Below are 54,750 nucleotides of genomic sequence, written 5' to 3' on the forward strand. Positions count from 1 at the left end.
CGTGGACCGTCACCGCACGATGTCGCCAGGAGCAGTATAACCGGCCACAGTCTTTTCATGGCGAGACGATCACTGAAAAACTCAAGGTCCGCAACGGGTCGGGAGGGGAAATTAGCCCACCGCCGCAAAGCTGACCTTGAGCTGCGCGAGGCGGCGTGCCGCAAGCGTCCGGTTTCCGGAACGAGGTGATCTTCCGCTCCCGACCCAAGTCGGACCTGTTGTGTATGGTCGCAGCGGAAGGCATGAAGTCTGGCTGGCCGTCATGCGATGGGGGATTGATTGACGAAGTACCCGAGGATCCAAGCTGCGTTGGGTGGAGGGTTATTGATCATCTCGATCGGCGCCTTCGGCTTGGCAAACCATCTACTGGGAGGATACGCACAACCAATCGCGCAGCTGTCCGCGCTCATGACGTTTAGCGCTGGCGTGGGACTTTTACTTCCATTTGTTAGAGGATACGTGGAAGCTTCGCACAGTTCGTATCTTGCATCTGACGAGCAGACGACTTTTGCGGAGTGGGCACTCTTCTTTCTAGGCTTCCTGCCCTTCATCGCCGGGCTTGTGATGCTATTAAGACCTCATTGGTTTCAGGCCTTCTCTGCGGACAAGGGAGCCACAGTTCTTGTTGGCGTGGGCGGATTAGCCCTCGGTGTCTGCGTTATGGCAGTTGGTAGACTGCTCGCCCGACTTCGATCCCGCACCTAGCGGATCGGTGGTAATCGGCTGCACTGTATGTCGGCAAACCACCCTTCCCCGCCGTTTCGAAAGTCTGCATCGTCGGCCGGGTCGCGCCAGAAGAAGCATGCGTAATCGGGCGGACCTGTGAAGGATCAAGCTCCCCAGTAAGGTCTCGGTTTCAGCCGAGACGAAGGGAGACAACGATGTTCTACGCTGCGTTGGATGTGTCGCTGCGGTCAGTGGCGATCTGCATCATCGATCAGGACGGCAAGGTGCGCCTCGAGCGGTCCGTACCTTCGGAGGTCCCCGACCTGGTCCGTTGTTTGCGCGAGTTCGGCGAGCCGATCCACCAGGTTGGACTGGAGGCCGGCACGCTGACCCAGCACCTGACCTACGGACTGACCGAAGCCGGCTTCGATGTCGTGTGCATGGAGGCGCGCCAGGTCGCCGCGGCGCTGTCGGCCATGCGCAACAAGACCGACAAGCACGACGCCCGCGGCATCGCTCAGATCCTGCGTTCAGGCTGGTACAGCCGTGTGCATGTGAAGAGCGTCGAGAGCCACCACCTACGCGCCCTGCTCTCCTGCAGGAAAGTCATGCAGCGCAAGTGCATCGACCTGGAGAACGAGATCCGCGGGCTCCTGAAGATCTTCGGCGTGAAGCTGCCGTTGCGGCTCTCGCGCGGCGGCTTTGACATCGCCGTGCGCGACACCATCGAGAGCGACCCAGCGCTCAGCCACGCCCTCCTGCCGATGCTGCAGGCCAGGCGGATGTTGTTCGACACCTTCACCGAACTTGATCGCCGCGTGCGCAAGGCCGCCCACGCCGATCCGGTCTGCCAGCGCTTCATGGGCGTGCCTGGCGTGGGCGAGATCACCGCCCTCAGCTTCAAGGCCGCCGTCGACTACCCTGCCCGGTTCAAGAGCTCGCGCACCGTTGGCGCCCACTTTGGCCTGACGCCCAGACGCTTCCAGTCCGGGGAGAAGGACAACCCCGGCCGCATCTCCCACGCCGGCGACGCCGACGTGCGCGCCACGCTCTACGCGGCCGCCAACGCCATGCTGATGCGCTCCATCAGATGGACCAGCCTGAAGGCCTGGGGCGTGCGGCTGATGAAAACCAAAGGCCGCCGGCGCGCCATCGTCGCCGTGGCTCGCAAGATCGCTGTCGTCCTGCACCGCATGTGGGTCGACGGCTCCGACTTCCGCCTGGGATCGGAGGCTGCGGCATGACCTGACCCTCACTGCCCACCTCAAGATCCTGGCCGGATCGTCCCATGCGGACGACGGGATGGATGAAGCCGAAAAGTTCTGCTGCACGTTCAAGTGCGTCCAAAAGCGCGGCTCTCCAGACCCTGATCCCATGCATGCGTGCAGCGGCTCCGCTCGCAAGGAGCCATCGGACTGCGAAGAGAAGCGTGACCCGCGTGAACGACCCCGGCCGCCAGATCAAACGAGCTTGACCCCGATGCCCGATTAGAGAAGCGGAACTTGGGATTCGGTCCGACATCAGACATTCCTTGGCAGGTCACTGCGGGGTCTTCGAATTGTGAACTTCCCAACGTCGGAGAAGAGTCAGACCCGGACGATCGCCGCGCGCTAGATCGATGATCGGCTGGCGTTGAAGAGGCGGATTTTCTCGAACAGCACGCCCAGATCCCGGTTAGGCGTGCGACACTGAGTTCGAAATGCGTCCACGAAGCGGAGCCACCTCCTCAAAGTCGCGACTTCGATTTCTCGAAGATCGCGCTTTGAACCCGCCGGAACTTCGATCCGCGACCCACTCCTCTTTTCCGCCTTCGACGCGATCCGTCCGATTGTTCGTCGTGCAATCCTCGGCGCGCGTCCTATATCTGCGATCTCGCCGCCACCGGACCGCGCCATGACCAAGCCTCTGAAGATCGACTTCGTCTCCGACGTCTCCTGCCCCTGGTGCATCGTCGGCCTGGGCGGGCTGGAGGCCGCGCTCGAGCGGGTCGGCGACCTGGTCGACGCCGAGATCCGTTTCCAGCCCTTCGAGCTCAATCCCAACATGCCGCCCGAGGGCCAGAACATCGTCGAGCACGTCGCCGAGAAGTACGGCGCGACCCGCGAGCAGTCGGCGGCCAACCGCCAGGCCATCCACGACCGGGCGGCCTCGGTGGGCTTTTCCATGGTCACCGACGAGAACAGCCGGATCTACAACACCTTCGACGCCCATCGCCTGTTGCACTGGGCCGGGTTGGTCGGCGACCAGAAGGCCCTGAAGCACGCCCTGTTCGACGCCTATTTCACCGACAACCAGGATCCGTCCGACCACGAGGTGCTGGTCGCCGCGGCCATGAAGGCGGGCCTGGATCCGCACGCCGCCCACAAGGTGCTGACCTCGGGCCAGTACGCCCAGGAGGTCCGCGACGCCGAACGCCGCTGGCAGGCGGCGGGGATCAATTCGGTGCCGGCCGTGGTGATCAACGACCGCTACCTGATCTCGGGCGGTCAGCCGCCGGAATATTTCGAACAGGCCCTGCGCCAGATCGCCGCCGAGGCCTGACCGGCGTTCGGTCAAATATATTTACCGAAAAGCGGAGCCTTAGTTGGTCGGGCGCGTTCATTCTCCGAACGGGGACTATCGCCATGACCAATCCGACTTCGGCCCAGACGACGTTCGAGCGCGAGCTCGTCAGCCTGATCCCGCACCTGCGCGCCTTCGGCCGCTCGCTGACCGGCAACGCCAGCCACGGCGACGACCTGGCCCAGGACGCCCTGACCAAGGCCCTGGCCTCTCGGAACTCCTATCAGCCGGGCACCAACATGAAGGCCTGGACCTTCATGATCCTGCGCAACGTCTTCTATTCGGAAAAGCGCCGCTCGTGGCGGTCCTGCGCCCTCGACCCGGAGGTCGCCGAACGGACCCTCGTGTCGGTGTCCAATCCGACCGCGGCCCTGGAGCTGGACGAAATGCGCCGGGCGCTGGACATGCTGCCGCCCGACCAGCGCGAGGCCCTGATCCTGATCGGCGCCGCCGGCATGTCGTATGAAGAGGTCGCCGAGATCACCGGCGCCGCCCTGGGCACCATAAAGAGCCGGGTGAGCCGGGCCCGCGACCGCCTGGCCCTGATCTTCGCCGAAGGTCACATCAACGAAGATCACCAGCCGGCGCACGCCGCCATGGCCTCGATCTTCCACCGGATCGACGGCTACCGCACGGCGCGCCAGGCCGCCTAGTCAGCGGGCCGCTCCGCGCGGGCAAACACAAGGCGGCGCCTAGTGCGCCGCCTTTTTGCGTGGGATCAGGTGGACGACGCCGACGATCGCGCCGCCGACGATCAGCCCCACCACCGCCGAACAGGTCACCGTGGCCAGCCAGCCGGTCACCGCCCCGACGCCGGGAACCTGGGCCGCCCAGTGGGAGGCGGCCTCGACCCAGTGCGGCACGGGGGTCAGGTTGAAATGCTCCAGGCCGTGGACGATGATGCCGCCGCCGACCCACAGCATGGCCGCCGTTCCGATCACGGTCAGGGCCTCCATGGTCACCGGCATGGCCTTGACCAGGCCGCGCCCCAGCCCTCGAAGCGCCCGCGAGCCGCCCTTGGCCAGATGCAGGCCGATGTCGTCCATCTTCACGATCAGCCCGACCACGCCATAGACCGCGATGGTCAGCAACACGCCGACCAGCGCCAAGGCGGCGGCCTGGATGGCCAGCGGCTTGTCGGCCACGTCGGCCAGCGCGATGGCCATGATCTCGCCCGACAGGATCAGGTCGGTGCGGATCGCGCCGCCCACCTTCTCGGCTTCCAGTTCGGCGCTGCTCTGGGCCAGCTCCTCGACCTCCTCGCCGGCGATCTCGTGGTGCGCGAAGGCCTCGATGATCTTCTCGGTGGCCTCGAAGGCCAGATAGGCGCCGCCGACCATCAGGATCGGCGTCACCGCCCACGGCGCGAAGGCGCTGAGGATCAGCGCGCCCGGCAGCAGGAACAGCAGCTTGTTGCGGAACGAGCCGACCGCGATCTTCCAGACGATCGGCAGTTCGCGATCGGGCGTGAATCCCATGGCGTAGCCGGGGGTGACGGCGGTGTCGTCGACCACCACGCCGGCCGCCTTGACCCCGGCCTTGCCGGCGGCGCCGCTCACGTCGTCCAGCGAGGCGGCCGCCAGCTTGGTGATGCCGGCGATGTCGTCGAGAAGGGCGGCGAGGCCGGAGGGCATGGGCGGATTCTCTGTTCGCGTTGTCGTCCTACGCGAATAGACCGGACCGCGCGCCGGGGTCGAGCCCTAACGCTTCTTCAGGCCTAGTCCTTCTTCAGGACCGCGTCGGCCTTCTTGTCGATCCGCTTTTCCTCGGCCTTGGACATCCGGCCGGCCTTCACGGCCTGGCTGGCGCGGGCCTTGGCGTTGCGGGCGTGGGCCTTGTCCTCGATCGGATAGGCGCGCTTCTCCGGCTCGGCGAACGCCTTGTCAGGCAGCTTGTCGCGTTTGTCGGCGTTGAGTTCGGCCATGACGATCATTCCTTGGGATGGGCGGCTCCCAGCGCCTCGGCGGGTTCGTCTTCCTCTTCGAGGGTGACGATCTCGGTCGGCTCTTCCTGTCGCGCCAGATCGCGGGCGCCGACTCCGCCGCCTTGCTGGATGTTGAGATTGGCCTCGACCGTCGAGGGATCGTAGGTGTCGTCCGGTTCGTCGCCGTTGGTCACGTCGGGTTCGGCCATGGGAGTTCTCCAGTCTGGTCCCAAGCCAACGACCGGCGCGGCCGAGACGTTCCCCCCAGATTCCCTGCGGCCCGCGTCAGAATAAAATCAGCCTCAGTGGCAGTTGCGATCGAGGCGCGAGACGCCAGATAAGCGGGGCGCCGGCGCGGGGTCGGCGAACCCTTGATGGACCGCTTCATGCCCACTCTGTTCGATCCGCTTCGCCTTGGCGACCTCGAGCTGCCCAACCGCGTCGTCATGGCGCCGCTGACCCGGCTGCGGGCCGGCCCGACGCAGATCCCCAACGCCCTGATGGCCGAGTACTACGCCCAACGCGCTTCCGCCGGTCTGCTGATCACCGAAGGGGTGCCCGTCGTCCCGCAGGGCGTCGGCTATCAGGGCGTGCCCGGCATCTGGTCGCAGGAGCAGGTCGAGGGCTGGAAGCGGGTCACCCAGGCCGTGCACGACAAGGGCGGCCGCATCTTCATGCAGATCTGGCACGTGGGCCGGATCTCCGACCCGTCGTTCCATGGCGGCGCGGCCCCGGTCGGCCCCAGCGCCATCGCGGCCAAGGGTCATGTCAGCCTGCTGCGTCCCGAACGCCCCTACCCCACGCCGCGCGCCCTGACGACCGAGGAAGTGGTCGGGGTGGTCGAGGCCTTCCGCAAGGGCGCCGAAAACGCCAAGGCCGCCGGCTTCGACGGCGTCGAGATCCACGGCGCCAACGGCTATCTGCTCGACCAATTCCTGCAGGACGGCTCCAACCAGCGCACCGACCGCTACGGCGGCTCGATCGAGAACCGCGCCCGCCTGATGCTGGAGGTCGCCGACGCCGCCGCCTCGGTGTTCGGCCCCGGCCGGGTCGGCATGCACCTGGCCCCGCGCGCCGACAGCCACTCGATGGGCGACAGCGACCTGGCCGCGACCTTCGGCTACGTGGCCAAGGCGCTGGGAGAGCGCGGCATCGCCTTCCTGTGCGCCCGCGAATACGAGGGCCCCGACAGCCTGGGCGCGGACCTGAAGAAGGCGTTCGGCGGCGTCTACATCGCCAACGAGCGGTTCACCGCCGCCACGGCCCAGGCCGCCCTGAACGCGGGCAAGGCCGACGCCGTGGCCTTCGGCAAGGCCTATATCGCCAATCCGGACCTGGTGGAGCGCCTGCGCCTCGGCGCGCCGCTCAATAATCCGGACCCGTCGACCTTCTATGGCGGCGACGGCCGGGGCTATGTCGACTACCCCGCCCTGAAGACGCTCGCCACGGCCGCGGCCGAGTAGCCGCAAAGCGTTCCGAGGGCGGGATTTCTCATCAAGCCTGTATCCGTTACGCCAATTGCCGCGTTGGGTCTTCACCGCGCGCCGCGTAGCGGATACAGGCTTAACCATGAGCAAGACCAACGATCACTGGAAGACCGTCCTGCAACGCGGCGCAAACGCCCTGGCCTTCCGGATCACCAGCCCGCACAACGCCGTCAAGCCGACCATGGTCGCCGAGCCGGCGCCCCAAAAGCGCGTCCTGCCCGTCATGGTCTATCATGCGGTGGCCGTGTGCGCCCTGGTCGACAGCTGGGTGGCGGGCGGCGAAGGCCAGGTGTTGATCGACCGCCCGGCCGTCCTGACCCGTCAGAAGCTGGCCAACGCCAAGGCCGCCGAGCCGCCGGGCAGCACCCAGTCGCCGTTCTCGACCGGCTACGCCGCCGACTATCGGCTGGAGCTGGCCCGCCTGGCCTGGCTGGCGATCATCGATGACCCGGCCGGCCGTCTCGAAGCCCTGGCCGCGATGTACACGCCGCCGGAGCCCTGGGTGAAGCTGGTCTAGGGCGCGCCCCTACCACGCGCCGGTGTTGGGCATCGAGGCCCAGGGCTCGGCCGGTTCCAGACTGCCGTCCTGCAGCAGTTCGATCGAGATGTTGTCGGGCGAGCGGACGAAAGCCATGTGGCCGTCGCGCGGCGGACGATTGATCGTCACGCCCATGTCCATCAGCCGCTGGCAGGTCTCGTAGATGTCGTCGACCCGGTAGGCCAGGTGGCCGAAGTTGCGGCCGCCCTGATAGTCCTCGGGATCCCAGTTGTAGGTCAGTTCGACCAGCGGCGCCTTGCGCTCCTTGGCCAGTTCGACGTCCTCCGGCGCGGCCAGGAACACCAGGGTGAAGCGCCCCTTCTCGTTCTCCATCCGGTAAGCCTCGGTCAGTCCCAGGCCTTCGCAATAGAAGCGCAGCGAGGCGTCGAGGTCCTTCACGCGGACCATGGTGTGCAGATAGCGCATGGGCGGCTCCTGAGGTCGGATGGGCGTGGCGCAGGATACAGCGGCGGCCCGCCGCCCCGCACCCCACATTTCTCGCGAGGAACGGTTGTGAAGGCCTATTCGCCAGCGCGCGCGGCCTGGCCCTGCAGCACCTGTTGGGCCTGCTCCACCGCTTCCATCAGATTGCCCAAGGCCAGGCCCTCGGGGCTGTCGGCGCGGTAGATCTCGCGCAGGGCCGGAACCCGGTCCTTGCAGGCGGCCATCGCGTCCAGGGCCCGATCGATCTTTCGCGTCAGCATGACAGTAACCGCCGTTTTTTGTTCTATCTTTGTTCTAGCCTGGCGGGTTTCGGAATTCAATCGTGAAGCTGTTCCGCCGCCACCGGTTTCTCCCGAGTCTGTCGCCGCCACAACGCCGCGTATTCCCCTCCGGCCTCCAAAAGCGCCGCATGGCCGCCACGCTCCACAACCTTTCCACGGCGCAGCACGATGATCTCGTCGGCGTCGGCGATGGTCGACAGGCGGTGGGCGACGACCAGGGTCGTGCGTCCGGCCCGCGCCTTGCGCAGGGTGGCCTGGATGGCGGCCTCGGTGCGGCTGTCCAGGGCGCTGGTCGCCTCGTCCAGGATCAGCACGCGCGGGTCGGCCAGCAGGGCCCGCGCGATGCCCACGCGCTGACGCTCGCCGCCCGACAGCTTCAGCCCGCGCTCGCCGACCTTGGTGTCCATGCCCTCGGGCAGGTTGCGGATGAACTCGCCCAGCTCGGCCGCCTCGGCGGCGGCCCAGACGTCGGCCTCGGAAGCGTCCGGACGGGCGAAGGCGATGTTGGCGATCAGGGTGTCGTTGAACAGGGCCACGTCCTGCGGCACCAGGGCCACGGCCCGGCGCAGCGAGGCCTGTTTCAGGGCCTTCAGGTCATGGCCGTCCAGGGTGACACGCCCGCCCTGGGGATCGATCATCCGCAGGGCCAGGCGCACCAGGGTGGTCTTGCCGGCGCCGGACGGGCCGACGATGGCCACGGTGGTCCCCGGCTGGGCCGTGAAGGTTACCCCCTGCAAGCCCTCCGAGCGCGCGCCGTGGCGGAACGACACCTCTTCGAAGGCCACGGCCCCGCCGCGCCGGTCGACGGGCGGCGGCAGGTCGACGGCGTCGGCCGCGTCGGCCACGTCCGGCTGGGCGCGACGCAGGTCGAGCATGGCCTCCATGTCGATGAACGACTGGCGGATCTCGCGATAGGCGAAGCCCAGGATGTTCAGCGGTCCATAGAGGTTGACCAGGATCAGCACGGCGGCGGTGACGTCGCCGGGCCCGATCCGGCCCGCGGCCGCCTCGCCCCCGGCCAGAATGGCCATCATGCCCAGGCCCAGGCTCATCACCGCCGACTGCACGGTGTTGAGCAGGGTCAGGGAGTTGGTCGCCTTGATATTGGCCGCGCCGTAGGCCGTCAGGGCGGTGTCGTAGCCGCCGACGGCCCGCGCCTCTGCCCCGAAGGCCTTGACCGTCTCGTAGTTCAAAAGCGCGTCCACGGCCCGGCCGGCGGCCTCGGCGTCGGCCTCGTTCATCACCCGCCGATGGCCGATCCGCCAGTCCGAGATCGTGAAGGTCACCACGCCGTAGATCACCACCGTGACCACCGCCGTCAGCGCGAAGCGCCAGTCATAGGCCTTGGCCAGCACGATGGCGGCCATGATCAGCTCGACCACCGTGGGCGCGATGTTGAACACCAGGCCGCGCAGCAGGAAGTCCATCGACCGCGCGCCGCGATCGATCACCCGCGACAGCGACCCGGTGCGCTTGGTCTGGTGGAAGTCGATCGACAGCGACAGGGCGTGGGCGAAGGTCTCGACCGCCGCGCGGGTCTGGGCCGCCTGGGCGACAGGGGTGAACACCGCGTCGCGAGCCTGGGGCGCGACGGCGGCGATGAAGCGGATCAAGGCCCAGCCGCCGGCCAGGGCCGCGAAGCTCAGACCGATCTGGACGCCCGCGTCCTGCCCCGCGCTGAGCGCGTTGACCGCCTTGCCCAGCAGCAGCGGCGCGATCACGCCCAGGAACTTGCCGGCGAAGGTGAACAGCAGGGCCAGGGTCACGCGCCAGCGCAGGCCGGGGGCCTTGGAGCGCATCACCAGGCTGAACAGGTCGGCCAGGGCCTTCCAGCCGTTGGCCTTGACTTCGGGGGACGCGACCGCGCCGGCCACGGCTCCGGACCGCGCCATGCCCCTCACTGGGCGCCGCCCAGCAGCTGGGTGGTCTGCAGGCCGCCGCCCGGCGTCATCCAGTCGACGCGCCAGCCCCCGGCCGAAAAAGTGGAGCGCACCGGTCCGCCGGTAGGCGGCAAGGGCGGGCTGACCTCGATGACCACCTGCTGTTCGCCGCCTTCGCCCGCCACCTGAATGGTATGGGTTCCCTCCATCAAGGGCTGGTCGAGGGAGATCGAGAAGCGGCCGTCCGCGCCGACCTTGCTTTCGCCGCGCGTGGTGCGGTCGACACGCACGCCCAGGCCCGCGCCGGGGGTGGCGACGCCGGAGACCACGCCCCCGCCCCCGCGGTCATAGTCGATCGCCAGGATGCGGGGCGACAGCGAGCTCTGCCCCATCACCTCGGCCCCGGCCCCGGCGCGCAACAGCACCGCCGCGCCGTTCGGGGCGACCATCAGATAGCCCTGGGCCTGCACGGTTCGTCCCTCCAGGGTCATCGACAGGCCATAGAGCCGGGGTTCGGCGGCCAGGGGCGCGATCAGCCGCCAGGCGCCGGCCGCGTCGGCCTTGCCGACCAGCGCCTCGCCGGTCGGCGCGCCCAGCCGCACGCTGGCCAGGGGCTCGGCCTCGCCCGACAGCGCCACGGCGTTTCCCTGGCGGATGGCCGACACCACGCGCGGCGGCTTCAGATAGCCGGCCTGGGGCGAGGGCTGCTCGGTCTTGGCCGCCGCCGGATCACGCCGCCAGCCCTTGTCCTCGCGGCCGCAAGCGCCGAGCGCCAGCGTGGCGAAGGCCGCGACGACGCAGGCGGACTTGAAGCTGGCCGACTTGAAACCGATCTCGCGAATCCTGATCATGGCGTATCCAACGGCCGACGACGCCCCGGCGACCTATTTCCTTGGGTGTTCACGTGCGGCGCGCCGACCTTGTCTACAAGGACCGGCGCGCTTTTATTTTCCTGGAGTGGACGACGATGCCCGACCTGTCCAGCGGCCAAGCCGTCACCGCGAGCGCCGCCCAGGCCGTCTGCGTCTATTGCGGCTCGTCGAACACGGCGGACCCGGCCTTCCTCGAGGCGGCGTTCGAGATCGGCGGCGATTTCGCCAAGGCCGGGTTGAAGCTGGTCTATGGCGGCGGCGGGGTCGGGCTGATGGGCGCGACGGCGCGGGGGGCCCATGCGGCCGGCGGCCAGGTGCTGGGCGTCATCCCCGATTTCCTGCGCGGTCGCGAGCAGCCGTTCGACGACGTCGAGACCGTGGTCGTCACCTCGATGCACGAGCGCAAGATGATGATGTTCGAGCGTTCGGACGCCTTCGTCGTCCTGCCCGGCGGCATCGGCACCCTGGAGGAGATCATCGAGCTGCTGTCGTGGCGGCGGCTGGATCTGCACCGCAAGCCGATCATCTTCCACAATCCCGACGGCTTCTGGGACCCGCTGTTCGCCCTGCTGCGGCACACCATCGACCAGGGCCTGACCCCGCCCTCCCTGGCGCAGTACTGGCGGGTGGTGGAAAAAGCCGCCGACATAACGCCCGCCCTACTGGCGTGGCTGGCCGAAACAGGGCAAGAGGACGCCGCTTCAAACGTTCGTTTGTTGACTTAGTTGTGAAACGCAACGCATTATGCCCTCGGTCGACCTCCCCATGTCGGCCTTAGGGGATAATAGGAAACAAGCATGCGTATCTTCGTCACCGCGCTCGTCGCGGCGTCCGCCCTCTCCACTCTTGGTATGGCGACCAGCGCTTTCGCCGCCGAGGGCGCCGTTCTCAAGCTGAAGGCCCCCAGCAAGGCCCCCACCCTGATCCAGGACGGCGCCATGTGGCGCTGCAACGGCGACACCTGCGCCGCGCCCCAGGTCAAGTCGCTGCCGATCGGCCGCGCCTGCCGCAAGGTCGCCGCCGAACTCGGCGCCGTGGCCGCCTTCAACTATCGCGGCGAAGAGCTGGACGCCGCCGGCCTCGCCGACTGCAACACGGCCGCCAAGCCGTAAGACCCGGCGACCCGCACGCCGTGTCGAACCGACGCGGCGTGCGCTCCGGCCTTCGACCTTCCCGCTCTGGACCGCCGGCCAAGCGCGTCGATTTATCCGCGCCGCACCCCAGGACATGATAGGACCGCCGGCAAGGCGCGCAGACGCGCCATCGGCTCGTGCGCCCCTCAGGCGGAACGGCCCGCCACGCGCCGGACATACGGGCGCTCCTCCCCGACCCTCAGAACACGACGCCGACCGGTGAGCCTCGCCGGACGCGAACATTCGCCGCCGGACCAGGCCCGCGCGCGACGGCTCGCGTCCCGTGGCTCGCCGCCCGCGTTCCCCAGATCATATCTTGGCGCGCACGGCGCCATTCAGGAGCGTCAGCTTGATCGCCTATCTCGTCCTTGTTCACCGCTATCCCGAGCAGTTCAAACGCCTCTTCAAGGCCATCCACGACCCGGACAACCACTACCTCGTGCATGTCGACAAGAATTCCGGCCCGGCCCTGGAGGCCGACGTCCGCGGCTTCCTGGCGGCCTATTCCAACGCCGCCGTGCTGGAGAGCAAGAAGGCCCTGTGGGGCGGTTACAGCCTGGTCGACGCCGAGCTGCGCGGCATGGCCAAGCTGCTGGAGATGGGCAAGGACTGGACCCACTTCATCAACCTCAGCGGCCAGGACTTCCCGTTGATGACCCAGAAGCGGATCAAGGGCTTCCTGACCCGCAATCGCGGCAAGGAATTCATCCGCGTGCTCGATCAGGCCAAGGTCCGGCCCGACACCATGGGCCGCGTGCTGCAATATGTGGAGGAGCTTGGCGGTCGGATCATCGACACCCTGGCCACCCGTCTCTTCCTCGACGGCGCCACGCCCTATATCGGCACCCAGTGGAAGATCGTCAGCCGCGCCTTCTGCGACTTCGTCTGCCACGACCCGTCGGTCGAGCGCTACAAGGCGTTCTATCGCAACACCTTCATCGCCGACGAGGGCTTCTTCCAGACCGTGATCATGAACACCGCCGCCCATGGCGAGGTGGTCAATGACGACAAGCGGATGATCGACTGGATCCCGGACGGCGACATCAAGCTGCGGCCCCGGACCTTCACGGCCGTCGACGCCGTGTCATTGACGACCAGTTCGGACCTCTTCGCCCGCAAGTTCGACGCGGAGCTCGACACCGAGATTCTCGACATCCTCGAGGCTCACCTGCGCACCCAGGACGTCGCCAACGTCGATCAGGCCCCGGTCGTGGGCGAGCTGCTGATCGCCTAGAGAGACTGGGCGGACGGGGAACCCCCGTCCGCCCTCTCGTCTACTTCTTCGAACCCTTCGACGGCTCCGCGATCGGCGGCTTGGGCGTCTGCCTGCCTCCGACCAGCATCCCGCCGATCAGGGCGAAGGACAGCATCGCGTGGTTCATTCTCGATACGTTCATTGGCGGCGTCTCCCAGACTCGCTTGAAAACCAACAGGCCGTTGGACCAGGAGACGCGCGCGGCTTACAGGGGCTTGCACCCTCTTAGTCGTCAGCGCGTCGTCGAGAATCATGCGCCAGAGCTTGCGAAACACAAGAAAAATCATCCGAACCCTGACGAATTCCGCCTACGGACAATCGGCGTTTTCCTTTCTGGGCAAGGCCTTGCGCCGCAAAGAAAAAACCGCCCGCGACGGCGTGTCGCGGGCGGTTTCGACTTCAATCGGCGGTTGTCCGTAAACGGCGCGGGCTTTCGACGCCTACGCCGCCTGGCCGAACGACAGCGATTCGTAGCGCTTCAGGTGGTGGTCGACCGAGCCGAACAGGCCCTCGATGATCGAGGCGCGCTTGAAATAGTGGCCGATGGCCAGCTCGTCGGTCATGCCCATGCCGCCATGGATCTGGATGGCGTTCTGGCCGACGAACTTGCAGGCCCGCCCGATGCGGACCTTGGCGGCCGAGACGGCCTTGGCGCGCTCGGCGTCGCTCTCGTCCAGCTTGATGGTGGCCATATAGGTCATCGACACGGCCTGCTCGACCTCGATGAACATGTCGACCATCCGGTGCTGCAGCACCTGGAAGTTGCTGATGGCGGTGCCGAACTGCTTGCGCTGCTTGGCGTAGTCCAGCGTGCCCTCGTGCAGCTTGCGCAGCACGCCCACGGCCTCGGCCCCAGCGGCGGCGGTGGCCTCGTCGATCACCTTGTTGACCAGGGGCAGACCGCCGCCCTCCTCGCCGATCAGGGCGTCGGCCGGGATCGAGACGTTCTCGAAATAGACTTCCGAGGCGCGGCCGCCGTCGACGGTGGGATAGTCGCGGGTGACGATGCCCGGCAGGCTCTTGTCGACCAGGAACACCGAGACGCCGCCGGTGTCGCGCTGGCCGCCGCCGGTGCGGGCGGTGACCACCAGGTGGCTGGCGAACGGCGCGCCGACCACCACGGCCTTGTGGCCGTTCAGGACGTAGCCGGAGCCTTCCTTCTTCGCCGTGGTCTTCAGGTCCTGCCAGGTGTAGCGACCCTGCGGCTCGGCATAGGCGAAGGCGATGGTGGTCGTGCCCGCCACGATGCCCTCGATCACGGAGGCCGCGCCGGCGTAGCCCGAGTGTTTCATGAAGCCGCCGCCGATGACCACGGTGCCGAGATAGGGCTCGATGACCAGCGCTTTGCCGAGCTCCTCCATGATGATCATGTTGTCGATCGCGCCGCCGCCCAGGCCGCCCAGCTCTTCGCTGAAGGGGGCGCCCAGGATGCCCAGCTCCTCGGCGAAGGCCTTCCAGTAGTCGGCGCGCCAGCCGCTCTCCGACGCCACGATCTTGCGGCGGGTCTCGAAGTCGTACTTGTCCTGCAGGAAGCTCGCGACCGTGTCGCGGACCATCGACTGCTCTTCGGTGAAGTTGAAGTCCATCCCAGGTTTCCCGTCTTTATCTGCCCCGTGCGGCGCCGCCGGCTTCGGGGTTGCGGTGATCGTGTTGGAAATCGCGACGGGCGGCTCGGCCGCCCGCCGTCGGGTCGCTAGAGCCCCAGCACCATCTTGGCGATGATGTTGCGCTGGATCTCGTTGGAGCCGCCGTAGATCGACGTCTTGCGGACGTTGAAATAGGTCGGGGCGGCGCGGTGGGCGAAGTCGGGGCCGATCGGGTGGGCGTTGTCGCCGTCGTTCGGGAAGCCGCGGAAATACGGCGCGCCGTAGTGGCCGGCGGCTTCGAGCACCAGCTCGGTGATCCGTTGCTGGATCTCGGTGCCCTTGATCTTCAGGACCGAGGATTCCGGACCCGGGCCCTTGCCGGCCGCTTCACCGGCCAGGGTGCGCAGCTCGGTATATTCCAGGGCCGTCAGGTCGATCTCCAGGTCGGCGACCTTGCGCTTGAAGTCCGGGTCGGTCAGCAGCGGCCGGCCGTCGTCGCCCAACTCGACCTGGGCGATCTGGCGGATGCGCTCGATGCCGCGCTTGGAGCGCGCCACGCCGGCGATGCCCGAACGCTCGTGGGCCAGCAGGAACTTGGCGCAGGTCCAGCCCTTGTTCTCGTCATAGATGCGGTTCTCGACCGGCACCTTGACGTTCTCGAGCCAGACCTCGTTGACCTCGTGCTCGCCGCCCAGGGTGATGATCGGACGCACGGTCACGCCCGGCGACTTCATGTCGATCAGCAGGAACGAGATGCCCTCCTGGATCTTGGCGGTCGGGTCGGTGCGGACCAGGCAGAAGATCCAGTCGCCGTGCTGGGCCAGGGTGGTCCAGGTCTTCTGGCCGTTGACCAGGTAGTATTCCTTGCCGTCGTCGCCGGTGAAGCGCTCGGCCTTGGTCTTCAGGCTGGCCAGGTCGGAACCCGCGCCCGGCTCGGAATAGCCCTGGCTCCACCAGATGTCGCCCGACAGGGTCGGCGGCAGGAAGCGTTCCTTCTGTTCCGGCGTGCCGAAGGTGTAGATCACCGGTCCGACCATGTTGATGCCGAACGGCAGGATCGGCACGCAGTCGGCGCGGGCGGTCTCTTCCGACCAGATGTAGCGCTGGACCGAGGTCCAGCCCGGGCCGCCGTACTTCTTCGGCCAGGCCGGGGCCACCCAGCCCTTCTTGGCCAGGGTGCGATGCCACGACAGGAAGTCCTCCTTGGCCATCTCCTCGCCCTCCTCCTGCTTTTCGCGCAGGCCGGCGGGGTAGTTCTCGGCGATGAAGGCGCGGACCTCGTCGCGGAACGCGACGTCTTCGGGCGAGAAATCGAGGTTCATGGCGGACTCCCGGAAATCGGCCCTCTTCGGGGGCCGTCTTGGCTTTCGGGAGTCACCTTAGAGTTCGAACGAGCGTTTGGAAAGATGACCTTAGCGTCAACGTAAACATTGTTCAGGTTGCGCCATGGCTGATGGGCTGCGCGTCCTTCGAGGCCCGCTTCGCGGGCGCCTCAGGATGAGGATATCGGAGCGAGCAACGCCTCTGAATCCCTCATCCCGAGGCGTGAGCCGAAGGCGAGCCTCGATGGACGCAGGAGCGCCCTAGCGGACCTCGCAGGCCAGCCGCACCAGGGCCAGGGCGGTCACCCCGCCGACGCCCTCTTCGTCGGCGATATCCAGATTGATCAGCGGCCGCTTGCCCAGCGCTTCCAGCAGGCGGGCATGGCCCTTGGCGGTCCCGACGTGGCCGGCCTGGCAGTGGGCGATCAGGACCGGATCCAGGGCGTGCAGCACGGCGGCGGCGGCGCAGGCGGCGTAGCCGTCCAGCAGCACCGGGATCTTCTGGACCCGGGCGGCCAGGATCGCCCCGACCAGGGCGGCGGTCTCGCGCCCTCCCAGCTGGCGCAAGGCCTGCAGCGGATCCGACAGGTCGCCCTCGGCCGCGGCGCGGGCCACGGCGGCGACGATCGGCTCGGGCGCGTCGCTCCAGTCGGAGGCCTCGCCGCCGAACAGGACCAGGGCCAGCGCGCCGGCCGCGCGGTCGGTCTCGGCGGCGATCACGCCGGGGATCAGCAGGTCGGGCTGCTTGGCCAGAGCCTCCATGCCGAAGGCCATGGTCGCGGCGCATTCCTTCTCGCTCATCGAGGCCTTGGCGACCGCGTCGGGCGTCGGACGGTCGATGGCCAGGTCGAAGGCTTCCAGCCCCGCGCCCTGGACGCCGGCGATGCGGCAGACATTGGCCCCGCCGGCGGCCACGGCCTCCAGGCGCTCGCGGGCCCAGCCGCGCGGCCCCACGCCCTGGCGCGCGCCGGCGTAGAGGGCGACGACCGGGCGCAGCACCGCCGGCGGCGTCTTGCCAGTCCAGGCGGTCAGCCAGGCCGAGATCTCGGCCAGGCGGTCGCCGCCCTCGAAAGTCGAGGTCGGAGCGGCCGGCGCGTCGGCGGCCAGCTTGCGGATGTCGTCGAACGGGGAAGCGGCGGGCGAGGAGGATGTCATGGGCGCGGACTTAAGCCAGCCCGCGCTCCATGCAAAGGGACCTAGGGACGATCAGGCGCCGGTCGGGTTCTCGATCAGCGTCTTGCAGGCGCCGTCACGCTCGGCCCGCAGGGTCGCCTTGCGGTCGCCGCCGGCGCTGGACGCCTGGCTTCGCGCGGTCTTCTCGGCGTTGTCGGAGCGGTCGCGCAGACCCGGATCCCGGCCCTTTCGCTGCGCCCTGACGAAGCTTTCCAGCGCCGTCGCGTCGACGGCGCCCAGGCTCTCGGCCTTGGCCAGGCCCAGGCAGCGCGAGGCGCGCAGCAGGTCGGTGTCGCTGATGCGGTCGGCGGCGAAGGCCGGGGCGGCCGCCGAAGCGACCATGGCCGCGACGAGGGCGATCTTCAGGCTACGCATGACGGTTCTCTCCTAAGGACGGCGGGGGACGCAAACGCACTTGAAACCGACGCACGACGCCGCACCGCGAGCCCGCCCCCTTGCGCGGCACGCCTCCAGCGGCGAAGTTCGGGGCATGAGCTCACCCCTCGACACAGTGACTTCGGCGGCTCGTCCGCCCCGCGCCATCGCCACGCCTTGCGTAAAGGTCTGCGCGGTCGATGGCGCGACAGGCGTCTGCCTGGGCTGCCGGCGAACCCTGCCGGAGATCGCCGGCTGGGCGCGCTTGAGCGACGAGGAACGGGCGGCGATCATGGCCGCCCTGCCCCATCGCCCGGACCCGATGGCCAGCCTGATGGCCGGCCCGGGCTAGATCCTAGTTCAGCCAGGCGGCGCAGGCGCCCGAGCGCTCGGCCAGCAGCTTTTCCTTCTTGGCGGCGTCAGCGGCGTTGGCTTCCTTCTGAGCGGCCGTCATCTTGTTGACGATCGAGGTGCGGACGGCCAGTTCGCGGGCCGAGGACTCGGTCTTCAGCATCGCGTCGATCTTGGCGGTGTCCATCTTGCCCAGCGTTTCTGAAGCGGCCAGGCCACGGCAGCGCGCGGCGTGCAGCAGGTCGAAATTGCTGACGGCGGCGGAGGCCTGGGCGGCGAACGCCAAGGCCGAAACGGCGACAGCGGCGGCGATAGCGATCTTCTTCATGACATATCCCTCGGCAAAGCGGGTCTTCCCGTTAAGCAGCGGTATGTGCCGTTACAGCGTGCATTTTAAGTTAAATCGAAGTCATCTTGCCACATTACATTGACGTAACATTGATACTCGACAGTATTACAACTTTTTAACTTGCCGTATATTACCCCCAAATTAACCTTGTTCAGTCGCAAGCTCTGCCGATTCACCGGTTGACAACCCATTCGCGGCTATTCTCCCCGCAACGGTCGTAAAAACGGCCACAAAGCCTGTATGGCGGGGTGACTTCTATGCTCAAGTTCGCGACCATCGCGATCGTAGGCGCGCTCTCGGCGGTCGGGGCGGCGAAGGCCGTCGTGTCGCTGGACGACCTGCGCCAGCCGGACCTGCGCGGTCCCGCCCCCGCCGTGGCCGCCGTCGATGACGGCGCCGCCCAGATCGTCAAGGCCGCCGACGGCCACTTCTGGGCCGAGGCCAAGGTCGACGGCCGCGCCGTTCGCTTCCTGATCGACACCGGCGCCACCGCCGTCGCGCTCAGCCAGACCGACGCCAAGCGCCTGGGCATCGACACGAAGGCCCTCGACTACAGCTACAAGGTCATGACGGCCTCCGGCGAGACCCGCGCCGCCTCGGTCAAGCTGGCCAGCGTTTCGGTGGCCGGCGCCCAGGTGCGCGACGTCGAGGCCCTTGTCGTCGAGAAGGGCCTGGAGACCTCGCTGCTGGGCATGACCTATCTGGGCCGGCTGTCCAGCTTCCAGGCCACGCCCCGCGCCCTGGTCCTGCGCTCTTAGACCCTAGACCGCGACGGCCTCCAGCGACCGGGCTTCGCGCGCGTCCACGGCCTGCCGGACGGCCGCCAGGGCGCGGTCGACCACCTCCAGCCCCGCCCCGGCCGCCACGCCCTCGACGGTCAGGATCCGGCGCCAGGCGCGCGCGCCCGGCAGGCCGTGGAACAGGCCCAGCATGTGACGGCTCATCGCCGCCAGATGCACGCCCGCCGCCAACTGGCCGGCCATGTAGGGCTTGTAGAGTTCGACCGCCTCGAACGCGTCGACATCGGCGACGGCCTCGCCAAACACCCGACGGTCGATCTGTCCCAGCAGGCCCGGCTCGTGATAGGCCGCCCGCCCCAGCATCACGCCGTCGACATGCTCCAGCTGGGCCAGCGCCACGTCCAGGTCCGGAATGCCGCCGTTAATGACGATGGTCAGGTCCGGGCGCTCGGCCTTCAGCCGGTGGACCAGCGGATAGTCCAGCGGCGGCACGTCGCGGTTTTCCTTCGGCGACAACCCCTTCAGCCAGGCCTTGCGGGCGTGGACCACGAAGCTGGTGACCCCGGCCTGGGCCGACAGGTCGACCAGCTCGAACAGGCTCTGTTCCGGCTCCTGGTCGTCGACCCCGATCCGGCACTTGACCGTCACCGGCACGGACACCGCTGCGGCCATGGCCGCCATGCAGTCGGCCACCAGCTCCGGCTCGCGCATCAGGCAGGCCCCGAACCGACCGCTCTGCACCCGGTCGGAGGGGCAGCCGACGTTCAGATTGATCTCGTCATAGCCGTAGTCCTCGCCGATCTTCGCGGCGGCGGCCAGGTCGGCGGGCTCTGACCCGCCCAGTTGCAGCGCCACCGGATGCTGGCCGGCGTCGAACCCCAGCAGCTTCTCGCGGTCGCCGTTCAGCACCGCGCCGCTGGTCACCATCTCCGAATACAGCAGCGCCCGGCGCGACAGCACCCGGTGCAGCGACCGGCAATGGCGATCGCTCCAGTCCATCATCGGGGCAATGGAAAATCTATGAGTTTGAAATTGCTGCATTTCTACTGTTTTCAACACGTTGAAACGTGTTCAAGTTCACCCTTCGCACGCTTCCCTACGACGCTTTTCGCTACGCTGCGACCGCTCACTGAACACAAGGCGCACACGCTTGGCGTCGATCCAAAAACTTCCGTCCGGCAATTGGCGGGTCCTCATACGCCGAAAAGGTCACTACGTCAGCGAGACCTTCATCCGGCGCAAGGACGCCGAGATGTGGGCTCGCCGCGTCGAGGGCGCTCAGGATTTCCAGGCGATGGATATTGACCCGCGCCCGCGGGATGTCGCCTGGGCGCCGGGTCACTGGCCATGCAGCAGCGCGTTCAGCCGATAGGACGAGACCGTCGCTTCGCCGCGCGCGGCCACCAGGGCGCTTTGGGCGGCCAGGGCCTCGCGTTCGGCGTCGAGCAGGGCCAGGACGGGCTTTTGCCCGACCCGCACCTCATTGCGCACGCTGTTCAACGCGCTGGCCGCGGCGCCGGCCTGGTCGGCGGCGGCGAGCATCACCGCGCGCGCCGTGACGACATCGCCCCAGGCGCCGATGACCGCCTCGCGCACCTGGGCCCGCGCCGCGTCCAGGCGCGCTTGCGCGCCGCCAAGCGCCGCCCCGGCCTCGTCGATGCGCCCGCTCACCGCGCCCCCCGAGAACAGGGTCCATCGTCCCTGGACGCCGACCGTCACGCCATCGGCGCTGTAGCCGGGAAAGAACTGGTCGCGCACCGTGCTGGCGGTGGCGGTCAGCGCCAGGCTCGGCAGGCGTTCGGCGCGAGCGTAGCGCACGCCGGCCTGGGCCGCGCGTTCGCCGGCCTGGGCGGCCAGCAGCAGGGGGCTGGATTGGGACGCCGTCGCCACCGCCTCATCGAGCGTGGCGGGCGTCTCGGCCGGGGCGACCACCGCCTCCAGTCCGTCGGGCTGCGCCCCGACCACCGAAACGAAATGGGCCCGGCTCCCGGCCAGCCGACCTTCGGCCCGGGCCAGGCCCGCGCGGCTCTCCGCCTGGCGGGCCCTGGCCTGGTCAAGATCGGTGCGGGCGATCTCACCCCCCTTGAAGCGCAGTTGGGCCTGGTCGGTGATGACGTCCATCTGCCGGACCTGAGCTTGGCTCAGGGCCAGCATGTCCTGGGCGCTCAAGATGGCGACATAGGCAGCGGCGACCTCGGCGCTCAGCATGGCCGCCGCGCCGCCCACCCGCGCCACGGCCGCGGCCTTGCCCTCCCCCGCCTGTTCGATGGCGGCGCTGACGCCGCCGCCGGAGTACAGGGGCTGGCGCAGTTGCAGCGACGCCGCGCGGGGCGACACATCGCTCTGGCCAAAGCCGAAGAAGCCGCCAAGGTCGGTCGTTCCGCTGGCGCTTTCGGCCGACACGGTCAGGCTGGGCAGGCGGCCGGCGCGGGCCTGGGCCAGGCGCGCGCTCGCCGCGTCCGACTGGGCCTGGACCTGGGCCAGGTCCGGGTTGGCGCGCCGCGCCAGGGCGATGGCCTCGGGCAAGGTCATGGCCGACACCCCCCAGGGCGCGGCGGCGGCGGCCAGCAAGGTCAGGACCAGGACGGCGCGCACCGGGCTCACCGGAACGCGACGCCCGGCTTGACGCCGAGTTTCTTGAAGACCATCGCGGCCGGGCAAAAGCCGGTGAAGGCCGACTGGATCATGTTGAGCCCGGCGAAGATCGACAGGCCGATCCACCAGGGATGAACGAAATGAGCCAGGCCGACGCCCAGCAGGACGACAAGGCCGGCAAAGGCCAGAACCATACGGTCGACGGTCATGATCAACCTCCTCTAGCGGCTCAGGCGCTGACCTGGGCCAGGGCCTGGTGCGTCCAGGCGACGATCTGGGCCGCGCTCATCAGGCCGGCGGACCGGGCGATGACGGCGCCGTCCCGATAGAGCAGCAGGGCCGGAACGCCCGAGACGCCCAGCGCCCCGGCGGCGCGCGGTTCGGCTTCGGAATTGAGTTTCAGCAGCCGCACGTCCGGCTCCAGGCGCGCGGCCGCGGCGGCGAACTGGGGCGCCATCGACCGGCACGGTCCGCACCAGGGCGCCCAGACATCGACGAGCACGGCGACGCCTCGGGTCTTGCTGGTATGGGCGGCCAGTTGCGCGCCGCTCACCTCGGCCGGAACCCCTGAGAACAGACGCTCGCCGCAGCGGCCGCATTTGGCCGCCAGGGTGTTCCTGTCTTGCGGGGCGCGATTGGTCGCGCCGCAGGCGGGACAAACAAGCTGCCGCATCTTAGCGCCTTTCGCCCTCAGGGCTTGATCTTGTGGATGCCCATGACGTCCAGGGCGAGCTTCTCGTAGAAGGGCTCGCTCTCGCCCCGCCTGACCTTGGCCAGGAAGTATTTCTCGAACCCGACCTTGGCCAGGTGCACCCACTTGCCGCTGGCCGACCAGTTGACGTTGCGCGGCGGGATCTGGGGCTGGGCGACGAAGGCCACGCCGCCATCGCCGAAGTCGGCCAGGCAGATGGCGTTCCAGGTCGCCTCGTGGCTCGCGGGCTTGCCGTCCACGATGTCCTTGAGATTGTGGGCGATGGCCGTGACCATGCTCTCGATCATGAAACCGGTCTTGGGCACGCCGACGGGAACCGGCGTCTTGCCGGTCGGCGCGATCGCCACGCAGACCCCCAGGGCCATGACGTTCTGATAGGTCGGATTGCGCTGGTGCTTGTCGACCAGGATGAAGCCGCGCGGGTTGGTCAGGCCGCCGATCCCATGGACGGCGGCCACGCCGCGGAAGGCCGGCAGCATCATCGAATAGGCGAACGGCAGGTCGTGGGTCGCCTTGACCGCGCCGTCCTCGGCGATCTCCTCGACGTGCATCATCCCAGCCTCGACCGAGGCGACCTTGGCGTTGGTGACCCACTTGATGTGCCGCTGGCGCATCTCGCTTTCCAGCAGGCCCTTGGTGTCGCCCACCCCGTCCAGGCCCAGGTGGCCGACATAGGGCTCGGAGGTGACGAAGGTCATCGGCACCTTGTCGCGGATCTTGCGGCGCTTGAGCTCGGTGTCGAGAATCATCGCGAACTCGTAGGCGGGTCCAAAGCACGAGGCGCCCTGCACCGCGCCGACGATGATCGGCCCGGGGTTTTCGACGAAGCGGTCGAAGGCCGCGGCGGCGCTCTGCGCATGATCGACATGACAGATCGACTGGGTGAACCCGCCATGCGGGCCAAGGCCCGGGACCTCGTCGAAAGCAAGGTCCGGCCCCGTGGCGATCACCAGGTAGTCGTAGTCGAGCAGCACGCCGTCGGTCAGTTCAAGCTGGTTGCGCTCGGGCATCACCTTGGCCGCGCCGACGCCCCGAAAGCCGATGCCCTTCTTCTTGAACACCGGCGGCAGCTCGACCTCGATGGCCTCGCGCTTGCGCCAATGGACGGCGACCCAGGGGTTTGACGGTACGAAGTGGAAGGTGTCGCCCTGCGACACCACCTCGACCTGGGCCCTTTCGCCGACGGCCTGCTTGATCTCGAAGGCGGCGATGGCGCCGCCCAGTCCGGCGCCCAGAATGACGATGCGCGGCTTAGCCATGGTCTCGCTCCCTATCACGCCGTGGTTCGCAGCCAGACTGGGCTCAATCCGCGCGGCTCACTTTGATCAGGATCACGTTTGAGCCCGAGCGTTCGGGATAGCGTCATCCTATCGACGCTTGACTACATATTCGTAAAGTCGCATATACGCAACTATGAATTTTAACTCCACCACGCTCAAGGCTTCCGCGGACGACGCCTGCGCCCTGCTCAAGGCGCTGGCCAATCCGCATCGGCTGATGATCGTCTGCGCGCTGATCGACGGCGAGCAGTCGGTGGGCGCGCTCGCCCAGGCTCTGGGGGTTCGCGAGACCCTGGCCTCGCAACACCTGGGGCTCCTGCGCCGCGACGGCGTCGTCTCGGCCCGGCGCGAGGGCCAGACCATCTACTACGGCCTTCGCGGCGGTCAGGCCCGCGCCCTGGTCGAGACCCTGTCGCGTCTGTTCTGCGCGGTCCCTGAGGCCGCTCCCCACCCCGCCCCTTTGAAGGAGACCTAACGATGTTCGGATCGCCCAAGACCAAGGACCTCACCGCCCATCAGGTGAAGGCCGCGCTCGACGCCGAGAAGATCCTGCTGGTCGACGTGCGCGAACCGGCCGAGTTCGCCGCCGAGCGCATTCCCGGCGCGGTCAACTTCCCGATGTCCAGCTTCGACCCCAAGGCCCTGCCGGACGCCGGCGGCAAGGCGGTGGTGTTCAGCTGCGGCTCGGGCAAGCGCTCGGCCGCCGCGGTGGGTCATTGCCAGAAGGTGGGCCAAGCGCTCGACACCCACCTGACCGGCGGGATCATGGCCTGGAAGGCCGCCGGCCTGCCGACCGTCCGCTAGTCGACCATCACAAGACCACCTGGAGGGGACGCCATGACGGCGCGGCTACATCTGATCAGCGCCTTGGGAGCGGTCCTGCTGCTCAGCGCCTGCGGCGAGTCCAAGACGCCTCCGGCGCCGGCGGTCAAGGCGGCGCCGGAGGCCGGCCGGCTAACGATCCGCGCCCAGACCGTGGCCGACCTCAAGCCGGTTCCCGCGACCCTGACCACACGCGACATGGCCGAGGCTCGAGCGCGGATTTCCGGAACCCTGGTGGCGTTGAGCGTCAAGGAAGGCGATGTCGTCCGCCAGGGCCAGATGATCGGTCGGATCAAGGATGACCGACTGAGCCTGCAGACCGGGGCGTTCGACGCCCAGGTCGCCGCCGCCGCCGCCGAGGCCGCTCGCGCCCAGGCCGATCTTTCTCGCACCCGCGATCTCTTCTCGCACGGCGTCTATGCCCAGGCGCGCCTGGATCAGGTCGAGGCCCAGGCCAAGGCCGCCAACGCCAATCTGACGGCGGCCCGCGCCCAGCGCGGCGCCAGCGCCGAACTGAGCGCCCAGGGCGCGATCCTGGCCCCGGCCACCGGCCGGATCCTGGTCGCCGACGTGCCCGTCGGCTCGGTGGTGATGCCCGGCCAGTCGGTAGCCAGGATCACCGCCGGCCCGCTTGTCGTGCGCATCGAATTGCCGGAAGGCCAGGCGCGCGCCCTCAAGGTCGGCGACACGGTCGATCTCGCCGCCGAGGACCTGCGCGGCGTCGCCGCCCGCGGGACCATCGCCCAGATCTACCCCTCGATCACCGGCGGCCAGGTCACCGCCGACGTCACCGCGCCCAACCTGCCCGGCGACCTGATCGGCCAGCGCGTGCGCGCCGTCATCAAGATCGGCGAGCGCCAGGCGATCGTCATTCCCAGGCGCTATGTCGCCACGCGGTTTGGCGTCGACTACGCACGGCTGGTCGGCGCCGACGGCGCGATTTCGGAGTCTCCGATCCAGACCCGCGCCGGCCCCGCGGCCGACGCGGTCGAGGTCCTGTCGGGCCTGCGCCTCGGCGACGTCCTGACCCCGGCGGAGGCCGCCCGATGAACCTGGGCCTTTCGGGACGCCTGACCAAGGCGTCGATCAAGTCGCCCCTGACGCCGTTGATCCTGCTGGCGGCGATCGCCGTGGGCCTCTTGGCCCTGGTCTCGATCCCCCGCGAAGAGGAACCGCAGATCAGCGTGCCGATGGTCGACATCATGGTCCCAGCGCCCGGCTTGCGCGCCCCCGACGCCATCGAGCTGGTCGGCAAGCCGCTGGAGACGATCGTCAAGAGCGTCGCCGAGGTGGAGCACGTCTACACCTTCGCCGACGACAACCAGGTGATGGTCACCGCGCGATTCAAAGTCGGGGTCGATCCCGACGCCGCGGCCGTGCGCATCCACGAGAAGATCCGCGCCAACTATGATCGCATCCCGGCCGGGATCGCCGAGCCGCTGATCCAGACCCGCGGCATCAATGACGTGCCAAGCCTCGTCCTGACCCTGTCGCCCAAGCCCGGCGCCGCGGGTCAATGGAACGATCAGGCCCTGTATGAACTGGCCGGAAAGCTTCGGACCGAGGTCGCCAAGGTCGACGATGTCGGCCTGACCTTCATCGTCGGCGGACGGCCCGAGGAGATCCGCATCGCGCCCGACCCGGCCCGCCTGGCCCAGCATGGCGTGTCGCTCGCCGCCCTGATGGACACCGTGCGCCAAGCCACGCGCGCCTTTCCCGCCGGCCAGATCCGCGGCGGCGGCCAGGCGATCAACGTCACGGCGGGCCGCAGCCTGACCAGCAGCACCGATATCGGCCTTCTGGCCTTGCCCTCGGCCAGCGGCCAGGCGGTCTATGTCCGCGACGTCGCCGATGTGATCCAGGGCCCGCGCGAGGACCAGGCCCGCGTCTGGCGCTATGCCCGGATCGACGGCGCCTGGAGCCAGGCTCCCGCCGTCAGCCTGGCCATCGCCAAGCGCAAGGGGGCCAACGCCGTGGTTGTCTCCCAGGCCGTGCTGACCCGCGTCGAGGCGCTGAAGGGCTCGCTGCTGCCCGATAGCCTGGATGTGGCGGTGACCCGCGACTATGGCGCGACGGCCAACGAAAAGGCCAACGAGCTGCTGTTCCACCTGGGCCTGGCCACCTTGTCGATCGTGGTGCTGATCGGCCTGGCCATCGGCTGGCGCGAGGCGGCGGTGACCGCCGTGGTCATCCCCACGACCATCCTGCTGACCCTCTTCGCCTCCAATCTGATGGGCTACACGATCAACCGGGTCAGTCTGTTCGCTCTGATCTTCTCGATCGGCATCCTGGTCGACGACGCCATCGTCATGATCGAGAACATCGCCCGACATTGGGCCATGAACGACGGCCGAAGCCGGATCGACGCGGCGGTCGACGCGGTGGCCGAGGTCGGCAATCCCACGGTGGTGGCCACCCTGACGGTGGTTTCGGCCCTGCTGCCGATGCTGTTCGTCTCGGGCCTGATGGGTCCCTACATGGCGCCGATCCCGGTCAACGCCTCGGCGGCCATGGTGTTTTCGTTCTTCGTCGCCGTGGTCATCGCGCCCTGGCTGATGGTTCGCTTCGCCCGCAAGACCCTGACGGCCGGCGGCCATGGTCATGACGGCGAGGGCAAGCTGGGCGCGCTCTACCGCCAGGTCGCCGGCAGGGTGATCGCCACGCGCGCTAGCGCCTGGACCTTCCTGATCGCCGTGGGTTTGGCCACCTTGCTGGCCTGCGCGATGTTCGCCACCAAGACCGTGACCGTCAAACTGCTGCCGTTCGACAACAAGTCCGAGCTGCAGGTTGTGCTGGACATGCCGGAGGGAACCTCGCTGGAGGCCACCGCCCGGGCCCTGTCCGACGCGGCGGTCATTACCCGGACACTGCCCGAGGTCACCGCGATCGACGCCTATGCGGGGACCGCCTCGCCGTTCAATTTCAACGGCCTGGTGCGCCATTACTATCTGCGCAATCGCCCAGACCAGGGCGATCTGTCGGTCGCCCTGGCCGAAAAGGGCGAGCGCAAGCGCTCCAGCCACATCGTGGCCCTGGACCTGCGCCAGCGGCTGGCCAAGGTCGCCCTGCCGGCCGGCGCGTCGATCAAGGTGGTCGAGGCCCCGCCCGGACCGCCGGTCATGGCCACCCTGCTGGCTGAGATCTACGGCCCCGACGCCAAGACCCGGCGCGCGGTGGCCGAGCGCGTCAAGGCCGCCTTCAAGTCCGTGCCCTATATCGTCGATGTCGACGACAGCTACGGCCAGGCCCGCCCCGGTCTGCGCCTGGTCCCGGACCGCGATCGGCTCGAAGCTCTGAAGGTCGACGACCGGCAGGTGCTGGATTCGATCGGCGCGGCCTTCGGCGGTCAGGTGGTCGGCTACGCCCATCGCGGCGAAGGCCGTGACCCGCTGGAGATTTCGGTGCGCCTGCCGCAGTCGGCGCGCAGCTGGGGCGAAGGCCTGGCGGCCCTGCCCGTGGCCCAGAGCCAAAGCGGGAGACTGGTGGAACTGGGCGAGGTGGTCGCCGCGACCCAGGAACCTGGATCGACCCACATCTTCCGCCGCGACGGGCGCGACGTCGACATGGTGATGGCCGAACTGGCCGGCGCCTATGAGGCGCCGATCTACGGCATGATGGCTGTCGACAAGGCGATCCGGACCGCCGACTGGGGCGACCTGCCCAAGCCCGATATCCGGATGAACGGCCAGCCGACGGACGAGAGCAAGCCGACCGTGCTGTGGGACGGCGAGTGGGAGATCACCTGGGTGACCTTCCGCGACATGGGCGCGGCCTTCGGGGTGGCGATCCTGGGCATCTACGTGCTGGTTGTCGCCCAGTTCAAAAGCTTCCGGCTGCCGCTGGTGATTCTGACGCCGATCCCCCTGACCCTGGTGGGCATCGTCATCGGCCACATCCTGTTCAAGGCGCCGTTCACCGCCACCTCGATGATCGGCTTCATCGCCCTGGCGGGGATCATCGTGCGCAACTCGATCCTCCTGGTGGACTTCATCCGCCACAGCCAGACGGGCGGGCGGCCGCTGCGCGAGGTGTTGCTCGAGGCCGGCGCGATCCGCTTCAAGCCGATCGTCCTGACCGCCCTGGCGGCGATGATCGGCGCGGCGGTGATCCTGTTCGACCCGATCTTCCAGGGTCTGGCGATCTCGCTGCTGTTTGGACTGGCCTCATCGACGGTCCTGACCGTGCTGGTCATTCCCGCCCTCTACATCGTCCTGCGCGACGACCAGCGCCCCGCGACCCTGGCGCAGCCAAGACCTTGAACCTGGACGCCGATATCGCCCCCCAGAGCCTGGCCGACTGATCATCGCCGACGGGCGCCGGGGCTCCGAGGTGTCCGAAAGGACTGCCTGGATGCCGCGCAAGCCTGCGCCCCTCGGCCTGGACGCGAAGCCCGGCGACGGCGTCGCTTGAACGTTCATGCGTATCTTCTACATTAGGCAGATGAACGAGGCAGCCCTCTCCCCCTTGGCCGACGATGTCGAGGATCTCGTCGCCAGCGCCCAGGCCGCGGCGCGCCTTCTCAAGCTGATGGCCAGCGAACAACGCCTGCTGATCCTGTGCCGCCTGATCGACGGAGAGACTTCGGTCGGCGATCTGTCGGCTCATGTGGGCCTGGCCCAGTCCGCCACGTCGCAGCACTTGGCCAAGATGCGCGCCGAGGGCCTGGTCGCCACGCGGCGTGACGCCCAGACCATCTTCTACAGGCTGGACGATCCGGCCGCGGTGCGCGTGCTTGAAACGCTGTGCGACGTTTATCGCGGCGCCGGGACGCGCTGATCCACGATCACGACGTCAAGCCGTCGTGGCCCTGAAGGCCACATAGGCGGCGACCATGAGGACCAGGCCGGCGAACAGCCTGCGCGCCAGAAGGGCACGTCCCGCCAGAAGGGCCGCGCCGCGCACCCCCAGGGCGCCTCCGCCCAGGCCGCCCAGGACAAACAGCCCCGCGACGGGCCAATCGATCAGACCCGAGGCGGCGTAGTTCAGCGAGGTCGCCGCGCCGAACAGCGACACCGACAGCAGGGATGACGCAGTGGCGTTGGCCAGCGTCATGCCGGTCGCCGCCATCAGTCCCGGCACGATCAGGAATCCGCCGCCGATCCCGAAAAAGCCGGCGGCCAGGCCGGTCAACACGCCCAGCGGCGCCAGCTTCAGCATCAGGCCCGGACTGATATGGACCAGGGGATCGCCCTGGGACTTGGGGCGACGCATCATCGACAGCGCGATGGCCGCCATCGCGAAGGCGAACCACAGCAGCAGGCGTTGCCCCTCGACCGCCTTGGCCAGGGTCGAGCCCAGGAACGAGCCGATCAGCCCCGCGCCGGCGAAGACGCTGGCGCAGGGCCATTTGACCCGCCCTCCCCGGCCGTGGCCCACCAGGTTGAGCCCGGCGTTGACCGCGACCGCCGCGGCCGATGTGCCGATGGCGACGTGCGGATCGCGCACGCCCACGACATAGAGCAGCAGCGGGGTGGCCAGAACCGACCCGCCGCCGCCGAACAGGCCCAGCAGCGCGCCGACAAGCGCTCCGCTCATCAAGGCCGAAACGATCATGAACCAGGACATGGGAGCCAACCGGAGGGGACTTGTATATTCATATATTCGCATATAAATAGTTTGTCGACGCCGAAGTCCCGAGGGTCTGTGATGCCCGATCCGATCTCACCGCCCGACACCGCCTTGAACAGGGCGACATCGATCATCGACGAGGCGCTGCGTACGCCCGCCTCAAGGCCGCAGGTGGAGGCCTTCTTCGACGAGGCGACCTATACGGTCAGCTATGTTGTCCGCGATCCCGCCTCGTCGGCCTGCGCCATCATCGACAGCGTCCTGGACTATGACGCCGCCTCGGGCCGGACGAGCCAGCGGTCGGCCGACGCCGTCATCGCCCATGTCAGGGACCAGGGGCTGGAGGTCGTCTGGCAGCTGGAGACCCACGCCCACGCCGACCACCTTTCCGCCGCCCCCTATCTGCAGGCCGCCCTGGGCGGCCGCCTGGCGATCGGCGAGCATATCGTCGAGGTGCAAGAAACGTTCGGAAATCTCTTCAACGCCGGATCCGACTTTGCCCGCGACGGTCGGCAGTTCGACCATCTGTTCGCGGACGGCGAGGCGTTCTCCATCGGCGCGCTGAACGCCATCGCCCTGCATGCGCCTGGGCACACCCCCGCCTGCATGGCCTATGTGATCGGCGATGCGATCTTTGTCGGCGACACCCTGTTCATGCCCGACTACGGCACCGCGCGCTGCGACTTTCCGGGCGGCGATGCGGCGACCCTGTTCGCCTCGATCCAGCGCCTGCTGGCGCTTCCCGCCGAGGCTCGCGTCTTCCTTTGCCACGACTACAAGGCCCCCGGCCGCGACGCCTTCGCCTGGGAGACCACGATCGGCGCGCAGCGGCGAGACAACATCCACGTCCACGCGGGCGTCAGCCAGGCACAGTTCGTGGCGCTGCGCGAGGCTCGGGACAGAACCCTGGACATGCCCAGGCTGATCCTGCCATCGGTGCAGGTGAACATGCGCGGCGGTCGCCTTCCCGAGCCGGAGGACAATGGCGTGCGCTATCTGAAAATCCCCCTCGACGCCGTTTGATGAGCGCCATGACCAAGCTTCTCGCCCTCGCCGCGGCCGCCTTCGTCAGCGCCGCGCCCCTCGTCGCCCTAGCCGAACCGACCCACGTCATGGTTCGGGCCCAGGCTCTCGACGCCAAGTTCATCGGCGATCACATGGGCGGGGTCCGGATCAGGCTGAAGGACGCGCGAACCGGAGCGGTTCTGGCCGAAGGCCTGACCAAGGGCGGCACGGGCGACACCCAAAGGATCGTGCGCGCGCCTCGGGCGCGGGGCGACAGCGTGACAGACACCGCGACCGCCGGCTTCGAGGCGGTCCTGGACCTGAAACGGCCGACCCTTGTGCGAGCCGAGGCCACGGGGCCGATGGGCAAGCCGGGAGCTTCGATCGTTGTGACGTCCAGTCTCTGGATCGTTCCGGGCCGCGACATCCTGGGCGACGGCTGGACCCTCACCCTGCCGGGGTTGGTCGTCGAACCGAGCGCGGCCACGACATCGGACGGCGCGGTCGCCATCACGGCGAAAGTCGCCCCGATGTGCGGCTGCCCCATCGAGAAGGACGGCCTATGGGACGCGGCCAATTATCGTGTCGAGGCGCGACTGATGAAGGGGCGCGACCTTATCGCCAAGGCGCAGCTCACCTTCACGGGGCGAACCGGAGAGTACGCCGCGACCGTTCCGAAGGTCGCTCCGGGACGATACGCCCTGAGCGTGGTCGCGACGGACGCCAAGACCATCAATGCCGGTTTCGCCGAGCGGAAGATCACGCTGCGCGACCCGCGCTGACGCCCCGCGCCGCTAGCCGAACCGCCCGCTGATATAGTCCTGGGTCTGCTGGGCCTGGGGTTTCATGAACATGTCCGAAGTCGGGGTGAACTCGACCATTCGGCCCAGATACATGAAGCCGGTGTTGTCGGAGATGCGCGCCGCCTGGCCCAGATTGTGGGTGACGATGACGATGGTGAAGTCGCTTTTCAGCTCGCCGATCGTCTGTTCCAGCTTGGCGGTCGAGATCGGGTCAAGAGCCGAGGCCGGCTCGTCCAGCAGCAGGATTTCCGGTTCGACCGCGATGCCGCGCGCCACGCACAACCGCTGCTGCTGACCGCCAGAAAGGCTGAGACCAGAAGCCTGCAGCTTGTCCTTGACCTCGTCCCACAAGGCCGCCCGGCGAAGGGCCTTCTCGACCACCTCGTCCATATCCTTGCGGCTCTTGCTCTCGTAGAGCCGCACGCCGAAGGCGACGTTGTCGTAAATCGACATCGGGAACGGCGTCGGCTTTTGGAAGACCATGCCGATGCGCGAGCGCAGCTTGGCGATGTCCTTGACCGCCAGCAGGTTCTCGCCCTCGTGGTCGATCGTTCCTGTCGCGCGCTGACCCGGATAGAGGTCGTACATCCGGTTGAAGGTGCGCAGCAGGGTGGACTTGCCGCAGCCCGACGGCCCGATCAGGGCGGTCACCTGATTGCGGACGATCGGCAGATCGACCCCGAACAAGGCCTGGGTCTTGCCATAAAAGAAGTCGAGCCCCTTGGCCCGCAGAGCGACGCTTTCGCCGACCGGTTCAAGGATGTGGGGCAGAAACTCGGTGGAGACAGGCTTGGTCATGGACGGGTGTTCCCCCGCGCGATGATCACGCGGCCGATGATGTTGATCGAAAGCACAGTGAGGGCGATGAGCAGCGCGCCGGCCCAGGCCAGGCCGCGCCAGTCGTCATAGGCGCTGAGCGCATATTGGAAGATCACCGCCGGCAGGCTGGCCGTCGGCTTGGTCAGGTCCAGGGCGAAGAACTGGTTGTTGAGGGCGGTGAACAGCAGTGGAGCGGTCTCGCCGCTGATGCGGGCGAAGGCCAGCAGCCCGCCCGTGAGCAGCCCGCCGCCGGCGCCGCGCCAGACGATCTTGCGGATCGTCACCCAGCGCGCGGCCCCCAGGGCCACGCCGGCCTCGCGCAAGGCGTTGGGCTGCAGGCGCAGAATGTCCTCGGTGGTGCGGGTGACCACGGGCGCGGCGATCAAGGCCAGGGCCACCCCGCCGGCCAGGCCCGAGAAACCGTGGAAAGGCCGCACCACCAGCTCGTAGACGAACAGTCCCACCAGGATAGAAGGCGCCGAGAGCAAGACGTCGTTGAGGAACCGCACCACGTGGCCATAGGCGCTGTCGCCGCCATATTCGGCCAACCAGGTGCCGGCCAGGATCCCGACGATCAGGGCGATGACCATGGCCACGCCGCACATCATCGCCGAGCCGACGATGGCGTTGCGCAGGCCGCCGATCGACCCGGGCGCGGGGGTGTCCCGGGTGAAGATGTTCAGGTTGATCCCGCCGAAGCCCTGTTTGAGCAGCGACCACATGATCAGCCCAAGCGCCGACAGGGCCAGCAGGGTGGCCAGGGCGCAGAGCCCGACGAAGAGGGTGTTGGCGGCCTTGCGGCGGAAGCGTCGGTCGAAGGTCATGGCCGCCTCAATCCTGACGCTGGCGCAGCAGCAGCGCGCGCGCCACGGCCAGGACGCTGAAGGTGATGACGAACAGCACCAGGCCCAGGGCCGTCAGGGCGGCGGTGTGCATTTCGCCCGTCGCTTCGGTGAATTCGTTGGCGATGGTCGAGGCCAGGGTCGAGCCGCTGTCGAACAGCGATTGGGGCAGGCCGTGGGCGTTGCCGATGATGAAGGTCACGGCCATGGTCTCGCCCAGCGCCCGCCCCAGGCCCAGCATGATCACCCCGACCATGCCGCTGCGGACATAGGGGATGGTCACCGACCGGACGACTTCGAACGGCGTGCAGCCGATGCCGTAGGCGCTCTCGCGCACCTGGGCCGGCACGGTGAGAAAGAGCTCGCGAAACACCGCGGCCATGTAGGGCAGGATCATCACCGCCAGGATCAGGGAGGCGGTGAAGATGTTGGCGCCGTTGGGCACGCCGTAGAACACCTTCTCCCAGACCGAACCGGCCGGGATGTTCATCATCAGCGGCAGTTGGACGTGCAGCGCGAACCAGGGCGCCAGCACGAACAGGCCCCACATGCCGTAGACGATCGACGGAATGCCGGCCAAGAGCTCCACGGCGATCGCGATCGGCTGGGCCGCGCGTTTGGGGCAGAACTCGACCAGGAACACCGAGACGCCCAGGGCGATCGGCAGGGCCAGGATCAGGGCCAGGGCCGAGGTGATCAGGGTGCCGGCGATCGGTCCGGCCGCGCCATAGACCTCGGTGACCGGGTTCCAGGTGGTGTCGGTGAAGAAGCCCAGGCCGAACTTGTGCAGGGCCGGCCAACCGCCGATGGCCAGGGACACGATGATGCCGCCAAGCGCCGCCAGCAGCAGGGTGGCGGCCGACAGACAGGCGAACTGGAAGATCGGGTCGAACCAGGCGCCCTTGGAGGCGGCCCTGGTCGGCCTTGGCGCGGTCAGGGGGATGTCGGCCATGGGTTCCGCTATAGGAAAATGGGCGGGAGCACAGGTCTCCCGCCCGGGCAGAAAGGTCGAGGTCGAAGCTTACTTGGAGACGTAGACGCTCTTGCCGTCGGGGCCCTTGATCATCGACACCCATTGCTTGCGCATCATGGTCTTCACCGAGGCGGGCATGGGCACGTAGTCCAGGGCGCCGGCCGCGCCGTCGCCGTTCTTGTAGGCCCAGTCGAAGAACTTCAGGACGTCGGCGCCTTGGGCGGCGTTGTCCTGCTTCTTGTAGACCAGGATGAAGGTCGCGCCGGTGATCGGCCAGGACTTGGCGCCCGGCTCGTCGAGCAGCAGCAGGTAGTTGCCCGGAGCCTTGGCCCAGTCGGCGCCGGCCGCGGCTGCGGCGAAGTTGGCGGCGGTCGGGGCGGGGAACTGGCCGGCCTTGTTCTGCACCAGGACGTAGGTGGCCTTGTTCTGCTTGGCGTAGGCGTATTCGACATAGCCGATCGAGCCGATCGTCTGCTTGACGAAGGCCGAAACGCCATCATTGCCCTTGCCGCCCAGGCCCACCGGCCATTGCACGGAGTCGCTGGCGCCGACCTTCGACTGCCAGGCCGGGCTCTTCATCGACAGGTAGGAGGTGAACAGGAACGAGGTGCCCGAGCCGTCCGAACGGTGGACGACGGTGATGGGCAGGTTGGGCAGCTTGACGCCCTTGTTGGCGCCGACGATGCGCGGGTCGTTCCACTTGGTGATCGCGCCCATGTAGATGTCGGCCAGCACGGAACCGCTCAGGTGCAGTTGGCCAGGATTGACGCCCGGCAGATTGACCACCGGCACAACGCCGCCCATCACGGTGGGGAACTGCATCAGGCCGGCGCCGTCCAGCTCTTCAGGCTTCAACGGCTTGTCCGAGGCGCCGAAGGCCACGGTCTTGGCCTTGATCTGCTTGATGCCGCCGCCCGAACCGATGGCCTGATAGTTCAGGCCAACGCCCGTCTGGGCCTTATAGGTCTCGGCCCACTTGGCGTAGACCGGTGCGGGGAAGGTGGCGCCGGCGCCCGAAATGTCACCGGCTTGGGCGGCCGTGCCGGCCAGAAGGGCCACACCCAGGGCGGCCGCGAGCTTCTTCAACATCCGTCATCTCCTCGGGCGCCAGCAGAAGGCCGCCCCCGAATTGGGACTTAGACGGAAAATATAACAGTGACATGACGGTTCGTAAGTTGATCTTACAACACTATTGCTCGTCGCGCGGCCCATGCCCCTGGGCCAGGGCCTGGCTGCGGCGCAGTTCCAGGCGCAGCCACATGACGAACCGCTCGGCCGCGTCGGCGGCCTCCGGCAAGGCCTGGACCCGCGCCGTCAGCCACTGGCCAGCCGAAACCTCGAAGCCCAGGGCCGCCAGCCGTCCCGAGGCCAGATAGGATTCGGCGGCGAACACATTGCTAAGCACGATGCCGCCGCCCTGGACGGCGGCGTCCAAGGCCATGGCCGCGTCATCCAGCAGGTGGGCGCGAGGCGGCTTGGCCCCCGGCGCCCAGCGCGCGGCCCACAGGCCCCAGCTGTCGGCCGCGTCGGCGATCAGGGGGGAGCGCAACAGCGCCTTGGGCTGGGCCGTGGCCAGCTTGGCGGCCAACTCCGGCGCGCACAGCGGCAGATAGGACAACTCGCACAGCGCGCCCTTGACCGCCCTGGGGCTCCAGGCCAGAGCGATATCGGCGCCTTCGGCGGCCTCGCGCGTCGAGATCTGCACCTCGACGTCGGGAAGGGCCTCGTTGAGACGGCCGATCTTGCCGGCGAACCACAGCCGACCGAACACCACCGGCATGGCGATCGTCAGGGCGGCGTCGGCCCGCGGGCCGAGCACTTCGCGCATGGCCCGGCTCAGTGATTCCTGAGCTTCCGAATAGGTCTGGGCCAGACGCAGGGCGGCCGAGGACGGCTCCATGGCCCCGCCCTTGCGTTCGAACAGGCGCGTGCCGAGATCCAGTTCGAGGCGGCGGATCGATTGGCTGACCGCGCTGTGGGTGATCTGCAACTCCCGCGCCGCCGAGGTGAAGCTGCGGTGGCGCGAGGCGGCTTCGACGGCGCGCAAAGCTGTAAAGGGCGGCGGTCTGTCTGACATGGCCATCGAGTCTAAACGAGGAAGTTGAACTTACAATGACCCGAACCGAAACGGCGCCTCAATGCACGGTCGAGGGCGCCTCGCGCAGGCCGTGGGCGCCGCCTTCCAGCGGGAAGGTCAATTCGGAGACCCGGCCCTCCGCGGCGCTGCGCGAGCTGAACCGCCCCCGCAATTGCTCGACCATGGCCTGGATCATGGCGGTGTCGCCGCCGATCACTTCGAGGGGATCGAGCGGCCGTTCGATTTCGGTGATCCGAAGCTTGCCCATGCCGCGGTCGCCGCGCAGGCTGATGCGCATCAGCCCCGGGTCCTCGGCGGCCAGGCGGACATTGAGGCATTCGAGCAAGACCAGGGCCACCGAGGTGGCCTGTTCGGTCGACAGCCACAGCCCGCCCCGCTCGAACTCGATGCGTACCGGCGGATGCTGCCGCGCCGACAGGGTGGCGTCGAGCAGTTGTCGGGCGAAAGCGTCGAAATCCAGCAACTCGCTAGGCTCCCCCGCGAAGCTGCGGTGGGTCTTGGAAATCAGCATCGTGCGGGCCGAGGCCTCCGCCAGCGCCCGGGCCACGGTCTTGTCGGGCTCGTCGCGCGCCTGAAGCTGCAGGATGGCGGCGACCAGCTGCAGATGATTGGTCACCCGTTCGTTCAGTTCGCCAAACAGCCCCGCATGGGCCTGGGCCAGGTCCTCGGCCTTGGCCTGGGCCACCTTGGTGGCGGCCACGGCGCGGGCCATGCCGGTGATGAAATAGATCGCCACCGCCGAGGTGGTGGCGAAGAACAGCAGCGAGGTCAGCGAATCCAGGTCCGACTTGATCTCGAATTCAGGCCGGGCGAAGCGGAAATAGCCGATCGCCGCCGACAGCACCGCGGCGACCATGGCCGGCCGCGCCCCCAGGACATAGGCGCTGATCAGCACGATGGGATAAAAGACCGTGTAGGCGTGGTTGGCGCCGAAGACCGGGTCGAGCGCCCAACGCGCCGCGAACCCCGCGGCCACCAGGCCCAGGTTCGCCGCGTGGACGCCCAGGCGCCCCAACCGGTTCACACGCAAGATCTTGCTCCGACGGCTCAGCTCGGACGGCTTTACGACAACGGCGCGACGGTTTCATGACGGTGGGGCGATGTCACGCGCCGCTCAAGAACCATTGTAAGTTAAACTTGACATACTCGGGCGTGACCTTCCACTTTCGGGCATGCGTTTGGCCTATGTACAGCTTGGCGGCGGCTTCCCGACCCTGGAAACCCAGGTGTTGCGGATCATGCCGTTGCGCCCGGACGACTATGCGATCGAGGAAACGCCGACCGACGCGGCGCGCCGCCGAGTCAGCGAACGCCTGGAGGCCTTGGGGCCGGGAGACCAGCTGTGCGTCTGGTCGCTCGACGTCTTCAACGGCCCGGCCAAGGACATGAGCGCGCTGATCGCCGGCCTGCTGGACCGCGGGGTGGTGGTCGAGACCTTCGACGACGAGGGCGAAAGGATTGAAATCGGCCAGTCGAAGGCCGAAAAGTTGCTGATGTCGTGGCTGGGCCAGGTGTTCGCCGGCTGCGAAGCCGCGCCCAAGCGGCGCACCGCGCCGTCCAATCTGGAAGTGTTGTCGGACGATGAAGTCGCCGAGATCCAGCGCCTGGCGCGCGCCGGACTGACCGCGCGCCGCATCGGCTTGATCTTCCGCCGCTCGCCCAAGTGCATCGAGGGCGTTCTGGACTCCGCCGGCCTTCGGGCCGGCGTCCAGGATCTGAACGCCACCGGCCGCGTCCCCCAGGCCACACCGTCGCGTTATGCACGACGTTAAGTTCAACTTACATCGAACTGTCATCAAGCTGAACTAACACCCCCGTTCGACCACGCCCCAGCGAGGGGCGGGCAAACGAGGGGTTTTTCCATGAAGACCAAGATGTCGCTGCTTGCCGGCGCGGCTTTGGGCGCGATTGTCGCCACCAGCGCCGCCCTGCCCGCCAACGCCGCGCCGGCCAAGAAGCATCACGTGGCCACGCCGAGCGCCCAGGCCGCTGAATTGGCCGCCTTGAAGGCCCAGGTCCAGGCCCTGACCGAGCGCCTCAATGCTCAGGAAGCCGCCCAGGCTCAGACCCAGAGCCAGGCCCAGCAGGCGCAAGCCCAGGCCCAGGCCGCCACCATGCAGGTCCAGCAGGTGCAGACCCAGGCCGACGCCCAGATCAAGATGATCCCGACCCAGGTCAGCACGGCCGTGGCCGCCGCCGCGCCCAAGCCCAAGAAGTCCTGGGCCGACGACACCGTGGTGTCGGGCCGCATGTACTACGACCTGTCCAATATCAGCCAGGAGTCGAACGGCAAGAAGGTCGCGCCCAGCGGCACGGGCTTCGACATCAAGCGCTTCTATATTGGTGTCGATCACAAGTTCAATGACGTGTTTTCGGGCAACGTCACCACCGACTTCCAGTATTCGTCGGCGATTTCGGCGACCGAGCTCTACATCAAGAAGGCTTATCTGCAAGCCAAGATCTCTGACGCCCTGGTCATCAAGCTGGGTTCAACGGATCTGCCCTGGGTGCCCTTCGCCGAGGACATGTACGGCTATCGCTATGTGGAAAACACCCTGATCGACCGCACCAAGTTCGGCACCTCGGCCGATTGGGGCGTCCACGCTTCGGGCAAGTTCGCCGGCGGCAAGGTGAACTACGCCGTCTCGATCATCGACGGCGCCGGTTACAAGGCTCCGCTGCGCTCCAAGGGCATGGATATCGAAGGCCGCGTCAGCGTCACCCCGATCGACCACCTGACCCTGGCCGTCGGCGGCTATTCCGGCAAGCTGGGCAAGGACACCGAGGGCGCGACCAACATCCACCACACCGCTACCCGCTTCAACGCCCTGGCCGCCTACACCACCAAGCAGTACCGCGTGGGCGTGGAGTACTTCTCGGCCGAGGACTGGAACAACGTCACCACCACGACCTCGGACAAGTCCGACGGCTATTCGCTGTTCGGTTCCTACAGCTTCACCGACAGGATCAGCGCCTTCGGCCGCTACGACTACGTCAAACCCAACAAGGAGACGGCCGACAGCAAGAAGGACAATTATTACAACATCGGCCTGACTTACAGCCCGGCCAAGATCGTCGACTTCTCGCTGGTCTATAAGCGCGACAGCGTCGAGAACGGCACGCTGTCCACCTCGAACGGCACGATCGGCGGCTCCGACAAGGGGACCTATGATGAGATCGGCCTGTTCGGCCAATTCCGCTTCTAGAAGCGCGCGCATCAGCAGGAAATGGGGCGCCATGGGGCGCCCCATTTTTTTGAGCGCCATCAGGAACCAGTGAAGCGCAAGGTGTTCCCGGCTGACACGGCGCCGACGGCCAGGTCCGGCCGGGCGTCAGCGCTCGGCCGCCTCGATGATCGCCAGGAAGCTCTCGGCGCGCAGCGACGCGCCGCCAACCAGGACGCCGCCCACCTCGGGTGCGGCCAGGATCGCCGCCGCGCCGTCGGCCGTGACCGAGCCGCCATAGAGGATCGAGACACGCCCACCGTGGGAAGTCAGGTTCATCAACTCGGCGCGGATCGCCCGATGCATCTCGACGATGTCGTCCTCCGAGGCCCGCGCACCCGTGCCGATCGCCCAGACGGGCTCATAGGCGATCGCGAAGGCGCGCCCCGCCAAGCCGGGCGGCAGCGACCCGCGCAGTTGCCGGCGCACGACCTCCAAAGCCCGACCGCCTTCGCGCTCGATCAAGGTTTCTCCCACGCAGACGATCGGCTCCAGCCCGACATCCGAGGCCGCCTGGGCCTTCCGCGCCACCAGGGCGTCGCTTTCGCCGTGTCCTTGGCGACGTTCGGAGTGACCCAGGATCGCCAGCCGCGCTCCGGCCTCGACCAGCAGATCGGCCGAGATGTCGCCCGTGAACGCGCCCGCCGCCTCGACATGGCAGTCCTGGCCGCCCGTCAGGACCCCTGAACCCCGGAGCTGTTCGGAGAGCCTGTGCAGCAGGGTCGCGGGCGGACAGATCGCCACCCTCGGCCCGCCGATCTTGCCGGCCAGGGCGGCGGCCACCTTGGCGGCTTCCCGCAACTGGCCCGCACCGCCGTTCATCTTCCAATTGCCGGCGATCAGGCGCGCCGAGGCCGGCGTCGAATGCGCCATGGGTCGTCGTCTCGATTTTGGGGGAAAGCAGACAAGCCAAGGCCCGGACGTCGCTTAACGCCCGGGCCCGGCCTTGGACTAGAAGGTGTAGGACAGGCCGAACCGGTAGGAGCGGCCGTAGGTCTCGGACTCCGCGAAGCGGCTGCGGTTTTGATAATAGTAGTAGTCGGTCGCGTCGTTGAGGTTGTTGCCCTCGGCGAAGATCTCGACCTTGTTGATCCGATAGGCCACGCGGGCGCTGAGCGTGGTGACCTTGTCGAAATAGATGTCGCTCGCGCCGCTAGCGTCGCCCGTGTTCAGTTCGAACAGGTAGGCCGAGCGGTAGGTGTAGGCCAGCCGAGCCGAGAAATTGTACTTCTCATAGTACAGCTGGGCGCTGGCCAGCCGCTTGGACTGGTTGGGCAGTTTGATCTTCTCGGTCCGGCCAGGCACGTTCATCTTGCCGTCGACCAGGGTGGCGTTGAAGTTGACGCCCAGCCCGTCAAACGGCGAAGGCAGGAAGGTCAACGGCTTCTGGACGTTGAATTCCAGGCCGGTGACCTGCGCCTTGTCGCCGTTGGTCACCTGGGTGACGTCGGCGTTGACCAGGTTCACGCCGCCGAAATTGCCGCTTTGCCTGACCGTCGAGGTGAAGATCGGGTTCTCGATCCGCTTGTGGAACAAGCCCAGCGAGATCCCGCCTTCACCCGAGAAGTAGTATTCCAGCGAAGCGTCGAAGTTGACGGCCTTCTGAGGCTGCAGGTCCGGATTGCCGAGCGTGACCTCGTTGTCGGCGGCGCTGACCGCCAGGGTCGGCGCCAGGTCCGCGTAGTTCGGGCGCCCCAGGGCCGTCGTCACCGCGGCGCGCGTCAGCAAGCGCTCGGAGATGTTGTACTTCAGGTTCAGGCTGGGGAACCAGTCGGTGTAGTCGTAGGCGCCGAACTGGTTATAGGTGTCGTTGACCGTCGAGGTCGGCGTCACGGCGATGGCCGAGGTCTTGCCGTCGGTGTGCTCGACGCGCACGCCCGGGATGATGGTCAGATCGCCCCGCGTGACGCTGGCCATGCCGTAGCCGGCGGTGATCTTCTCCACGACCTTGAAGTCCGAGCCCAGGGTCTCGATCAGACGATCGGTGGGCGAGTCGACGAACAGGCCCTTGTTGGCGTCGAAATAGGCGCGGGCCAAACCGTAGTCCACGGTCGGGCCGAACGTGAAGCGGCCCTTGTAGACCGTGGGAATGGTCGCGTCCGTTTCGCCCACCAGGGTCTCGCCGTTGCCGCGCGTATAGACGTGGCCAGTGGCGTCGGTGAACTTGTCCCGATCCAGATATTTGGCGCCGAACTTCAGGTAGCTGCCCTCGCCCCAGGCGTCCATCGGCAGCTTGTAGTCGACCCGCGCCTGGTTAAGGTTTTCCTCGGCATGGCGGCTGACTTGCTTGTACTGGCGCAGGTTATAGGTGCCGGCGGCCAAGGCCGAGGTTCCAGCGGTCAGGCTTTCCTGCATGCCCACCGTGCCGACGAAAGTCCCCGTCAGGGCGCCGGTCGAACGGTAGTCGAACTCGTCGCGGATCGGATCCTTCTTCTCCGACAGCGCATGGGTGCCCTGGACCGTCAGCACGCCCTTGCCGACATTGAAGTCGCCGCCGAAGGCCAGGGTGGTGGTGTCGGTGATCTCGTTGCGCAGACGCACCAGGTGCCGCGCGCTGGTCGAGGTGATCACGCCGCCATTGGCGTCGAGCGTGGAGTAGTTGCCGGCCGACCCAGGGAAGAAGAAGCGGAAGCGGTCGCGCGTCTCGTTATCATCGAACTTGGAATACATCAGGCGGGCGTAGAGCTTGACGTCGTCGTTGGGGCGCCAATCGAAGTTGGCCACCGCGCCCGAGCGCTTGCGGATCGCCGGGCTGTAGGAACGCATGTCCAGTTCGGCGGGCAGGTCGATCCCGTTCACGACCTGGCGGCTGCCGGCCAGCACGTCGTCGGACACCGACGGACGCTTGGAGTAGTTGCCGGCCAGGACCAGGCCGAACTGGCGATCCGCGCCGAACTTGCCGCCGACCGACACGTCGCCCTCGGTGGCCTTGGCGTCGGTGGCCTCGAACGTGCCGCGCACGACACGAGCGCTGAGGATGTTCTTGCTGCGGTCGAAGGCGGTCAGGGTGTTGATGTCGACCTGGCCGGCGATGGCGTTGGCGTCCAGGTCTGGCGTCAGCGACTTGATGACCGTGACCGAGCCGATCAGGGCCGAGGGAATGTCGTCGAGCTTGACGTTGCGAGATTCAGGCTCGGGGGCCGAGGCGGTCTGATTGTTGATCGTGACGTTGGCCAGGTTCGGCTCGATGCCGCGAATGATCAGGTAGCGGCCTTCGCCCTTGTCCGTGGCCACCGACACCCCCGACAGGCGACGGACGGCTTCGGCGACGTTCTGGTCGGGCAGCTTGCCCACGTCGTTGGCCGAAACGACTTCGACGGCGCTGACGGCGTCGCGCTTCTTCAGCAACGAGTCGCGGTCCGAGGCGCGCTGGCCGGTGACCACGACCTCCTCGACCTGAACGGCTTCCTGCGCGGCGGCCACGCACGGCGCCACGATGCAGGAGCTCAGCAGCAGAACGCCAATTAGATTCCTGGATGCCATGGACGTCACCCTCCCCTTCTGTTCGCCGACTCTCCGCGACGGCGCCATTGGGCGCTCTGGGCCGACGACCAGACATTACGAACAGATTTTCTATTTTGCAAGTCGAATGGAAAATTTCGTGCAGATTCCATTTCGACCATTCATTCCAGGCGGAGCCCCGGCATCCCTATACCATCTCAGCGCCCCGGCCCCGCCAAAGCAGGGCGACGGCCAGTCCTCCCAGGTTCGAACGGCCCAGGGTGAGCTCGCCCGCGGAAGCCTCGACCAGATCGCGAACGATCGCCAAGCCCAGGCCGTGGCCCGGCCCCGCCTCGTCCAGCCGCCCCCCGCGCATCAGGGCGGCCTCGGCCCGCCCTTCTTCCATGCCGGGCCCGTCGTCGTCGATCAACAGACGCACGCCGCCTTCCACCGCCACGCCCGTCACCAACACCCGCCGGCGGGCGAAACGGGCGGCGTTCTCGATCAGGGCGCCCAGCATCTCGGTCAGCACATCCTCGGCGAGCGGTGCACGCAGCCCCGAATCGATCGCGACGTCGAACATCAGCCGTTCACCCTCGGCCGTGCGCTCAACCACGGCCACCAGACGCTCGACCACCGGCAGGACTTCGGCCTGGGCGTGAACGGCCGTCTCGCGAGCGGCGGCGGCGCGGGCCCGCGTCAGTTCGGTCTCCAGAGCCGCGGCCATGGCCTCGATGGCCCGCTCCAGGCCGTCGGCGGCCTCGGCGGCGCCCGCCGCCCGGGCGCGCCGGCTCTGAGCCGACAAGGCGGCCAGCGGCGTCTTGAGGCTGTGGGCCAGGTCGCCGGCCCGGCGTCGCGCGCGGACCAGATCGGCCTCGCGCGCCTGAGCCAGGTCGTTGATGGCCGCGATCAGCGGCGCGATTTCGCTTGGATGGTCGTCCGCCATACGCGCCGAGGCGCTGCCGCGAAGCCGGGCCAGGTCGGCGCGAATCCGAGCCAGGGGCGATAGGCCCAGCACGACCTGAACGGTGGCCGCCGCCGACAGAACCACCCACAGCCCGCCCAGGAAGATGGCCAGGTCTCGGCCGAATTCGGCGCGGGCGGCGCGCAGGGCCTTTTCCTCGCTGGCCACCTGAACCAGCACGACGGGCCCGGCATGGTCGGGCCGCACGCGACGCTCGACCAGCAGGATGCGGTCGTCGAAGGGGCCGGCGGCGATCCGGGCGCGCCAAGCCTCGGCCGAAGCCTCGGCCGGCGGTTTCAGGGCCTGATCCCACAGCGAGCGCGACCGCACCGCCCCCGCCGTCGTCGACACCTGCCAGTAGAGCCCGCCGGCCGGAGTCTGCAGGCGCGGATCGGCGGGACTCGAAGCGACAACCGGTCGCCCCGTCGGGCCGACCGACAGTCCCGCCACCAGGTTCAACGCCACACGGGTCAGTTCATCGGTCTCGCGCCGCTCGATATGGCGCTCGAACAGCCAGGTCATGGCCAGCCACGAGACGACCAGCGCGAGCAGGACGGCCATGGCCCCGCCCAGGATCAGGCGCAGGCGGAGCGAACCAGCCTTCATGCGTGACACGTCATGATGGCGCGCCGCCCAACTGGTATCCGAAGCCCCGGCGGGTCTCGATCACCTCGGGTCCCACCTTGCGCCGCAGCCGCACGACCAGAGCCTCGATGGCGTTGGCGTCGCCACTGTCGGCCACGCCGTAGAGCTGCTCGGCCAGTTCGCCCGCCGACACCGCCCGCCCCGGCTGGTGGGCCAGGCAGTCGAGCAGGCGAAACTCCAGCGGCGACAGCCGCACAGGCGCGCCATCGATCGTCGCCGACATCCGCCGGGTGTCCAGCGCCAGACGTCCGATCTCGATCACCGGCGACACCCGGCCCGCCGCCCGACGCACCAGGCCGCGCAACCGAGCCAGCAATTCGCCCATCTCGAACGGCTTGGCCAGGTAATCGTCAGCCCCAGCCTCGATGCCCTCGACCTTCTCGGTCCAGTCGCCCCGCGCTGACAGGATCAGCACGGGAAAGGCCCGTGCGTCGGCCCGCCAGCGGCGCAGCACCGACAAGCCGTCCAGGCGCGGCAAACCCAGGTCCAGGACCACGACGGCGTAGTCCTCGACGCTGCCCTTGAACGAGGCGTCCTCGCCGTCACGGGCCAGGTCGACCACGAATCCGGCCGCGCCCAGCGCCTTGACTAGGTCGGGTCCGACGACCGGATCGTCTTCGACGACGAGCGCCCGCATCAATCGTTCTCGATCTTCAGCACCGCGCCCGTGCGGGCGTCGATGTCGAGTTCGCGGACCCGGCCGTTACGCCCGAGAACCTTCACTTCGTAGACCAGCTTGCCGTCGTCATCCTCGAGCTCGACCTTCAGCACGTCGCCTGGAGCGTGTTGCTCGGCGATCGCCAGGATGCGGGTCAGCGGCAGGACCTGTCCCTTGGCCAGGGCGGTTCGCGCGGCGTCATGGTCCTTGCTCTTGTGATCGCCCGCCCAGGCGGGGGCCGCGGCGGCGAGCGACAGGACCAAGGCGGCGGCGAGACGTGGGATGAGGTTCGGTTTCATGGGTCCCAGGATTTCACCGCCATCCTGACACCCCCCTGACGAACCGCAACGACCGGATGTCAGGCGCTAACAGGCAAAGCGTCTCCCAGGAACGCGGAAAGGCCGCGCGGGGAGACCGACATGACCGCACGATGCTTCGCCGCCGCGGCGGCGGGCCTGATTTCGGCGGGCGCCGTCACGCCGGCCCTGGCGGCCCAGGAGGCGGTCACGTCCTACCCCGCCGCCTTCTTCGCCGACGCCCAGCCCTATTCGGCCTTCGACATGATCGGCCGCGTTCCTGGCTTCAGGTTCGACGGCGGCGATAGCGAAGTGCGGGGCTTTTCCGGTGCGACCGGCAATGTCCTGATCGACGGCCAACGGCCGACCAGCAAGTCCGAAAGTCTCGAGACCATCCTGCGGCGCATCCCGGCTCGAGCCGTCGTCCGCGTCGAGTTGATCCGCGCCGGCGCGGCGGGCGTCGACATGCAGGGCCGCGGCTTGATCGCCAACGTGGTGCGGGTGCGCGAGACGACGACGCGTGGGCGGCTCGAGGCGTCCAGCGCCTTTCACCCCGACGGCGTCACCGCCCCGCGCCTGGCCGGCGAACTGTCCCGGCGACGCGGCGACCGGCTGCTGGAGTTGTCGACCTCCATCGGCCGCACGGTCGATGACGAGAAGGGCGAAGGCCCGCTCATCTGGACGCGTCCGGACGGAACCCAACAACGCGACGCCCTCTATCGCGAGGACAAGGGCGCGCGCGCGGCCGAGACGGCGATCGGCTATGAACGCCGGGCGCTCGGCGGCAAGTTGCGCCTCGACGCCAATTTGAGGAACGAGAAGACCCGCGCCGACATCCTGGAAACCGAGCGCGCGCCCGACCCGTCGGTCGAAACGGTCGTCGAGCGCGAGCACGTCGAGGAGGTCGAGTTGGGAGGTCGCCTTGAGCGCCCCGTGTTTTCGTCCTGGTCGCTGGCGGCTCAAGCCTTGCGCCACGCCACCCGCACGCGAGGCGCCGACCAGTCGGCCGAGGGGACCGAGACCTCGGCGACCCGCCTGTCCTCGGAGGCCGCGGAAACCATCGTTCGCCTCCTGCTTCGCCATGACGCCGCGACGGTCACGGTGGAACTGGGCGGAGAAGCCGCGCTCAACATCCTGGACAGCCGCTCGGCGCTCGAGAAGAACGGCGAGGCGATCGCCCTGCCCTCCGCCAATGTCCGGGTCGAAGAGCGCCGGGGCGAGGCGTTCATCATGGCCACATGGCGGGCGCGTCCCAGCCTCACGGTCGAGGCCGGCGCCCGTCTGGAGGCTTCGCGCTTGAGCCAGAGCGGCGACAGCCAGCTGGAGAAGAGCTTCCTCTACCCCAAGCCCCGCCTGCTGCTGACCTGGGCTCGGGACGAGCGGCGCCAGCTGCGGCTGGAGCTGGAGCGGCAAGTGGGGCAGCTGGACTTCGAGGATTTCGTCAGCTCGACCTCCCTGACCTCCAACACCGTCACCGCCGGCAATCCGGATCTCGAGCCCGACAAGACCTGGCGGCTGGCGGCGAGCTGGGAACAGCGTTTCGGCCAGGCTGGAGCGATCGTGCTAACCGCGCGGCACGACGAAATCACCGACGCCATCGATCGCGTGCCGATCGTCGGTCCCGGCTACGCCTTCGACGCGCCGGGCAATATAGGCCACGCCACGCGCGACGAGATCGCGCTGAACTTCAGCCTACCGCTGGACACTCTGATCTCCGGCGGCCTGCTGAAGGCCGACATCGCCGCGCGCCGTAGCCGCGTCGTTGACCCGGCCACCGGCGCTCGGCGCGGCCTGTCGGACGAACCGGCGCTGGAAGGCGCCTTGCACTTAACCCGAGACCTGACCGTTCGCAGGATGCGGTGGGGCGTCGACGCGGTGCTGGCTGAGAAAAAGCAGGAGTATCGTTTCGACGAAGTGCGCACCGACAAGGTCGAGGCGCGCTGGTCGGCCTTCGTCGAGATGCGTCCAGCCTCCGCTTGGAACCTGCGCCTGGAGGTCGACAACCTGACCCGCGGCAAGGTCGATCGGCGGCGGGAGCGGTATGCGGGGCTGCGCGGCGCGGCGCCGCTGAAGCGCATCGAGACCCGGAGCATGGATCACGGAGCGTTCGCGGGCGTGACCCTGCAGCGCTCGTTCGGCGGCTAGGCCGCCTTGCGCCCCGCCCCGCCCATGGCGCGCCAGCGCTCGCGCTTGGCCAAGGCCCGTTCCAGGGTCGAGCGCTTGACCGGAAGGCCCTTGCGCAGCTTCACCCAGGTGAACTCACTGATCCCGAACACGTCGAACAGGTAGCGATCGGTGATGGCCGGGAGGCTGGCGCGCAGGTCGGCGAACTCCTCGGACGTAACGGTGACGAGATCAAGCATGCGGCTTCGCGTCCTTCGGCGCGTGCGGAATCGCGAGCGCCCGGGTCAGCGCTCGGTACGGCGGTTTGACTACGGATGTTGAACGTCAGGCGGTCTCGACCGGCCGCAGTTCGTGCAGCAGGGCGGCGCTCAGCTGCGGCGTCACGGCCAGGACCGTACCGTTCATCAGGTCCAGCGGCCGGCCCAAGGTGTCGGTGACCACGCCGCCGGCCTCGCGGACGATGACCGCGCCCGCCGCCATGTCCCAGGCGCTGACGCTCTGTTCCCAATAGGCGTCGAAGCGCCCGCAGGCGACATAGGCCATGTCGACCGCGCCAGCGCCCAGGCGGCGCACGCCCGACACCCGATCCGTAAGCCGCTTCATCTCGGCGTGGAACTGTTCCTGCCGCGGCTTGCCCATGAAGGGGATGCCCACGCCCAGGATCGCCTGCTCAAGGCCCTGGCGGTTGGAGACCTTGATCGGCTTGTCGTTGAGCCAGGCGCCCTGCCCGACCTCGGCCCGGAACAGCTCGTCCAGCATCGGCACATAGGTCACCCCGGCGATCACCTCGCCGTCGCGCGCCAGGGCGATGTTCACCGCCCAGATCGGCAATCCGATCAGGAAGTTGGCGGTGCCGTCCAGCGGATCGCAGATCCAGGTGTGCGAGGCGTCGGCGCCCAGCACGACGCCGCCCTCTTCACCCAGAAAGCCATAGTCCGGATAGGCCTGCGCCAGGATCGCCTTCACGGTCTGCTCGGCGCGCACGTCGGCGATGGTGAAGGGATCGGCGGGGCCGTTCTTGTGCTTGATCTCCAGGGTGGCGATCTCGGCGAAGTCCTGCTTCAGGCGGTCGCCGGCGGCGCGGGCCGCGTCGATCATGGTCTGGATCAGGGGGGAAGGCTGGCTCACGATCAGTCTCTCAGCTTCGTGCGCCACAGGCTGGTGGCGAGGGTCAGGGACAGGGCCGAGGCGCCGATCCAGAACAGGACGGCCGGTCCGAAGTCGTAGTGGCGCACGCCGTCGACGACGCGCATGCCTTTGTCGATCAGGGCGCCGCTGATCTGCTCCTGGATCGCCGCGCCGAGATAGCTGAACACGCCGATCAGGCCCATCGCCGCGCCAGCCACCCGCTTGGGGCAGATGTCGGTGGCGAACAGCCCGCCCAGCGAGGTGACCAGGGCCGTCATGCCCAGGCCGAACAGGATCATGCCGGCGATCAGCACCGGGTAGGTGTTGGGGCCGTAGAAGATGATCCCCAGCCCCGCCAGCTCCATCAGGCCAAACAGCAGGTTGGCCGGCGGGCGGCGGGCGTTGAACAGCTTGTCGGAGATGAAGCCGTAGCCGATGGCCCCGAAAATCCCGGCCGCGGTGCTGATCATCAGCATGCCGCCCGCCTGGGCCAGGGAATAGCCCCGCGCCTCCTGCAGATAGAGCACGCCCCAGCTGTTGATCGCGTAGCGGGTCACGTAGATCAGGGCCGAGGACAGGGCCAGGGCCCAGACCGCCGGGATCTTGAGGATCTGAAGCTGGGTCTTGAAGGTGCTGCCGGCCGCCGACTTGGGCTTCTCGGCCTGCCAGTGGTCGTTGCGCCAGTCGGCGACGGTCGGAAGGCCCAGGGTCCGGGGCCGATCCTGGATCAGGAAATAGCTGCCGATCGCCACCAGGATCCCGCAGAAGGCCGGCGCCCAGAAGCCGTAGCGCCAACCCAGGGCGCCGACGACGCCGCCGACGGCCACGAAGGTCAGGCCCTCGCCGATCGAATGGGCGGTGCTCCATATGCCGTAGTAGCGGCCGCGCTCGCGGTTGGAGAACCACTGGGTCATCGACACCACGCCGGCCGGCGCGCCGAAGCTCTGGAACCAGCCGTTCAGGCCCCACAGCACCGCCGACAGGGCGACGGTGGTCGAGAAGCCCATGCCGATGTTGGCGATCGCCGAGATCAGCACGCTGAAGGCGAAGAACCGCTTCATGTTGGCGTGGTCGGCCAGGAAGCCGTTGGTCAGCTTGCCGAAGGCGTAGGTGTAGAACAGGGCCGAGCCGATCAGACCCAGCTCGGTTGGCGAGAAGATCCCCGCGTCGATCAGCGGCTTCTTGACCATGCCCAGGGCCAGGCGGCAGGTATAGGACAGGCCGTAGCCCAAGGTGATGGCCACCATGATCCGGAAGCGATGGCGCTTGTAGAGCGTGTCGATCGCGCCCTGGTCGCCAAGCAGCGGCGCGTCGGGCCCGGGCGCGAAGAACTTCAGCAAGGCGGTCATGATGCGGATCGTCTCCCCGGTTCCCGCGACGCTTCAAGCGGCGCCATCGTCGACCTCTGTCCGAACAGGCTATTTCATTTCGATTTAGAATGGAAGATTTTTTCTACTTCGAGAACGATCTGGAACGCCCTGAAAAGAAGGGCCCCAAACCCGGAGGTTCGAGGCCCAGTTCAGCGCACGCAGGAGCGCTCTCGTTCGGGGGGAGGAGCCCGAAGTCACATCGTCGGAATGACGAAACTCTGGTCCAGCACGGCCCCGCCCTTGGGCCAGCGCTGGGTGACGGTCTTGGTGCGGGTGTAGAACCGCACGCCATCCAGGCCGTACTGATTGAGGTCGCCGAAGCCCGAACGCTTCCAGCCGCCGAAGCTGTGATAGGCCACCGGCACGGGGATCGGCACGTTGATCCCGACCATGCCGATCTCGACCTGGTCGGCGAACTCGCGGGCGGCGTCGCCATTGCGCGTGAAGATCGCCACGCCGTTGCCGTACTGATGGCGCGAGGGCAGTTGGATGGCCTCGGCCAGGCTCTCGGCCCGGACGATCTGCAGCACCGGGCCGAAAATCTCGTCCTGGTAGGACCGCATGCTCGGCTTGACGTGGTCGAACAGGGTCGGGCCGACGAAGAAGCCGTCCTCGTGACCTTGCAGAGTGAATCCGCGGCCGTCGACCACCAGCTCCGAGCCCTCGTCGACGCCCATCTGGATGTAGCTTTCGATCCGCGCCTTGTGGGCGGCGCTGACCACCGGGCCGTAGTGGGCGTCCTTGTCGGTGCTGATCCCGACGCGAAGTCCGCCGATCGCCGCGATCAGCCTCTCGCGCAAGGCGACGGCGGTCTTCTCGCCGACCGGCGTGACCACCGGCAGGGCCATGCAGCGCTCGCCGGCCGAGCCGTAGGCGGCGCCGATGATGTCGGCCACCGCCTGGTCAAGGTCGGCGTCGGGCAGGACGATCCCATGGTTCTTGGCGCCGCCCATGGCCTGCACCCGCTTGCCGTTGGCCCCGGCCCGCGAGAACACCGATTGGGCTATGTCGGACGAGCCGACGAAGCTGACGGCCTTGATGGTCGGGTGGTCGAGGATCGCCTCGACGCAGTCCTTGTCGCCGTGCACGACGTTGAGGATCCCCGGCGGCAGACCGGCCTCGATCATCAACTCGGCCAGGCGCACCGGCACCGACGGATCGCGCTCCGACGGCTTGAGGATGAAGGCGTTGCCGCTGGCGATGGCCGGTCCCATCATCCACATCGGGATCATGGCCGGGAAGTTGAACGGGGTGACGCCCGCCACGACGCCCAGGGGCTGGCGCATCGAATAGACGTCGATCCCCGGGCCGGCGCCCTGCGTATATTCGCCCTTCAGCAGGTGCGGAATTCCGCAAGCAAATTCAATTACTTCCAGACCACGCATGATGTCACCCCTGGCGTCGGCGATGACCTTGCCGTGCTCGGACGACAGCAGGCGGGCCAGCTCGTCCATGTGCGCGTTGAGCAGCCGCACGAACTCGAACATCACCCGCGCGCGGCGCTGGGGATTGGTCGCGGCCCAGGCCGGCTGGGCGGCGGCGGCGTCGGCGATGGCCGCGTCCAGTTCGCTCTTGGTCGCCAGGGCGACGCGCGCCTGCACCTGGCCGGTGTTGGGATCGAAGACGTCGCCGAAGCGGCCGGACGTACCCTCGACGGCGCGACCGCCGACGAAGTGGGGAATGCTGCGCATGACGCGCTCCTTCTTTGTAGCTAGCCGATCAGGCCTTGCGGGCGATCCAGTCGTGGGCCGGGTCGTTGCGGAAGATCCACTTGCGGTGCGGACCGGCCATGACATTGAGGTAGTAGAGGTCGTAGCCGTGAGGGGCTCCGACCGGGTGATAGCCGCGCGGCACCATCACGACGTCGCCGTCCTGCACGCAGACGGTCTCGTCGAGGCTCCGGTCGTCGGTGTAGACGCGCTGGAAGGCGAAGCCCTGCGGCGGGTTCAGGCGGTGATAGTAGGTCTCCTCCAGCGCGGTCTCCTCGCCGTCGGTCGCGGTGTCGTGCTTGTGCGGCGGATAGCTGGACCAGTGGCCGCCGGGGGTGATGACCTCGACCACCAGCAAGCCTTCGGCCGGAGCGGTCTCGGGCAGGATGTTGCGGACGTGACGGACATTGGTCCCCCGCCCGCGCACCTCGCGCGGCATGTCGCCGGCCGCGATCAGCCGCGGCGGCAAACCGGGCTTGCCCGGCGCCGAGCACAGCGCCAGTTCGACCGGAGTGACCGCGATGACCGTGAAGGCCGCGCCGGCCGGGGCGTAGACCGCGCCGGGCGCCGCGTCCTCGAAGACGCTGCTCCGGCCGCCGATCGCGCCAAAATCCTGTCCGCCGACGGTGACGCTCGCCGTGCCGCTCATCACCACCAGGCAGGTCTCGCGATCAACATCGCCGCCGCCCAGCGACTGGCCCTGCGCCAACTTGACGACCTTGAAGCCGACATGGCTCCAGCCGGCGCTCTGGGGCGTGACTTCAAGCACCGAGCCCGAAGCGTCGGGCGCGTGGGGGCGGACGAGGAGATTGGTCATGACCTCACGCCGCCCTCAGGCCGGCCGCCGCGGCTTCCTTCTTGAGGGTCGCCAGGCCGATCTCGCCATATTCGCGGGGATTGGCGATGGCCGGATCCTGTTCGGCCTCGACGATGATCCAGCCCGAATAGCCGATCTCGGCCAGGGCCTGCATCACCGCTCCGTAGTCCAGGTAGCCGTCGCCGGGCACGGTGAACATGCCGGCCAACACGCCGTCCAGGAAGCTGCCGCCGCCGCGCGAGATCACCTTGCGGAACACCTCGCTGCGGATGTCCTTGCAATGCACGTGGGCGACGCGGTGCGGATAGCTGCGGATCATCGCCACCGGGTCCAGGCCGCCCAGCGCCGCGTGGCCGGTGTCGACGGTCAGGCCCACCGACGGACCGGTATTGGCCAGGAAGGCCTCCAGGTCCTCTGGCCGCTCGACCACTGTGCCCAGGTGGTGGTGGTAGGCGAACCTCAAGCCCTGGGCCTGGATGTAGTCGGCCACCTTGGTCAGGCGCGCGCCGAACTCCTTCCAGCCCTCGGCGTCCAGGCGCGGCGTAGCCGACAGGGCCTTGGACTTGTCGCCGTGGATGGCGTTGCTGGTCTCGGCGTGGACGAAGACCGTGCTGCCCATGGCCTTGAGCAGGGCCAGGTGCTTCTGCAGGGCGGCGATCTCGTCGTCGGCCGACTGGACCAGCAGGTTGCCGCTGTACCAGCCGCCGACCAGGGCCAGTCCGTAGCTGTCGAGCAGCGGCTTCAGCACCGCCGGATCACGGGGAAACACCCCGCCCAGCTCGACGCCCTCGAAGCCGATCGCCTGGCAGTCGGCCAGGACGCTGGCCAGCGGCGTGTCGCCGCCCAGCTCGGGCATGTCGTCGTTGATCCAGGCGATGGGGCTCACGCCGAAACGGATGGTCATGGCGTCAGTCTCCCGTACGCTGTTGCTTGATCTTGTTTTCGTAGTCTTCCCGAGCCGCCTTGACGGCGGGGCGCACCGAGACCTCGGGCACCGCCACGTCCCACCACGCGCCGCCGCCTTCGGTGGTCGGCACGGGATCGGTGTCGATGACCACGACATAGGTCCGGTCGCTGGCCTTGGCGCGTTGCAGCGCCGCCTCCAGCTCCGGCAGATTGGCCGCCTTCTCCGACCGTGCGCCCAGGCTCTTGGCATGGGCGGCGAAGTCGATGTCGGGCAGGGTCAGATGGTGGGTGTCGGCCAGCAGATTGTTGAACGGCGCGCCGCCGGTCGCGGCCTGCAGCCGGTTGATGCAGCCATAGCCTCGGTTGTCGAGGACCGTGACGATCAGCTTGGTCCCCAACATCACCGAGGTGGCCAGTTCGGAATTGAGCATCAGGTAGCTGCCGTCGCCGACCATCACGTGGACCTCGCGGTCCGGCGCGGCCATCTTGACGCCCACGGCGCCGGCGATCTCGTAGCCCATGCACGAGAACCCGTACTCGACGTGGTAGCCGCCGGGCTGCTGGGTGCGCCACAGCTTGTGCAGTTCGCCCGGCAGGCCGCCGGCCGCGCAGACCACCACCGCGTTGTCGGACGCCGCGCGCGACACCGCGCCCAGCACCTGGGCGTCGGTTGGCAGGGCACGGTCGTCGAGCGCCGTGGCTGCGTCGAAGATGGCGTTCCAGCCGGCGATGCGGCCAGCGGTCTCTTCCGCCCAGGCGGCGGGGGCCTTCCAGCCGTCCAGCCGCTCGGCCAGGGCGGCGGTCACCGCGCCGGCGTCGCCAACCACGCTGAGCGCGCCGTGCTTGTGGGCGTCGTGCGGGGCGACATTGACCTGGACCAGCTTGCGGCCCGGCGCGCCGAACAGGGTCCGCGAGCCGGTGGTGAAGTCCTGCAGCCGCGTGCCGATCCCGACGATCAGGTCGGCGGCCTCGGCGGCGGCGTTGGCGGCCGACGAACCGGTGACGCCGATGCT

General features: G+C 68.0%; 56 protein-coding genes and 2 pseudogenes (1 of these 58 cut by a window edge). 20 read left to right on the plus strand and 38 right to left on the minus strand.

Going from position 1 to position 54,750, the window contains the following annotated elements; genetic code table 11:
- Positions 1-881 precede the first annotated feature (881 nt).
- The 3 genes from ASD38_RS21540 to ASD38_RS21550 all read left to right on the plus strand — a co-directional run bounded on the left by ASD38_RS21540 (position 882) and on the right by ASD38_RS21550 (position 3,881).
- Positions 882-1,910 carry an IS110 family transposase gene (locus ASD38_RS21540; RefSeq protein WP_056463366.1) on the plus strand — a complete coding sequence of 343 codons (1,029 nt, stop codon included), beginning with the start codon at positions 882-884 and terminating at the stop codon, positions 1,908-1,910.
- Positions 1,911-2,559: 649 nt separating this feature from the next.
- A complete protein-coding gene (locus tag ASD38_RS21545) occupies positions 2,560-3,207 on the plus strand; it encodes a DsbA family oxidoreductase (RefSeq protein WP_056446853.1) in 648 nt (215 codons plus the stop codon).
- An 83-nt stretch (positions 3,208-3,290) separates the two neighbouring features.
- Positions 3,291-3,881, plus strand: a complete 591-nt coding sequence (locus tag ASD38_RS21550; protein WP_056446856.1) for a sigma-70 family RNA polymerase sigma factor — start codon at positions 3,291-3,293, stop codon at positions 3,879-3,881.
- A 39-nt stretch (positions 3,882-3,920) separates the two neighbouring features.
- Here ASD38_RS21550 and ASD38_RS21555 read toward each other — a convergent pair whose 3' ends face one another.
- The 3 genes from ASD38_RS21555 to ASD38_RS21565 form a co-directional block, all read right to left on the minus strand.
- Positions 3,921-4,862, minus strand: coding sequence for a DUF808 domain-containing protein (locus ASD38_RS21555; RefSeq protein ID WP_056463369.1), 942 nt, complete (start codon positions 4,860-4,862; stop codon positions 3,921-3,923).
- An 83-nt stretch (positions 4,863-4,945) separates the two neighbouring features.
- Positions 4,946-5,152 carry a hypothetical protein gene (locus tag ASD38_RS21560; RefSeq protein ID WP_056447265.1) on the minus strand — a complete coding sequence of 69 codons (207 nt, stop codon included), beginning with the start codon at positions 5,150-5,152 and terminating at the stop codon, positions 4,946-4,948.
- 5 nt (positions 5,153-5,157) lie between these two features.
- The gene (locus ASD38_RS21565) at positions 5,158-5,361 is read right to left on the minus strand and encodes a hypothetical protein (RefSeq protein ID WP_056446861.1); all 204 of its coding nucleotides are present in this window, start codon (positions 5,359-5,361) and stop codon (positions 5,158-5,160) included.
- A gap of 177 nt (positions 5,362-5,538) precedes the next feature.
- Between ASD38_RS21565 and ASD38_RS21570 the strand changes: the two genes are divergently transcribed.
- Both ASD38_RS21570 and ASD38_RS21575 read left to right on the plus strand, forming a co-directional pair.
- Positions 5,539-6,615 carry an alkene reductase gene (locus ASD38_RS21570; RefSeq protein ID WP_056463623.1) on the plus strand — a complete coding sequence of 359 codons (1,077 nt, stop codon included), beginning with the start codon at positions 5,539-5,541 and terminating at the stop codon, positions 6,613-6,615.
- 106 nt (positions 6,616-6,721) lie between these two features.
- Positions 6,722-7,156 (plus strand): hypothetical protein, encoded by a 435-nt coding sequence (locus ASD38_RS21575; RefSeq protein WP_056446864.1) that lies wholly within the window; start codon positions 6,722-6,724, stop codon positions 7,154-7,156.
- 9 nt (positions 7,157-7,165) lie between these two features.
- Here ASD38_RS21575 and ASD38_RS21580 read toward each other — a convergent pair whose 3' ends face one another.
- The 4 genes from ASD38_RS21580 to ASD38_RS21595 form a co-directional block, all read right to left on the minus strand.
- Complete coding sequence (locus tag ASD38_RS21580) at positions 7,166-7,603, minus strand: VOC family protein (protein WP_056463371.1); 438 nt, start codon at positions 7,601-7,603, stop codon at positions 7,166-7,168.
- Positions 7,604-7,698: 95 nt separating this feature from the next.
- On the minus strand, positions 7,699-7,881 hold the full coding sequence (locus ASD38_RS21585) for a hypothetical protein (protein ID WP_056446871.1): 183 nt from the start codon (positions 7,879-7,881) through the stop codon (positions 7,699-7,701).
- A gap of 56 nt (positions 7,882-7,937) precedes the next feature.
- On the minus strand, positions 7,938-9,869 hold the full coding sequence (locus tag ASD38_RS21590) for an ABCB family ABC transporter ATP-binding protein/permease (RefSeq protein WP_442857064.1): 1,932 nt from the start codon (positions 9,867-9,869) through the stop codon (positions 7,938-7,940).
- Positions 9,800-10,633: a hypothetical protein gene (locus tag ASD38_RS21595; protein WP_056446877.1), complete on the minus strand. Its 834-nt coding sequence runs from the start codon at positions 10,631-10,633 to the stop codon at positions 9,800-9,802. Before ASD38_RS21595 ends, ASD38_RS21590 begins: the two co-directional genes overlap by 70 nt.
- 116 nt (positions 10,634-10,749) lie before the next feature.
- Here ASD38_RS21595 and ASD38_RS21600 point away from each other — a divergent pair, with 116 nt between their 5' ends.
- From ASD38_RS21600 to ASD38_RS21610, 3 genes are all read left to right on the plus strand, one after another.
- Positions 10,750-11,379 (plus strand): TIGR00730 family Rossman fold protein, encoded by a 630-nt coding sequence (locus ASD38_RS21600; protein ID WP_056463626.1) that lies wholly within the window; start codon positions 10,750-10,752, stop codon positions 11,377-11,379.
- Positions 11,380-11,451: 72 nt separating this feature from the next.
- Positions 11,452-11,766, plus strand: coding sequence for a CC_3452 family protein (locus tag ASD38_RS21605; protein WP_056446880.1), 315 nt, complete (start codon positions 11,452-11,454; stop codon positions 11,764-11,766).
- A gap of 262 nt (positions 11,767-12,028) precedes the next feature.
- On the plus strand, positions 12,029-13,021 hold the full coding sequence (locus ASD38_RS21610) for a beta-1,6-N-acetylglucosaminyltransferase (RefSeq protein ID WP_442857065.1): 993 nt from the start codon (positions 12,029-12,031) through the stop codon (positions 13,019-13,021).
- 40 nt (positions 13,022-13,061) lie between these two features.
- On the opposite strand, the pseudogene ASD38_RS24810 reads toward ASD38_RS21610, so the two are convergent.
- The 6 genes and pseudogenes from ASD38_RS24810 to ASD38_RS21630 all read right to left on the minus strand — a co-directional run bounded on the left by ASD38_RS24810 (position 13,062) and on the right by ASD38_RS21630 (position 17,498).
- Positions 13,062-13,200, minus strand: a pseudogene (locus tag ASD38_RS24810) (hypothetical protein).
- Positions 13,201-13,482: 282 nt separating this feature from the next.
- The gene (locus tag ASD38_RS21615; protein WP_056446883.1) at positions 13,483-14,628 is read right to left on the minus strand and encodes an acyl-CoA dehydrogenase family protein; all 1,146 of its coding nucleotides are present in this window, start codon (positions 14,626-14,628) and stop codon (positions 13,483-13,485) included.
- A gap of 107 nt (positions 14,629-14,735) precedes the next feature.
- Entirely contained in the window at positions 14,736-15,950 is a 1,215-nt protein-coding gene (locus ASD38_RS21620) for an acyl-CoA dehydrogenase family protein (protein WP_056463377.1), read from the minus strand.
- Between the two features lie 112 nt (positions 15,951-16,062).
- Positions 16,063-16,196: pseudogene (locus tag ASD38_RS24815) on the minus strand (hypothetical protein).
- A gap of 15 nt (positions 16,197-16,211) precedes the next feature.
- Entirely contained in the window at positions 16,212-17,105 is an 894-nt protein-coding gene (locus tag ASD38_RS21625; protein WP_056446889.1) for a nicotinate-nucleotide--dimethylbenzimidazole phosphoribosyltransferase, read from the minus strand.
- Between the two features lie 51 nt (positions 17,106-17,156).
- Positions 17,157-17,498, minus strand: coding sequence for a hypothetical protein (locus ASD38_RS21630; protein ID WP_056446892.1), 342 nt, complete (start codon positions 17,496-17,498; stop codon positions 17,157-17,159).
- Between the two features lie 136 nt (positions 17,499-17,634).
- On the opposite strand from ASD38_RS21630, the gene ASD38_RS21635 reads away from it, so the two are divergent.
- Positions 17,635-17,850, plus strand: a complete 216-nt coding sequence (locus tag ASD38_RS21635; RefSeq protein ID WP_056446894.1) for a DUF1289 domain-containing protein — start codon at positions 17,635-17,637, stop codon at positions 17,848-17,850.
- Positions 17,851-17,853: 3 nt separating this feature from the next.
- On the opposite strand, the gene ASD38_RS21640 is transcribed toward ASD38_RS21635, so the two are convergent.
- Positions 17,854-18,177 (minus strand): hypothetical protein, encoded by a 324-nt coding sequence (locus ASD38_RS21640; protein ID WP_056463380.1) that lies wholly within the window; start codon positions 18,175-18,177, stop codon positions 17,854-17,856.
- A gap of 278 nt (positions 18,178-18,455) precedes the next feature.
- On the opposite strand from ASD38_RS21640, the gene ASD38_RS21645 reads away from it, so the two are divergent.
- Positions 18,456-18,956: a TIGR02281 family clan AA aspartic protease gene (locus tag ASD38_RS21645; protein WP_056446900.1), complete on the plus strand. Its 501-nt coding sequence runs from the start codon at positions 18,456-18,458 to the stop codon at positions 18,954-18,956.
- Positions 18,957-18,959: 3 nt separating this feature from the next.
- Here ASD38_RS21645 and dusA read toward each other — a convergent pair whose 3' ends face one another.
- The 5 genes from dusA to ASD38_RS21670 form a co-directional block, all read right to left on the minus strand.
- Entirely contained in the window at positions 18,960-19,979 is a 1,020-nt protein-coding gene (gene dusA, locus ASD38_RS21650; RefSeq protein ID WP_056463383.1) for a tRNA dihydrouridine(20/20a) synthase DusA, read from the minus strand.
- Positions 19,980-20,276: 297 nt separating this feature from the next.
- Complete coding sequence (locus tag ASD38_RS21655) at positions 20,277-21,533, minus strand: TolC family outer membrane protein (RefSeq protein ID WP_056463632.1); 1,257 nt, start codon at positions 21,531-21,533, stop codon at positions 20,277-20,279.
- A 5-nt stretch (positions 21,534-21,538) separates the two neighbouring features.
- Positions 21,539-21,742 (minus strand): YgaP family membrane protein, encoded by a 204-nt coding sequence (locus ASD38_RS21660; RefSeq protein WP_056446908.1) that lies wholly within the window; start codon positions 21,740-21,742, stop codon positions 21,539-21,541.
- A 20-nt stretch (positions 21,743-21,762) separates the two neighbouring features.
- A complete protein-coding gene (locus ASD38_RS21665; RefSeq protein ID WP_056463386.1) occupies positions 21,763-22,206 on the minus strand; it encodes a thioredoxin domain-containing protein in 444 nt (147 codons plus the stop codon).
- Between the two features lie 17 nt (positions 22,207-22,223).
- Positions 22,224-23,504, minus strand: coding sequence for an NAD(P)/FAD-dependent oxidoreductase (locus ASD38_RS21670; protein WP_056463389.1), 1,281 nt, complete (start codon positions 23,502-23,504; stop codon positions 22,224-22,226).
- Positions 23,505-23,658: 154 nt separating this feature from the next.
- Here ASD38_RS21670 and ASD38_RS21675 point away from each other — a divergent pair, with 154 nt between their 5' ends.
- The 5 genes from ASD38_RS21675 (at position 23,659) to ASD38_RS21695 (ending at position 29,123) form a co-directional block, all read left to right on the plus strand.
- Entirely contained in the window at positions 23,659-24,000 is a 342-nt protein-coding gene (locus ASD38_RS21675; protein ID WP_056446915.1) for an ArsR/SmtB family transcription factor, read from the plus strand.
- Between the two features lie 2 nt (positions 24,001-24,002).
- Positions 24,003-24,329 (plus strand): rhodanese-like domain-containing protein, encoded by a 327-nt coding sequence (locus ASD38_RS21680; RefSeq protein ID WP_056446918.1) that lies wholly within the window; start codon positions 24,003-24,005, stop codon positions 24,327-24,329.
- A 33-nt stretch (positions 24,330-24,362) separates the two neighbouring features.
- Positions 24,363-25,397, plus strand: coding sequence for an efflux RND transporter periplasmic adaptor subunit (locus tag ASD38_RS21685; RefSeq protein ID WP_056446922.1), 1,035 nt, complete (start codon positions 24,363-24,365; stop codon positions 25,395-25,397).
- Positions 25,394-28,606 carry an efflux RND transporter permease subunit gene (locus ASD38_RS21690; protein ID WP_056463392.1) on the plus strand — a complete coding sequence of 1,071 codons (3,213 nt, stop codon included), beginning with the start codon at positions 25,394-25,396 and terminating at the stop codon, positions 28,604-28,606. Before ASD38_RS21685 ends, ASD38_RS21690 begins: the two co-directional genes overlap by 4 nt.
- A gap of 181 nt (positions 28,607-28,787) precedes the next feature.
- On the plus strand, positions 28,788-29,123 hold the full coding sequence (locus ASD38_RS21695) for an ArsR/SmtB family transcription factor (protein WP_056446926.1): 336 nt from the start codon (positions 28,788-28,790) through the stop codon (positions 29,121-29,123).
- 15 nt (positions 29,124-29,138) lie between these two features.
- Here the strand turns inward: ASD38_RS21695 and ASD38_RS21700 are convergent, their stop codons facing one another.
- A complete protein-coding gene (locus tag ASD38_RS21700; protein WP_082554909.1) occupies positions 29,139-29,912 on the minus strand; it encodes a sulfite exporter TauE/SafE family protein in 774 nt (257 codons plus the stop codon).
- A 78-nt stretch (positions 29,913-29,990) separates the two neighbouring features.
- Here ASD38_RS21700 and ASD38_RS21705 point away from each other — a divergent pair, with 78 nt between their 5' ends.
- Positions 29,991-30,938, plus strand: a complete 948-nt coding sequence (locus ASD38_RS21705) for an MBL fold metallo-hydrolase (RefSeq protein WP_442857062.1) — start codon at positions 29,991-29,993, stop codon at positions 30,936-30,938.
- Between the two features lie 8 nt (positions 30,939-30,946).
- The gene (locus ASD38_RS21710) at positions 30,947-31,702 is read left to right on the plus strand and encodes a hypothetical protein (protein WP_156390832.1); all 756 of its coding nucleotides are present in this window, start codon (positions 30,947-30,949) and stop codon (positions 31,700-31,702) included.
- A gap of 12 nt (positions 31,703-31,714) precedes the next feature.
- Here ASD38_RS21710 and pstB read toward each other — a convergent pair whose 3' ends face one another.
- The 6 genes from pstB to ASD38_RS21740 form a co-directional block, all read right to left on the minus strand.
- Positions 31,715-32,521: a phosphate ABC transporter ATP-binding protein PstB gene (gene pstB, locus ASD38_RS21715; protein ID WP_056446935.1), complete on the minus strand. Its 807-nt coding sequence runs from the start codon at positions 32,519-32,521 to the stop codon at positions 31,715-31,717.
- Positions 32,518-33,366, minus strand: a complete 849-nt coding sequence (gene pstA / locus ASD38_RS21720) for a phosphate ABC transporter permease PstA (protein WP_056446938.1) — start codon at positions 33,364-33,366, stop codon at positions 32,518-32,520. The genes pstB and pstA overlap by 4 nt, the downstream gene beginning before the upstream one ends.
- A gap of 7 nt (positions 33,367-33,373) precedes the next feature.
- Positions 33,374-34,336 carry a phosphate ABC transporter permease subunit PstC gene (pstC, locus tag ASD38_RS21725; RefSeq protein WP_056463397.1) on the minus strand — a complete coding sequence of 321 codons (963 nt, stop codon included), beginning with the start codon at positions 34,334-34,336 and terminating at the stop codon, positions 33,374-33,376.
- 69 nt (positions 34,337-34,405) lie between these two features.
- Positions 34,406-35,446: a phosphate ABC transporter substrate-binding protein PstS gene (gene pstS, locus ASD38_RS21730; RefSeq protein WP_056446946.1), complete on the minus strand. Its 1,041-nt coding sequence runs from the start codon at positions 35,444-35,446 to the stop codon at positions 34,406-34,408.
- Positions 35,447-35,546: 100 nt separating this feature from the next.
- The gene (locus tag ASD38_RS21735) at positions 35,547-36,434 is read right to left on the minus strand and encodes a LysR family transcriptional regulator (protein WP_162252155.1); all 888 of its coding nucleotides are present in this window, start codon (positions 36,432-36,434) and stop codon (positions 35,547-35,549) included.
- 58 nt (positions 36,435-36,492) lie between these two features.
- A complete protein-coding gene (locus tag ASD38_RS21740; RefSeq protein ID WP_156390833.1) occupies positions 36,493-37,479 on the minus strand; it encodes a DUF4118 domain-containing protein in 987 nt (328 codons plus the stop codon).
- Between the two features lie 148 nt (positions 37,480-37,627).
- Here ASD38_RS21740 and ASD38_RS21745 point away from each other — a divergent pair, with 148 nt between their 5' ends.
- Both ASD38_RS21745 and ASD38_RS21750 read left to right on the plus strand, forming a co-directional pair.
- Positions 37,628-38,227 (plus strand): hypothetical protein, encoded by a 600-nt coding sequence (locus ASD38_RS21745; RefSeq protein ID WP_056463405.1) that lies wholly within the window; start codon positions 37,628-37,630, stop codon positions 38,225-38,227.
- A gap of 90 nt (positions 38,228-38,317) precedes the next feature.
- Positions 38,318-39,661, plus strand: a complete 1,344-nt coding sequence (locus ASD38_RS21750; RefSeq protein ID WP_056446958.1) for a hypothetical protein — start codon at positions 38,318-38,320, stop codon at positions 39,659-39,661.
- Positions 39,662-39,787: 126 nt separating this feature from the next.
- On the opposite strand, the gene tpiA is transcribed toward ASD38_RS21750, so the two are convergent.
- The 5 genes from tpiA to ASD38_RS21775 all read right to left on the minus strand — a co-directional run bounded on the left by tpiA (position 39,788) and on the right by ASD38_RS21775 (position 45,686).
- Complete coding sequence (gene tpiA, locus ASD38_RS21755; RefSeq protein WP_056463408.1) at positions 39,788-40,552, minus strand: triose-phosphate isomerase; 765 nt, start codon at positions 40,550-40,552, stop codon at positions 39,788-39,790.
- A 78-nt stretch (positions 40,553-40,630) separates the two neighbouring features.
- A complete protein-coding gene (locus ASD38_RS21760; protein ID WP_162252156.1) occupies positions 40,631-43,162 on the minus strand; it encodes a TonB-dependent receptor in 2,532 nt (843 codons plus the stop codon).
- Between the two features lie 166 nt (positions 43,163-43,328).
- Positions 43,329-44,690: a sensor histidine kinase gene (locus ASD38_RS21765; protein WP_056463414.1), complete on the minus strand. Its 1,362-nt coding sequence runs from the start codon at positions 44,688-44,690 to the stop codon at positions 43,329-43,331.
- Between the two features lie 10 nt (positions 44,691-44,700).
- Positions 44,701-45,369: a response regulator transcription factor gene (locus ASD38_RS21770; RefSeq protein WP_162250271.1), complete on the minus strand. Its 669-nt coding sequence runs from the start codon at positions 45,367-45,369 to the stop codon at positions 44,701-44,703.
- Positions 45,366-45,686 (minus strand): PepSY domain-containing protein, encoded by a 321-nt coding sequence (locus ASD38_RS21775; protein ID WP_082560845.1) that lies wholly within the window; start codon positions 45,684-45,686, stop codon positions 45,366-45,368. The genes ASD38_RS21770 and ASD38_RS21775 overlap by 4 nt, the downstream gene beginning before the upstream one ends.
- Before the next feature lie 120 nt (positions 45,687-45,806).
- On the opposite strand from ASD38_RS21775, the gene ASD38_RS21780 reads away from it, so the two are divergent.
- Complete coding sequence (locus tag ASD38_RS21780; RefSeq protein ID WP_056463420.1) at positions 45,807-47,828, plus strand: TonB-dependent receptor plug domain-containing protein; 2,022 nt, start codon at positions 45,807-45,809, stop codon at positions 47,826-47,828.
- On the opposite strand, the gene ASD38_RS21785 is transcribed toward ASD38_RS21780, so the two are convergent.
- The 7 genes from ASD38_RS21785 to iolD all read right to left on the minus strand — a co-directional run.
- Positions 47,825-48,046 (minus strand): hypothetical protein, encoded by a 222-nt coding sequence (locus ASD38_RS21785; RefSeq protein WP_056446977.1) that lies wholly within the window; start codon positions 48,044-48,046, stop codon positions 47,825-47,827. The two genes, ASD38_RS21780 and ASD38_RS21785, sit on opposite strands and share 4 nt — an antisense overlap.
- Positions 48,047-48,131: 85 nt before the next feature.
- On the minus strand, positions 48,132-48,935 hold the full coding sequence (locus tag ASD38_RS21790; RefSeq protein ID WP_082554914.1) for an inositol monophosphatase family protein: 804 nt from the start codon (positions 48,933-48,935) through the stop codon (positions 48,132-48,134).
- Between the two features lie 2 nt (positions 48,936-48,937).
- Positions 48,938-50,284 carry an MFS transporter gene (locus ASD38_RS21795; RefSeq protein WP_056446980.1) on the minus strand — a complete coding sequence of 449 codons (1,347 nt, stop codon included), beginning with the start codon at positions 50,282-50,284 and terminating at the stop codon, positions 48,938-48,940.
- 215 nt (positions 50,285-50,499) lie between these two features.
- Positions 50,500-51,996 (minus strand): CoA-acylating methylmalonate-semialdehyde dehydrogenase, encoded by a 1,497-nt coding sequence (locus ASD38_RS21800; protein ID WP_056463423.1) that lies wholly within the window; start codon positions 51,994-51,996, stop codon positions 50,500-50,502.
- Between the two features lie 28 nt (positions 51,997-52,024).
- A complete protein-coding gene (iolB, locus tag ASD38_RS21805; RefSeq protein ID WP_056446987.1) occupies positions 52,025-52,831 on the minus strand; it encodes a 5-deoxy-glucuronate isomerase in 807 nt (268 codons plus the stop codon).
- A gap of 4 nt (positions 52,832-52,835) precedes the next feature.
- A complete protein-coding gene (gene iolE / locus ASD38_RS21810; protein WP_056463427.1) occupies positions 52,836-53,735 on the minus strand; it encodes a myo-inosose-2 dehydratase in 900 nt (299 codons plus the stop codon).
- A gap of 4 nt (positions 53,736-53,739) precedes the next feature.
- Positions 53,740-54,750 carry the 3' portion of a 3D-(3,5/4)-trihydroxycyclohexane-1,2-dione acylhydrolase (decyclizing) gene (gene iolD / locus ASD38_RS21815; protein WP_056463429.1) on the minus strand. Its footprint extends 837 nt past the window's final position, so only the last 1,011 of its 1,848 coding nucleotides appear in the window; its start codon lies beyond the right edge, outside the window; its stop codon occupies positions 53,740-53,742.

The organism is Caulobacter sp. Root487D2Y (assembly GCF_001427165.1).
Taxonomy (GTDB): Bacteria; Pseudomonadota; Alphaproteobacteria; order Caulobacterales; family Caulobacteraceae; genus Caulobacter.

What these genes read in the sequence shown, in the direction of transcription:
- ASD38_RS21605 (WP_056446880.1), top strand. Translation starts at nt 11,452, where the DNA reads ATGCGTATCTTCGTCACCGCGCTCGTCGCGGCGTCCGCCCTCTCCACT.
- ASD38_RS21615 (WP_056446883.1), bottom strand. Translation starts at nt 14,628, where the DNA reads ATGGACTTCAACTTCACCGAAGAGCAGTCGATGGTCCGCGACACGGTC.
- ASD38_RS21675 (WP_056446915.1), top strand. Translation starts at nt 23,659, where the DNA reads ATGAATTTTAACTCCACCACGCTCAAGGCTTCCGCGGACGACGCCTGC.
- ASD38_RS21745 (WP_056463405.1), top strand. Translation starts at nt 37,628, where the DNA reads ATGCGTTTGGCCTATGTACAGCTTGGCGGCGGCTTCCCGACCCTGGAA.
- ASD38_RS21795 (WP_056446980.1), bottom strand. Translation starts at nt 50,284, where the DNA reads ATGACCGCCTTGCTGAAGTTCTTCGCGCCCGGGCCCGACGCGCCGCTG.
- ASD38_RS21580 (WP_056463371.1), bottom strand. Translation starts at nt 7,603, where the DNA reads ATGCGCTATCTGCACACCATGGTCCGCGTGAAGGACCTCGACGCCTCG.
- ASD38_RS21600 (WP_056463626.1), top strand. Translation starts at nt 10,750, where the DNA reads ATGCCCGACCTGTCCAGCGGCCAAGCCGTCACCGCGAGCGCCGCCCAG.
- ASD38_RS21785 (WP_056446977.1), bottom strand. Translation starts at nt 48,046, where the DNA reads ATGCTTGATCTCGTCACCGTTACGTCCGAGGAGTTCGCCGACCTGCGC.
- ASD38_RS21555 (WP_056463369.1), bottom strand. Translation starts at nt 4,862, where the DNA reads ATGCCCTCCGGCCTCGCCGCCCTTCTCGACGACATCGCCGGCATCACC.
- tpiA (WP_056463408.1), bottom strand. Translation starts at nt 40,552, where the DNA reads ATGGCGCATTCGACGCCGGCCTCGGCGCGCCTGATCGCCGGCAATTGG.
- ASD38_RS21560 (WP_056447265.1), bottom strand. Translation starts at nt 5,152, where the DNA reads ATGGCCGAACTCAACGCCGACAAACGCGACAAGCTGCCTGACAAGGCG.
- ASD38_RS21640 (WP_056463380.1), bottom strand. Translation starts at nt 18,177, where the DNA reads ATGAAGAAGATCGCTATCGCCGCCGCTGTCGCCGTTTCGGCCTTGGCG.
- ASD38_RS21620 (WP_056463377.1), bottom strand. Translation starts at nt 15,950, where the DNA reads ATGAACCTCGATTTCTCGCCCGAAGACGTCGCGTTCCGCGACGAGGTC.
- ASD38_RS21670 (WP_056463389.1), bottom strand. Translation starts at nt 23,504, where the DNA reads ATGGCTAAGCCGCGCATCGTCATTCTGGGCGCCGGACTGGGCGGCGCC.
- ASD38_RS21665 (WP_056463386.1), bottom strand. Translation starts at nt 22,206, where the DNA reads ATGCGGCAGCTTGTTTGTCCCGCCTGCGGCGCGACCAATCGCGCCCCG.
- pstB (WP_056446935.1), bottom strand. Translation starts at nt 32,521, where the DNA reads ATGACCAAGCCTGTCTCCACCGAGTTTCTGCCCCACATCCTTGAACCG.
- pstC (WP_056463397.1), bottom strand. Translation starts at nt 34,336, where the DNA reads ATGGCCGACATCCCCCTGACCGCGCCAAGGCCGACCAGGGCCGCCTCC.
- ASD38_RS21765 (WP_056463414.1), bottom strand. Translation starts at nt 44,690, where the DNA reads ATGAAGGCTGGTTCGCTCCGCCTGCGCCTGATCCTGGGCGGGGCCATG.
- ASD38_RS21775 (WP_082560845.1), bottom strand. Translation starts at nt 45,686, where the DNA reads ATGAAACCGAACCTCATCCCACGTCTCGCCGCCGCCTTGGTCCTGTCG.
- ASD38_RS21760 (WP_162252156.1), bottom strand. Translation starts at nt 43,162, where the DNA reads ATGGCATCCAGGAATCTAATTGGCGTTCTGCTGCTGAGCTCCTGCATC.
- ASD38_RS21780 (WP_056463420.1), top strand. Translation starts at nt 45,807, where the DNA reads ATGACCGCACGATGCTTCGCCGCCGCGGCGGCGGGCCTGATTTCGGCG.
- ASD38_RS21800 (WP_056463423.1), bottom strand. Translation starts at nt 51,996, where the DNA reads ATGCGCAGCATTCCCCACTTCGTCGGCGGTCGCGCCGTCGAGGGTACG.
- ASD38_RS21660 (WP_056446908.1), bottom strand. Translation starts at nt 21,742, where the DNA reads ATGACCGTCGACCGTATGGTTCTGGCCTTTGCCGGCCTTGTCGTCCTG.
- ASD38_RS21735 (WP_162252155.1), bottom strand. Translation starts at nt 36,434, where the DNA reads ATGTCAGACAGACCGCCGCCCTTTACAGCTTTGCGCGCCGTCGAAGCC.
- ASD38_RS21700 (WP_082554909.1), bottom strand. Translation starts at nt 29,912, where the DNA reads ATGTCCTGGTTCATGATCGTTTCGGCCTTGATGAGCGGAGCGCTTGTC.
- iolB (WP_056446987.1), bottom strand. Translation starts at nt 52,831, where the DNA reads ATGACCAATCTCCTCGTCCGCCCCCACGCGCCCGACGCTTCGGGCTCG.
- ASD38_RS21680 (WP_056446918.1), top strand. Translation starts at nt 24,003, where the DNA reads ATGTTCGGATCGCCCAAGACCAAGGACCTCACCGCCCATCAGGTGAAG.
- ASD38_RS21625 (WP_056446889.1), bottom strand. Translation starts at nt 17,105, where the DNA reads ATGACATCCTCCTCGCCCGCCGCTTCCCCGTTCGACGACATCCGCAAG.
- ASD38_RS21565 (WP_056446861.1), bottom strand. Translation starts at nt 5,361, where the DNA reads ATGGCCGAACCCGACGTGACCAACGGCGACGAACCGGACGACACCTAC.
- ASD38_RS21545 (WP_056446853.1), top strand. Translation starts at nt 2,560, where the DNA reads ATGACCAAGCCTCTGAAGATCGACTTCGTCTCCGACGTCTCCTGCCCC.
- ASD38_RS21585 (WP_056446871.1), bottom strand. Translation starts at nt 7,881, where the DNA reads ATGCTGACGCGAAAGATCGATCGGGCCCTGGACGCGATGGCCGCCTGC.
- ASD38_RS21575 (WP_056446864.1), top strand. Translation starts at nt 6,722, where the DNA reads ATGAGCAAGACCAACGATCACTGGAAGACCGTCCTGCAACGCGGCGCA.
- pstA (WP_056446938.1), bottom strand. Translation starts at nt 33,366, where the DNA reads ATGACCTTCGACCGACGCTTCCGCCGCAAGGCCGCCAACACCCTCTTC.
- ASD38_RS21550 (WP_056446856.1), top strand. Translation starts at nt 3,291, where the DNA reads ATGACCAATCCGACTTCGGCCCAGACGACGTTCGAGCGCGAGCTCGTC.
- pstS (WP_056446946.1), bottom strand. Translation starts at nt 35,446, where the DNA reads ATGTTGAAGAAGCTCGCGGCCGCCCTGGGTGTGGCCCTTCTGGCCGGC.
- iolE (WP_056463427.1), bottom strand. Translation starts at nt 53,735, where the DNA reads ATGACCATCCGTTTCGGCGTGAGCCCCATCGCCTGGATCAACGACGAC.
- dusA (WP_056463383.1), bottom strand. Translation starts at nt 19,979, where the DNA reads ATGCAGCAATTTCAAACTCATAGATTTTCCATTGCCCCGATGATGGAC.
- ASD38_RS21645 (WP_056446900.1), top strand. Translation starts at nt 18,456, where the DNA reads ATGCTCAAGTTCGCGACCATCGCGATCGTAGGCGCGCTCTCGGCGGTC.
- ASD38_RS21695 (WP_056446926.1), top strand. Translation starts at nt 28,788, where the DNA reads ATGAACGAGGCAGCCCTCTCCCCCTTGGCCGACGATGTCGAGGATCTC.
- ASD38_RS21750 (WP_056446958.1), top strand. Translation starts at nt 38,318, where the DNA reads ATGAAGACCAAGATGTCGCTGCTTGCCGGCGCGGCTTTGGGCGCGATT.
- ASD38_RS21690 (WP_056463392.1), top strand. Translation starts at nt 25,394, where the DNA reads ATGAACCTGGGCCTTTCGGGACGCCTGACCAAGGCGTCGATCAAGTCG.
- ASD38_RS21630 (WP_056446892.1), bottom strand. Translation starts at nt 17,498, where the DNA reads ATGCGTAGCCTGAAGATCGCCCTCGTCGCGGCCATGGTCGCTTCGGCG.
- ASD38_RS21570 (WP_056463623.1), top strand. Translation starts at nt 5,539, where the DNA reads ATGCCCACTCTGTTCGATCCGCTTCGCCTTGGCGACCTCGAGCTGCCC.
- ASD38_RS21595 (WP_056446877.1), bottom strand. Translation starts at nt 10,633, where the DNA reads ATGATCAGGATTCGCGAGATCGGTTTCAAGTCGGCCAGCTTCAAGTCC.
- ASD38_RS21685 (WP_056446922.1), top strand. Translation starts at nt 24,363, where the DNA reads ATGACGGCGCGGCTACATCTGATCAGCGCCTTGGGAGCGGTCCTGCTG.
- ASD38_RS21710 (WP_156390832.1), top strand. Translation starts at nt 30,947, where the DNA reads ATGACCAAGCTTCTCGCCCTCGCCGCGGCCGCCTTCGTCAGCGCCGCG.
- ASD38_RS21540 (WP_056463366.1), top strand. Translation starts at nt 882, where the DNA reads ATGTTCTACGCTGCGTTGGATGTGTCGCTGCGGTCAGTGGCGATCTGC.